Annotated in this window: 55 protein-coding genes and 3 pseudogenes (1 of these 58 only partly in view); 23 read left to right on the forward strand and 35 right to left on the reverse strand. The window is 61.0% G+C overall.

Annotation, left to right across the window (positions count from 1 at the left end; genetic code table 11):
• Both cyoB and cyoA read right to left on the reverse strand, forming a co-directional pair.
• Positions 1-1,467 carry the 5' portion of a cytochrome o ubiquinol oxidase subunit I gene (gene cyoB / locus QRN41_RS09075; protein WP_034100504.1) on the reverse strand. 552 nt of this gene lie to the left of the window's left edge, so only the first 1,467 of its 2,019 coding nucleotides appear in the window; the start codon lies at positions 1,465-1,467; its stop codon lies off the left edge, out of view.
• A gap of 3 nt (positions 1,468-1,470) precedes the next feature.
• A complete protein-coding gene (gene cyoA, locus QRN41_RS09080; protein WP_034100506.1) occupies positions 1,471-2,412 on the reverse strand; it encodes a ubiquinol oxidase subunit II in 942 nt (313 codons plus the stop codon).
• A 27-nt stretch (positions 2,413-2,439) separates the two neighbouring features.
• Between cyoA and QRN41_RS26165 the strand changes: the two are divergent.
• Positions 2,440-2,729: pseudogene (locus QRN41_RS26165) on the forward strand (hypothetical protein).
• A 473-nt stretch (positions 2,730-3,202) separates the two neighbouring features.
• Here QRN41_RS26165 and QRN41_RS09085 read toward each other — a convergent pair.
• Both QRN41_RS09085 and hmpA read right to left on the reverse strand, forming a co-directional pair.
• Positions 3,203-3,709 carry a disulfide bond formation protein B gene (locus QRN41_RS09085; protein WP_094065543.1) on the reverse strand — a complete coding sequence of 169 codons (507 nt, stop codon included), beginning with the start codon at positions 3,707-3,709 and terminating at the stop codon, positions 3,203-3,205.
• 191 nt (positions 3,710-3,900) lie between these two features.
• Positions 3,901-5,082, reverse strand: a complete 1,182-nt coding sequence (gene hmpA / locus QRN41_RS09090) for an NO-inducible flavohemoprotein (RefSeq protein ID WP_167416607.1) — start codon at positions 5,080-5,082, stop codon at positions 3,901-3,903.
• A 147-nt stretch (positions 5,083-5,229) separates the two neighbouring features.
• Between hmpA and norR the strand changes: the two genes are divergently transcribed.
• Positions 5,230-6,771, forward strand: a complete 1,542-nt coding sequence (gene norR / locus QRN41_RS09095; protein ID WP_167416606.1) for a nitric oxide reductase transcriptional regulator NorR — start codon at positions 5,230-5,232, stop codon at positions 6,769-6,771.
• A 235-nt stretch (positions 6,772-7,006) separates the two neighbouring features.
• Here norR and QRN41_RS09100 read toward each other — a convergent pair whose 3' ends face one another.
• Positions 7,007-7,909, reverse strand: a complete 903-nt coding sequence (locus QRN41_RS09100; RefSeq protein ID WP_167416605.1) for a DMT family transporter — start codon at positions 7,907-7,909, stop codon at positions 7,007-7,009.
• Positions 7,910-8,047: 138 nt separating this feature from the next.
• Here QRN41_RS09100 and QRN41_RS09105 point away from each other — a divergent pair, with 138 nt between their 5' ends.
• Positions 8,048-8,923: an AraC family transcriptional regulator gene (locus QRN41_RS09105; RefSeq protein WP_034100516.1), complete on the forward strand. Its 876-nt coding sequence runs from the start codon at positions 8,048-8,050 to the stop codon at positions 8,921-8,923.
• Here QRN41_RS09105 and QRN41_RS09110 read toward each other — a convergent pair.
• The 8 genes from QRN41_RS09110 to QRN41_RS09145 form a co-directional block, all read right to left on the reverse strand.
• Entirely contained in the window at positions 8,920-11,421 is a 2,502-nt protein-coding gene (locus tag QRN41_RS09110; protein ID WP_167416604.1) for a LuxR C-terminal-related transcriptional regulator, read from the reverse strand. The genes QRN41_RS09105 and QRN41_RS09110 overlap by 4 nt on opposite strands.
• A 154-nt stretch (positions 11,422-11,575) precedes the next feature.
• The gene (locus tag QRN41_RS09115) at positions 11,576-12,934 is read right to left on the reverse strand and encodes a DUF1329 domain-containing protein (RefSeq protein ID WP_034100521.1); all 1,359 of its coding nucleotides are present in this window, start codon (positions 12,932-12,934) and stop codon (positions 11,576-11,578) included.
• Positions 12,935-12,960: 26 nt separating this feature from the next.
• Positions 12,961-14,751 (reverse strand): DUF1302 domain-containing protein, encoded by a 1,791-nt coding sequence (locus QRN41_RS09120; protein ID WP_371264009.1) that lies wholly within the window; start codon positions 14,749-14,751, stop codon positions 12,961-12,963.
• A gap of 481 nt (positions 14,752-15,232) precedes the next feature.
• Complete coding sequence (locus tag QRN41_RS09125) at positions 15,233-16,144, reverse strand: SDR family oxidoreductase (RefSeq protein WP_167416603.1); 912 nt, start codon at positions 16,142-16,144, stop codon at positions 15,233-15,235.
• A 118-nt stretch (positions 16,145-16,262) separates the two neighbouring features.
• Positions 16,263-17,165: an alpha/beta fold hydrolase gene (locus tag QRN41_RS09130; protein WP_167416602.1), complete on the reverse strand. Its 903-nt coding sequence runs from the start codon at positions 17,163-17,165 to the stop codon at positions 16,263-16,265.
• Positions 17,165-17,947, reverse strand: coding sequence for a class II aldolase/adducin family protein (locus QRN41_RS09135; RefSeq protein WP_167416601.1), 783 nt, complete (start codon positions 17,945-17,947; stop codon positions 17,165-17,167). The genes QRN41_RS09130 and QRN41_RS09135 overlap by 1 nt, the downstream gene beginning before the upstream one ends.
• A gap of 150 nt (positions 17,948-18,097) precedes the next feature.
• On the reverse strand, positions 18,098-18,784 hold the full coding sequence (locus tag QRN41_RS09140) for an LrgB family protein (protein ID WP_034139253.1): 687 nt from the start codon (positions 18,782-18,784) through the stop codon (positions 18,098-18,100).
• The gene (locus QRN41_RS09145; protein ID WP_167416600.1) at positions 18,774-19,160 is read right to left on the reverse strand and encodes a CidA/LrgA family protein; all 387 of its coding nucleotides are present in this window, start codon (positions 19,158-19,160) and stop codon (positions 18,774-18,776) included. Before QRN41_RS09145 ends, QRN41_RS09140 begins: the two co-directional genes overlap by 11 nt.
• Before the next feature lie 97 nt (positions 19,161-19,257).
• Here QRN41_RS09145 and QRN41_RS09150 point away from each other — a divergent pair, with 97 nt between their 5' ends.
• Entirely contained in the window at positions 19,258-20,154 is an 897-nt protein-coding gene (locus QRN41_RS09150) for a LysR family transcriptional regulator (protein WP_034115059.1), read from the forward strand.
• Here the strand turns inward: QRN41_RS09150 and QRN41_RS09155 are convergent.
• Positions 20,135-20,590: a flavodoxin gene (locus QRN41_RS09155; RefSeq protein WP_167416599.1), complete on the reverse strand. Its 456-nt coding sequence runs from the start codon at positions 20,588-20,590 to the stop codon at positions 20,135-20,137. The two genes, QRN41_RS09150 and QRN41_RS09155, sit on opposite strands and share 20 nt — an antisense overlap.
• Positions 20,591-20,719: 129 nt before the next feature.
• Between QRN41_RS09155 and QRN41_RS09160 the strand changes: the two genes are divergently transcribed.
• Together QRN41_RS09160 and QRN41_RS09165 are read left to right on the forward strand one after the other, a co-directional pair.
• On the forward strand, positions 20,720-21,187 hold the full coding sequence (locus QRN41_RS09160) for a PAS domain S-box protein (RefSeq protein WP_167416598.1): 468 nt from the start codon (positions 20,720-20,722) through the stop codon (positions 21,185-21,187).
• A gap of 58 nt (positions 21,188-21,245) precedes the next feature.
• A complete protein-coding gene (locus QRN41_RS09165) occupies positions 21,246-21,851 on the forward strand; it encodes a hypothetical protein (RefSeq protein WP_034100543.1) in 606 nt (201 codons plus the stop codon).
• A 2-nt stretch (positions 21,852-21,853) separates the two neighbouring features.
• Here QRN41_RS09165 and QRN41_RS09170 read toward each other — a convergent pair whose 3' ends face one another.
• Positions 21,854-22,813: a MerR family transcriptional regulator gene (locus tag QRN41_RS09170; RefSeq protein WP_167416596.1), complete on the reverse strand. Its 960-nt coding sequence runs from the start codon at positions 22,811-22,813 to the stop codon at positions 21,854-21,856.
• Positions 22,814-23,027: 214 nt separating this feature from the next.
• Between QRN41_RS09170 and QRN41_RS09175 the strand changes: the two genes are divergently transcribed.
• From QRN41_RS09175 to QRN41_RS09200, 6 genes are all read left to right on the forward strand, one after another.
• Complete coding sequence (locus QRN41_RS09175; protein ID WP_123478651.1) at positions 23,028-23,588, forward strand: antibiotic biosynthesis monooxygenase; 561 nt, start codon at positions 23,028-23,030, stop codon at positions 23,586-23,588.
• Between the two features lie 57 nt (positions 23,589-23,645).
• Complete coding sequence (gene folM / locus QRN41_RS09180; protein WP_034115062.1) at positions 23,646-24,356, forward strand: dihydromonapterin reductase; 711 nt, start codon at positions 23,646-23,648, stop codon at positions 24,354-24,356.
• A gap of 19 nt (positions 24,357-24,375) precedes the next feature.
• Positions 24,376-24,936 carry a GTP cyclohydrolase I FolE gene (gene folE / locus QRN41_RS09185; RefSeq protein WP_034100547.1) on the forward strand — a complete coding sequence of 187 codons (561 nt, stop codon included), beginning with the start codon at positions 24,376-24,378 and terminating at the stop codon, positions 24,934-24,936.
• A 2-nt stretch (positions 24,937-24,938) separates the two neighbouring features.
• Positions 24,939-25,310: a dihydroneopterin triphosphate 2'-epimerase gene (gene folX, locus QRN41_RS09190; RefSeq protein WP_034100548.1), complete on the forward strand. Its 372-nt coding sequence runs from the start codon at positions 24,939-24,941 to the stop codon at positions 25,308-25,310.
• Positions 25,311-25,395: 85 nt separating this feature from the next.
• Positions 25,396-25,692: a DUF1244 domain-containing protein gene (locus tag QRN41_RS09195; protein ID WP_034139261.1), complete on the forward strand. Its 297-nt coding sequence runs from the start codon at positions 25,396-25,398 to the stop codon at positions 25,690-25,692.
• Entirely contained in the window at positions 25,685-26,026 is a 342-nt protein-coding gene (locus tag QRN41_RS09200; protein ID WP_167416595.1) for a HopJ type III effector protein, read from the forward strand. Before QRN41_RS09195 ends, QRN41_RS09200 begins: the two co-directional genes overlap by 8 nt.
• Before the next feature lie 229 nt (positions 26,027-26,255).
• On the opposite strand, the gene trxB is transcribed toward QRN41_RS09200, so the two are convergent.
• Positions 26,256-27,218 (reverse strand): thioredoxin-disulfide reductase, encoded by a 963-nt coding sequence (gene trxB, locus QRN41_RS09205; RefSeq protein ID WP_034100551.1) that lies wholly within the window; start codon positions 27,216-27,218, stop codon positions 26,256-26,258.
• A gap of 294 nt (positions 27,219-27,512) precedes the next feature.
• Here trxB and cysZ point away from each other — a divergent pair, with 294 nt between their 5' ends.
• Positions 27,513-28,298 (forward strand): sulfate transporter CysZ, encoded by a 786-nt coding sequence (gene cysZ, locus QRN41_RS09210; RefSeq protein WP_034115065.1) that lies wholly within the window; start codon positions 27,513-27,515, stop codon positions 28,296-28,298.
• A gap of 37 nt (positions 28,299-28,335) precedes the next feature.
• A complete protein-coding gene (locus tag QRN41_RS09215) occupies positions 28,336-29,538 on the forward strand; it encodes a glycosyltransferase family 4 protein (protein WP_034100553.1) in 1,203 nt (400 codons plus the stop codon).
• Here QRN41_RS09215 and QRN41_RS09220 read toward each other — a convergent pair.
• From QRN41_RS09220 to rplU, 7 genes are all read right to left on the reverse strand, one after another.
• A complete protein-coding gene (locus QRN41_RS09220) occupies positions 29,507-30,610 on the reverse strand; it encodes an NADH:flavin oxidoreductase (protein ID WP_094065555.1) in 1,104 nt (367 codons plus the stop codon). The genes QRN41_RS09215 and QRN41_RS09220 overlap by 32 nt on opposite strands.
• 148 nt (positions 30,611-30,758) lie before the next feature.
• On the reverse strand, positions 30,759-31,241 hold the full coding sequence (locus QRN41_RS09225; RefSeq protein ID WP_285421467.1) for a glutathione peroxidase: 483 nt from the start codon (positions 31,239-31,241) through the stop codon (positions 30,759-30,761).
• Between the two features lie 101 nt (positions 31,242-31,342).
• Entirely contained in the window at positions 31,343-31,807 is a 465-nt protein-coding gene (locus QRN41_RS09230; protein ID WP_034100556.1) for a CreA family protein, read from the reverse strand.
• Positions 31,808-31,822: 15 nt separating this feature from the next.
• Positions 31,823-32,941 (reverse strand): glutamate 5-kinase, encoded by a 1,119-nt coding sequence (proB, locus tag QRN41_RS09235; RefSeq protein ID WP_034139267.1) that lies wholly within the window; start codon positions 32,939-32,941, stop codon positions 31,823-31,825.
• A 127-nt stretch (positions 32,942-33,068) separates the two neighbouring features.
• Entirely contained in the window at positions 33,069-34,292 is a 1,224-nt protein-coding gene (gene cgtA / locus QRN41_RS09240; RefSeq protein ID WP_024077369.1) for an Obg family GTPase CgtA, read from the reverse strand.
• Positions 34,293-34,486: 194 nt separating this feature from the next.
• Complete coding sequence (gene rpmA / locus QRN41_RS09245) at positions 34,487-34,744, reverse strand: 50S ribosomal protein L27 (RefSeq protein ID WP_003176049.1); 258 nt, start codon at positions 34,742-34,744, stop codon at positions 34,487-34,489.
• 34 nt (positions 34,745-34,778) lie between these two features.
• Positions 34,779-35,093 (reverse strand): 50S ribosomal protein L21, encoded by a 315-nt coding sequence (gene rplU, locus QRN41_RS09250; RefSeq protein WP_003176051.1) that lies wholly within the window; start codon positions 35,091-35,093, stop codon positions 34,779-34,781.
• A 239-nt stretch (positions 35,094-35,332) separates the two neighbouring features.
• Here rplU and QRN41_RS09255 point away from each other — a divergent pair, with 239 nt between their 5' ends.
• From QRN41_RS09255 to QRN41_RS09265, 3 genes are all read left to right on the forward strand, one after another.
• Positions 35,333-36,301, forward strand: coding sequence for a polyprenyl synthetase family protein (locus QRN41_RS09255; protein WP_034139268.1), 969 nt, complete (start codon positions 35,333-35,335; stop codon positions 36,299-36,301).
• Between the two features lie 117 nt (positions 36,302-36,418).
• Entirely contained in the window at positions 36,419-36,760 is a 342-nt protein-coding gene (locus QRN41_RS09260) for a zinc ribbon domain-containing protein YjdM (protein WP_285421468.1), read from the forward strand.
• A gap of 160 nt (positions 36,761-36,920) precedes the next feature.
• A complete protein-coding gene (locus tag QRN41_RS09265; RefSeq protein ID WP_024077374.1) occupies positions 36,921-37,178 on the forward strand; it encodes a PA4570 family protein in 258 nt (85 codons plus the stop codon).
• 63 nt (positions 37,179-37,241) lie between these two features.
• Here the strand turns inward: QRN41_RS09265 and bamJ are convergent, their stop codons facing one another.
• Positions 37,242-37,859 (reverse strand): BamJ family beta-barrel-assembly machinery protein, encoded by a 618-nt coding sequence (gene bamJ, locus QRN41_RS09270; RefSeq protein WP_285421469.1) that lies wholly within the window; start codon positions 37,857-37,859, stop codon positions 37,242-37,244.
• 406 nt (positions 37,860-38,265) lie between these two features.
• Here bamJ and QRN41_RS26280 point away from each other — a divergent pair.
• Together QRN41_RS26280 and QRN41_RS26285 are read left to right on the forward strand one after the other, a co-directional pair.
• Positions 38,266-39,195: pseudogene (locus QRN41_RS26280) on the forward strand (methyl-accepting chemotaxis protein); the annotation flags it as partial.
• Positions 39,187-40,050, forward strand: coding sequence for a methyl-accepting chemotaxis protein (locus tag QRN41_RS26285; RefSeq protein WP_371918507.1), 864 nt, complete (start codon positions 39,187-39,189; stop codon positions 40,048-40,050). The pseudogene QRN41_RS26280 and the gene QRN41_RS26285, both read left to right, overlap by 9 nt.
• Before the next feature lie 614 nt (positions 40,051-40,664).
• Here QRN41_RS26285 and QRN41_RS09280 read toward each other — a convergent pair.
• The 4 genes and pseudogenes from QRN41_RS09280 to QRN41_RS09295 form a co-directional block, all read right to left on the reverse strand.
• On the reverse strand, positions 40,665-41,033 hold the full coding sequence (locus QRN41_RS09280; RefSeq protein ID WP_034139273.1) for a glyoxalase superfamily protein: 369 nt from the start codon (positions 41,031-41,033) through the stop codon (positions 40,665-40,667).
• 29 nt (positions 41,034-41,062) lie between these two features.
• Complete coding sequence (locus tag QRN41_RS09285) at positions 41,063-42,526, reverse strand: N-acyl-D-amino-acid deacylase family protein (protein WP_167416594.1); 1,464 nt, start codon at positions 42,524-42,526, stop codon at positions 41,063-41,065.
• A gap of 1 nt (position 42,527) precedes the next feature.
• Positions 42,528-43,388, reverse strand: a complete 861-nt coding sequence (locus QRN41_RS09290; RefSeq protein ID WP_167416593.1) for a MurR/RpiR family transcriptional regulator — start codon at positions 43,386-43,388, stop codon at positions 42,528-42,530.
• 12 nt (positions 43,389-43,400) lie between these two features.
• A pseudogene (locus QRN41_RS09295) lies at positions 43,401-44,745 on the reverse strand (GntT/GntP/DsdX family permease).
• Positions 44,746-44,993: 248 nt separating this feature from the next.
• Here QRN41_RS09295 and QRN41_RS09300 point away from each other — a divergent pair.
• Complete coding sequence (locus QRN41_RS09300; RefSeq protein ID WP_034100626.1) at positions 44,994-45,374, forward strand: lysozyme inhibitor LprI family protein; 381 nt, start codon at positions 44,994-44,996, stop codon at positions 45,372-45,374.
• 20 nt (positions 45,375-45,394) lie between these two features.
• Here the strand turns inward: QRN41_RS09300 and QRN41_RS09305 are convergent, their stop codons facing one another.
• The 4 genes from QRN41_RS09305 to QRN41_RS09320 all read right to left on the reverse strand — a co-directional run bounded on the left by QRN41_RS09305 (position 45,395) and on the right by QRN41_RS09320 (position 49,366).
• Positions 45,395-46,840: a SulP family inorganic anion transporter gene (locus tag QRN41_RS09305; protein ID WP_167416592.1), complete on the reverse strand. Its 1,446-nt coding sequence runs from the start codon at positions 46,838-46,840 to the stop codon at positions 45,395-45,397.
• A gap of 128 nt (positions 46,841-46,968) precedes the next feature.
• Complete coding sequence (locus tag QRN41_RS09310) at positions 46,969-47,865, reverse strand: LysR family transcriptional regulator (RefSeq protein ID WP_034100570.1); 897 nt, start codon at positions 47,863-47,865, stop codon at positions 46,969-46,971.
• Positions 47,866-47,895: 30 nt separating this feature from the next.
• Positions 47,896-48,486, reverse strand: coding sequence for an NADPH:quinone oxidoreductase MdaB (mdaB, locus tag QRN41_RS09315; RefSeq protein ID WP_167416591.1), 591 nt, complete (start codon positions 48,484-48,486; stop codon positions 47,896-47,898).
• A 115-nt stretch (positions 48,487-48,601) separates the two neighbouring features.
• Positions 48,602-49,366, reverse strand: a complete 765-nt coding sequence (locus tag QRN41_RS09320) for a sulfite exporter TauE/SafE family protein (RefSeq protein ID WP_167416590.1) — start codon at positions 49,364-49,366, stop codon at positions 48,602-48,604.
• Positions 49,367-49,518: 152 nt separating this feature from the next.
• Between QRN41_RS09320 and QRN41_RS09325 the strand changes: the two genes are divergently transcribed.
• Positions 49,519-50,439 carry a LysR family transcriptional regulator gene (locus QRN41_RS09325; protein WP_167416589.1) on the forward strand — a complete coding sequence of 307 codons (921 nt, stop codon included), beginning with the start codon at positions 49,519-49,521 and terminating at the stop codon, positions 50,437-50,439.
• Between the two features lie 45 nt (positions 50,440-50,484).
• Here the strand turns inward: QRN41_RS09325 and kynU are convergent, their stop codons facing one another.
• The gene (kynU, locus tag QRN41_RS09330; RefSeq protein WP_167416588.1) at positions 50,485-51,735 is read right to left on the reverse strand and encodes a kynureninase; all 1,251 of its coding nucleotides are present in this window, start codon (positions 51,733-51,735) and stop codon (positions 50,485-50,487) included.
• A 144-nt stretch (positions 51,736-51,879) separates the two neighbouring features.
• Between kynU and QRN41_RS09335 the strand changes: the two genes are divergently transcribed.
• The gene (locus tag QRN41_RS09335) at positions 51,880-52,353 is read left to right on the forward strand and encodes an Lrp/AsnC family transcriptional regulator (protein ID WP_034100577.1); all 474 of its coding nucleotides are present in this window, start codon (positions 51,880-51,882) and stop codon (positions 52,351-52,353) included.
• 222 nt (positions 52,354-52,575) lie between these two features.
• Positions 52,576-53,979: an amino acid permease gene (locus QRN41_RS09340; RefSeq protein WP_034100579.1), complete on the forward strand. Its 1,404-nt coding sequence runs from the start codon at positions 52,576-52,578 to the stop codon at positions 53,977-53,979.
• Positions 53,980-54,019: 40 nt separating this feature from the next.
• Here QRN41_RS09340 and kynA read toward each other — a convergent pair whose 3' ends face one another.
• Both kynA and kynB read right to left on the reverse strand, forming a co-directional pair.
• The gene (gene kynA, locus QRN41_RS09345) at positions 54,020-54,877 is read right to left on the reverse strand and encodes a tryptophan 2,3-dioxygenase (protein ID WP_034100581.1); all 858 of its coding nucleotides are present in this window, start codon (positions 54,875-54,877) and stop codon (positions 54,020-54,022) included.
• Positions 54,874-55,524: an arylformamidase gene (gene kynB / locus QRN41_RS09350; RefSeq protein WP_034139282.1), complete on the reverse strand. Its 651-nt coding sequence runs from the start codon at positions 55,522-55,524 to the stop codon at positions 54,874-54,876. Before kynB ends, kynA begins: the two co-directional genes overlap by 4 nt.
• Positions 55,525-55,591 lie beyond the last annotated feature (67 nt).

Here is a 55,591-nt window from a genome sequence, read left to right on the forward strand (position 1 = left end):
AGGGTTGGTGGTGGCGTTCAGACGACGGGTCATGCCCATGAAGCCCAGTGCATAGAGCGGCATGAACGCGACGAAGAAGCCCGAGATCCAGAACCAGAACGCAGCCTTGCCCCAACCTTCGTGCAGCTTGAAGCCGAACGCTTTCGGGAAGTAGAAGCTGAAACCGGCGATGTAACCGAATACCGCACCACCGATGATCACGTTGTGGAAGTGCGCGATCACGAACAGGCTGTTGTGCAGCACGAAGTCAGCACCCGGGATGGCCAGCAGTACGCCGGTCATGCCGCCGATGGCGAAGGTCACCATAAAGCCCAGGGTCCACAGCACCTGGCTGGTGATGCGCAGACGGCCGTGGTAGATGGTGAACAGCCAGTTGAATAGCTTCACCCCCGTCGGGATGGAAATCAGCATGGTTGCCAAGCCGAAGAAGGCGTTGACGCTGGCCCCCGAACCCATGGTGAAGAAGTGGTGCAGCCACACCATGAAGCCCAGTACGGAAATTGCGCCCGATGCGTAAACCATCGAGTGGTGACCGAACAGGCGCTTGCCGGTAAAGGTCGAGATCACTTCGGAGAAGATACCGAACGCTGGCAGGATCAGGATGTACACCTCAGGGTGACCCCATGCCCAGAACAGGTTCACGTACATCATTGGATTGCCACCAAGTTCGTTGGTGAAAATGTGGAAATCCAGGTAACGGTCAAGCGACAGCAGCGCCATGGTTGCGGCCAGGATCGGGAACGAAGCCACGATCAGGACGTTTGCCCAGGTGCAGGTCCAGGTGAAGATCGGCATGTCCATCAGTTTCATGCCAGGGGCGCGCATTTTCAGGACGGTGGCCAGGAAGTTGACCCCCGTCAGCGTCGTCCCTAGCCCTGATAGCTGTAGCGCCCAGATGTAGTAGTCCACCCCCACGCCAGGGCTGTACTGGATGCCCGACAGCGGCGGATACGCAACCCAACCGGTCTTGGCGAATTCGCCGACGCCCAGGGATACGTTGATCAGCACCACGCCGGAAACCAGCAGCCAGAAGCTCAGGGAGTTCAGGAACGGATAGGCCACGTCACGCGCGCCGATCTGCAGCGGCACTGCCAGGTTCATCAGGCCGGTGAAGAATGGCATCGCCATGAAGATGATCATGATCACACCGTGAGCGGTGAAGATCTGGTCATAGTGTTCAGGTGGCAGGTAGCCAGGCGACCCCTCGGTGGCCATGGCCAACTGGGTACGCATCATGATGGCGTCGGCAAAACCGCGCAGCAGCATGACCATGGCGACGATGATGTACATCACGCCGATTTTCTTGTGGTCGACCGAAGTCAGCCACTCGGTCCACAGGTAGGTCCACTTCTTGAAGTAAGTGATACCCGCGAACAGTGCCAGACCACCCAGCGCGATCATGGCGATGGTCACCATCACGATCGGCTCGTGGAACGGGACCGCATCCCAACTTAATTTACCAAACATCGTTTACTCCTCTGCCCCAGCAGTTGAATGCGCGCCCGTCTCAGAACCTTCAACCGCGGCCACTTCTTTCTTCTCGTGCTTGACCGGCTTGCCTGGCTTCATACCTTCGTACTTGTCGACGATTTTCTGAAACAGGTTCGGCTCGTACGAGGAGTACAGCGCGACAGGGTTGTTCTGGCTTGGTTTGGCCAGGGCGTCGTATTCAGCTTGATCAAGCTGTTTAGGTGCGGCCTTGACTTCGGCTACCCAGGCGTTGAAGTCTTCCTGGCTCGTCGAGATCGCTTTGAATTTCATGCCGGTGAAGCCAGCGCCGCTGTAGTTGGCGGAGATGCCTTCCATTTCAGCTTTCTGGTTGGCGATCAGGTGCAGCTTGGTCTGCATGCCTGCCATCGCGTAGATCTGGCCGCCCAGGGCTGGGATGAAGAACGAGTTCATCACGGCGTCGGAGGTGATCTTGAAGTTCAGCGGAGTGTGCTCCGGGAAGCGGATCTGGTTAACCGTGGCGATACCCAGGTCCGGGTAGATGAACAGCCACTTCCAGTCCAGCGCGACCACTTCGATATTGATCGGCTTGGCGTCCGATTCCAGCGGACGGTACGGGTCCAGCGCGTGGGTGGACTTGTAGGTCACATAACCCAGGGCAATGATGATGAGGATCGGAACCAGCCACACCGCGATTTCGATCTTGGTGGAGTGCGACCACTTCGGCGCGTAGGTGGCGCTGGTGTTCGACGCGCGGTATTTCCAGGCGAAGGCGAAGGTCATGATGATCACAGGGACCACGACCAGCAGCATCAGCAGGGTGGCGGTGATGATCAGGTTTCGTTCATCCAGACCGACCTGTCCTTTTGGGTCGAGCAAGGTCCACTTGCAGCCTCCCAGCATTAACATCATGCCAAGCAGCGGCAAAAAGCCTAGTAATCGGGGGTACCTGTTTTTACTCATCTCACGACCTCTAAAGCAGCTTGCGCAATGCAGTTGGGTTTTGATCGCCAACACTTCACCCTGCCAAGGGTTGGCATTTCTCTTCGATTGAATAAGAGCCTGCTCGCACGCCATGAATGGACGATTTACGAGCCTGCGGTGAGTTCTTATTCGATTTCGTGGTTAAAGGCCTTGTTACAGACCAATTCCATTTGGTGCGGATAGTTGAAAGGCTGCCGGAACCTGGGGTCGCACAGAGCCATCCATCTGCCCCTCGACCGCTCCAATGCTCAAATATTGAACAGCACCGGACATTCAGTGCGGGCGATTGTAGTTAGCTAGCGATGTATAAACCATGTCTTATAAAGAAATAATTTTTATCGAAAGCAGCAATAATCCTTCACCAAAATTGCAAAGGTCGGGGATCTTATCGTGTTCGATTCTCAACAAAAACCACAAAAATTGCCGTGTTATAGGGCAATCCGCCACATCCCTTACCCTCTGTAAGGGCTTGCCAAAGCCATCCAAGTCCCCATAAAACAAGGCATTCGTACATCATCGAATGGCGCGGACGGCGCATGGTTCCTGACTTAGGCCAGACGATGAAGTGACAGCACAATTTGACCGTTCGGTGCAAATTTAAGCGGGGTTGCGGGGGGTAAGAAACGTCCTGCGACAGCTTCCGTGTGACAACATGTCGCACACTGCGCACAGCGGAAATTGTCCGGCGTCATGCTCTGTTCATAAAAGCCTACCTGCGAAAACGCCCCGGCCCTCCAGAGGAGGAGCCGGGGCGTTTTTGTGCAGAGGCTCAGGCCATGTGACGGCGATTGCGGTAAATGCCCAGCGGCACCAGGATCACGGTCAGCACAAAAGCCACCAGCGCCCATTGCGCCAGGGACAGCCCAAGGATCGGTGGGTAAGGCGTGCTGCAGAAACCATCGACCTGAAAGCCCAGTGGGAAGACCTTGGCCAGCGGCAGGTCATCGACGATGGGCTGCAGCACATCGACGCCGCAACTGACCTGGGGAAAGAACTGGGTATACACATGATGGCCAGCAGCTGCGACCCCGCCGAGGGCGCTGAGGATCACCAAGCCTTCGAAAAACGTGAGGGCGCCTTTGCGGGGCATGGCGGCGCCGATAAAGGCGAAGATGGCAATCAATAACAAGGCATAACGCTGCAAGATGCACAGTGGGCAAGGCGCTTCGCCCAACACCACCTGCATGTACAAGGCCCCGCCGATCAACGCCAGGCAGATGATGCCCAGCAACACCAGAAAGCGCCGCTCCCTGCCTAAACGCAATTCGTCACTCATCTCCGTTTCCCTTTGTTTGGTTGTGCCTGTAGGCGCGAGTTTACACACAGGGAGTGGTTTAAACAGAGAGGGGTTAACAGGGGATTAATTGGGGGGTAGCGATAAGTTGCAAGCTGCAAGCTGCAAGTAAAAAAGCGGGCTTCGATCCGGCCTTTACTTGAAGCTGCAGCTTCCTACTACTCCAAAGGCGGTTACTCCAACGCGGCAGCCGGACCGAAGAATTCGTAGCGGCTTTGCTTTTCGGGCACGCCCAGGGCTTTGAGGTGGCGTTTGATTGCGGCCATGAAGCCTTTAGGTCCCAGGAAGTAAGCATCCAGGTCGCGCTGTTCAGGCAACCATGCGGCCAGTTGTTCCTGGCTGAGCAGGCCCACCTTGTCCGCCGCAGGGCTCACGCCGTCGTCTTCGGCATAGCAATAGAAACGCTTGAGCTGCGGGTGCTTAGCCGCCAGGGCGTCGACCCAGTCGCGAAACGCATGCACGCCGCCGTTACGCGCGCAGTGGATAAAATGCACCGGGCGCTCGGTGGCCAGCGCCGCTTCGAGCATCGGCAGGGTCGGGGTGATGCCTACGCCGCCGCTGATCAGCACCAACGGCTTATCGCTGGCGGCCAGGGTGAACTCCCCCGCCGGCGGGAACAGGTCGAGGGTCGCGCCTACCTGCAACTCATCATGCAGGTAATTGGACACTCGCCCGCCGGCTTCGCGCTTGACGCTGATACGGTACTGGCCAGCATCGCTCAACGCCGAGAGCGAATAGTTGCGACGCACCTCTTCGCCGTCCAACACCAGCGTCATACCGATGTACTGGCCTGGCGCTGCCGCCAGGATCGGGCCGTTATCCACCGGGGCGAAATAGAAGGAGGTGATCTCGGCGCTCTCCTCCCCCCGCTTGACCAGCGTGAACGACCGCGCACCGCGCCAGCCGCCAGGGGCTTGGGCTTTCTCGTCGTAAATGGCCGCTTCGGCGCCGATCAGGATATCCGCCAATTGCCCGTAGGCCGCGCCCCAGGCATTCATCACCTCCGGCGTGGCGATCTCGCTGCCCAGCACTTCAGAAATCGCCCGCAGCAGGCAGGCGCCCACAATCGGGTAATGCTCCGGCAGGATCTGCAAGGCCACATGTTTATTGATGATCTTGGCCACCAGATCGCCCAGTTGATCCAACTGGTCGATATGTCGCGCGTACATCAGCACCCCATTGGCCAGGGCGCGGGGCTGATCGCCGCTGGCCTGGTGGGCCTGGTTGAACAGCGGGCGAACTTCGGGGTACTCGGACAGCATCATGCGGTAGAAATGGGTGATCAGCGCTTCACCGCCACTTTCCAGTAGAGGCACGGTGGATTTGACGATGGCACGGTCTTGGGCACTAAGCATGAGAGCCTCCAGGGCTTCTTTAAGGATTACCCTTGAGTACTCAGCATTCGTGCCAACTAAAAATTCGTTATTTATCAGGTAGTTGAAATAAGAGTAGTCAGTATGACTTCCTACACGCTAGAGTCATAAGGACTACAAGGAGTCATTATGACTGCGCACTCACTGCTCACCACCCTCCTGCCTCTCGTGGCCGACCTGTCCCGCGACCTGCCGGAGGGCGAGCGCTACCGCCGCCTGCTGCAAGCCATGCGTACTCTGCTGCCCTGCGACGCCGCCGCGCTGTTGCGCCTGGACGGTGAAGCGCTGGTGCCGCTGGCGGTGGACGGCCTGAGCGCCGATACCCTGGGCCGACGCTTCAAGGTCAGCGAACACCCACGGTTTGCGGTGTTGCTCGCCAGCCCCGGCCCCACGCGCTTCGACAGCGACAGCGAGTTGCCCGACCCGTATGACGGCCTGGTGGACGGCCTGCACGGGCACCTGCCAGTGCACGACTGCATAGGCTGCCCGTTGTTTGTCGACGACCGGCCCTGGGGCCTGCTGACCCTCGATGCGCTCGACACCGAGCGCTTCGAACGGGTCGAGCTGAACGCCCTGCAAGCCTTCGCCAGCCTGGCCGCCGCCACCGTCAATGTGGCCGAACGCATCGAACGCCTGGCCCTGCGCGCCGAAGACGAACACCAACGCGCCGAAATCTACCGTCAGGCCAGCGGCCAACAACACAAGGAAATGATCGGCCAGAGCAAAAGCCACAAGCGCCTGGTGGAAGAAATCAAACTGGTGGGCGGCAGCGACCTCACCGTGCTGATCACCGGGGAAACCGGGGTGGGCAAGGAGTTGGTGGCCCAGGCGATTCACGCCGCTTCGGCGCGTGCCGACAAACCGCTGATCAGCCTAAACTGCGCGGCCCTGCCGGAAACCCTGGTGGAGAGCGAGCTGTTCGGCCATGTGCGTGGCGCCTTCACCGGCGCGCTGAACGAGCGTCGGGGCAAGTTCGAGCTGGCCAACGGCGGCACCTTGTTTCTCGACGAAGTGGGCGAGCTGTCCCTGACGGTGCAGGCCAAACTGCTGCGCGTGCTGCAAAGCGGTCAGTTGCAGCGCCTGGGCTCGGACAAGGAACACCACGTGGATGTGCGCCTGATCGCCGCCACCAACCGCGACCTGGCCGATGAGGTGCGCAATGGCCGCTATCGCGCCGACTTCTACCACCGCCTGAGTGTTTACCCGCTGCAAGTACCGGCCCTGCGCGAACGCGGTCGCGATGTGCTGCTGCTGGCGGGTTTCTTTCTCGAACAGAACCGTTCACGCATGGGCCTGGGCAGTCTGCGCCTGACCGGCGATGCCCAGGCAGCCCTGCTGGCCTATAACTGGCCAGGCAACGTGCGGGAGCTGGAACATTTGATCGGGCGCAGCGCGCTCAAGGCCCTGGGAAACTGTCGCGAACGTCCGAGGATTCTCAGCCTGAGCGCCGCCGACCTCGACCTGCCCGACGTCAGCGCGCCGCTAATCGAAGCCCAGCTACCATCGACGCCCATCACCGGCGACTTGCGCCAGGCCACCGAAGATTACCAACGGCAAATCATCAATACCTGCCTGGAACGCCACCAGCACAACTGGGCCAGCACCGCCCGCGAACTCGGCCTCAACCGCGCCAACCTCGCCCGCCTGGCCAAGCGCCTGGGAATAAAATAACTCGCTGAACTCGGTCAAAATGAGGGGGAAAGTCCTGATGCCAGTCAGATCCAACCCAGGCAATGACTATCAAAAGTGGGAGGGGGCTTGCCCCCGATAGCGGTGCGTCAGTGACAGCTGGGCTGACTGTCACACTGTAATCGGGGGCAAGCCCCCTCCCACATTTGGTCCCGTCCAGGGCAGAAATTCATTCACTGAGTCCTTTACTGATGGGCATCAGTGACTTGTCCCCTGTTCAGACTGTTCTCGCCTTCAAGACCGGACTCACAATCTTGGGCTTGCGAAATACCAACACATTCCCCGCCATCACCAACCCTAACCCCACCAGCGCCGGGGCGGTCCACTGATAGCCCTCGGCGAACGCCGACACATTCAACGCCACCACCGGAAACAACACCGTGCAATACGCCGCACGCTCCGGCCCCATACGCCCGACCAGCGTCAAATACGCGGTAAACCCAATCACCGACCCCGGAATCACCAGGTACCACAACGCGCCGATATACCGCGCGCCCCAGTCCATCTCGAACGGAATGCCACGCAGCACACACCAGGTCGCCAGCATGGCTGCGCCATACGCCATGCCCCAGGCATTGGTGGTCAGTGGCCTGAGCCCGGCCTTCTGCTGCAAGCTCGACAACATATTGCCGGCCGAGAAACACATCGTCCCCAACAGCGCCAACCCCAGGCCCAGCAAGGTCTGCGGGCTGGCGGTATGCCCTACCAGTTCTGGCCAGAACAACAACCCCAAACCTGCCAACCCAAGGCCACCGCCCATCAACACGTTGCGGGCCACGCGCTGGCCGAAAAAGACCCGCGCGTTCAACGCGTTCCACAGCGTCGCGGTGGAAAACACCACCGCCACCAAGCCGCTGGGGATCCATTGGCTGGCCGTGAGAAAGCACATGAAGTTGACGCAAAACAGGCACAACCCCTGGGCCAGGCAGATCAGGTGCCCGCGCCGGTTCATCACCTGCAACTTGCGGCTGAGCAATAGCAACGCAAACAACACCAACGCCGCCAGGGCGAAGCGATAGACGATGGACACGGGAATCGCTACCACGCCCAGTTGCCACTTGAGGGCGATCCAGGTGGTGCCCCAGATCAGCACGGTGAGTAAGTACAGGAAAAGGTTCATGACAGGCTCCATCGATTGAGCCTCAGTGTCGCCCCCAAGGCGCGCCCGGCTCTTGCACATTCTTGCGCTTTTGTCGGGTGCGCAGCGCACAGCGCCGGCAGTGCGGAGTAGGATGCAAGGCGTCGGAGAGTACACGCCATGTCAGATCTGGAATCCCTGCAAGTCTTCCAAGCCCTCAACCGCTCGCCCCACGCCCGCCTGGAAGCCTGCGCCGAGCTGGGTGACGGCCTCGCCGCGGCGCTGTGGAGCAATCATCATGACTCCCAGGACTACCAAGCGCCGGGGCATCACACCCTGTCGTGCTATGTGGGCGGCGGCACCGGTACGTTTCGGCGCGACCGGCCCGACACCAAGGGCGGCCCCGACAAGCTGTGCATCCTGCCCGCCGAGCATCAGTCCGGGTGGGTGATCAACGGCGAGATCCGCCTGGCCCATGTGTACTTCAGCCAGGAACAATTTGCCCTCGGTTGCGTGACCCTGCTCGACCGCGAACCACGCACTGTGCAGTTGCACGAGAGCACGTTTCTGGAAGACCCCAGGCAAGCTCAACGCTTTCACCAGTTGATCGCCCTGAACTGGCAGGAACCCGCCGAGCGTTTGCTGACCAGCAGCCTGGCCCACGAACTGCTCAACCACACTTTGCTCAGCCAGGTCGGCTTGCGCGACGGGTTGCGTTTGAAGGGCGGGCTGGCGCCGCACCAACGGCGGTTGTTGGTGGACTACATCGATTACCACTTGGAGGCTCCGCTCAGCCTCGGCCAATTGGCCGGGTTGTGCGCGCTGTCGGAGTACCACTTTGCGCGGATGTTCCGTCAAAGCTTCGGCCTGCCGCCCCATCAATACCTGCTGGCGCGCCGCCTGGCTCGTGCGCAGAGCCTGTTGCGGGGCGGCACCCTGCCCCTTGGCGAGATTGCGCTGATATGCGGCTTCTCCAGCGCCAGCCATTTCACTCACCGCTTCCGCCAGGCCATGGGCGCCACGCCTGGGGAATATCGCCAGGCGTTCTGCGCCTAGGTCATCAAGCCCAACGTCTTGGCCTTGGCCACCGCCTGGGTACGCCGCTCCACGCCGAGCTTGCTGTGGATGCGCCGTGCATGGGTCTTGACGGTGTGCAGGGAGATAAACAAACGGTCGGCGATTTCCAGGTTGGAGTTGCCCAGGGCAATCAATTGCAGCACTTCCAACTCGCGCTGACTGAGTGGGTTTTCCACCGTGCCCGGGCTTGAGGCCTGGGGCTCCATCCCCAGTTCGCTCAACAGCCCCGGCGAGCGCAGACGCAATTCGCGAATCGCTTGCTGCACCTGGCAGCGCGCCGCCAATTCAAGCCCGGCGTGCAATGAACGACGCGCCAGGCCGGCGTCGCCCAGTTGCCAAGCCACTTCGCCCAGCACCAGATGCAATTCGGTTTCCAGACAGAGCATGCCGCGCTGGTGGGTGGCGTCCAGCAGCGCTTGCAGGCGTGCCAGCGGCTGTTCGGCGCAACCCAGTTTTACCTCGGCCAGCACCAATAAGTATTCGAGGCGCGGGATCAACTCCAGAGTGGCCGGCGGCGCTTGCTTGGCCAGCGGCCCACGGAAGTGGCGCAGCACGCGGCGCAGCGCTTCCACGGTCAACTCGGCGCGGCCCTGCTGCAACCAGAAATGCCCGCTGACCAGCAGCAACACCGCGCGGTACACGGTGTCCGGCACCTGGCGTTGCTGCATCAGTCGTTCGGCCTCGCGCAGTTGAATGAACGCCTGGGCGTAATCGCCTCGGTTGGCCGCCAGCAGCGCCAGGCCAAGAAACCCGTAGAGCACGCGTTTGTCCTGGCTGTGCAGGCACAGGGGCAAGCCACTCTCAAAACACTCCGCGGCCAAGGCATCCTGCCCCTGGCGCAACGCCAGGTGCCCGCGGCGCAAGGCGATACGCCCGAGCAACGGTCCGGCCTTGAGCCGCTGCTTGAGCAACATCGCCTGCATATGTTCCAGCAGGCTCTGCGCCCGATGCGGCGCGCCGCGCTGTTCCAGTAACTGTGCGTGATCCAGCTCCAACAACGCTTCCAACAGCAATGAGCCATGGGCACGCGCCAGGCACAGCGCTTCGCGATTGAGGGTTTGTGCCACATCCAATTCACCGCGCAGCAAGGCTTGCTGGGTGAGCCCCGACAGGCACATCAACCGCGAGGTCCAGGCGCTGTCGGGCAAGGCTTGCAAGGCCTCGATAAAGTGCGCGCGCGAACCCTCGGCGTCGCCGTCCAAATGCAGCAACCACCCCCACTGTGCCTGCCAGCGCGCCAGCAAGTGGCGCTGTTGCGCCGCCGTCGGTTGCGGGGCGAAACGCGCAAGTTGGTCGATGCACACCGCCGCCTGCTCGAAGCGCCCGGCAAACAGCAGCGCCGCCGTGACCAGCCCCACCAACTGCGCCGAACCGAGCATCAGTTCGTCGCCATGCTCCTCGTGCAGGCGCAGCAGCAACACCGCGTTCTGCTGACGGAACAGGTCTTCGAAACTGAAATGCTGCAACAGGCTTACCGCCACTTCATATTCTTCGGCCAGCAGCGCCTGTTCGAAGGCGGCCTGCCAGTCCTGCTCGGCGGTGAACCATTGGCAGGCGCGGCGGTGCCAGGAGCGCTTGGTCGGCCAGGGCTCGTCGCGTATCAAGCGTGCCAGGGGTGGGAACACCTGCAACCAATCGCTGCTTTCCCACGCTTGGATAAACGCGCCGAGGGCCTGTAGGTCACGCAGGTACTGATCACCGTCGCCCGCGCCGAACAGGTGCTCGCACAGTCCGGTGTTGAAACGCGGCAGGTGGGCCAGCACGCGCCACGCGTCGGCCAGCTCAGGGGGCAGCGTGCTGAACAGTTCGTGTTGCAGGTAGTCGAGTAGGGTCTTGTCGGGATGACCGTCGCCCAGCAACGCGATGCGCACACCGGCGCACCAGCCGGCGCTGAATTGCAGCACGCCCTCGACGGACTGCCCCGGCGCATGGTTGAGCAGCGCCTGGATCTCTGGGGCGCTGAAGGCCAGCTCCGCGCCGCATTCCAGCAGTTCGTCGTCCAGCAGCAGCCGCGGCCAATTGCACGCCGGCCGCCGCCGCGCGCCTAGCCACCAGGTCAGCGCCGGGCTGCTGGCGGTAAACAGGCGGTCGAGCAAGGCATCGGTTGCGGGAGCGGGCAAGCGGCAAAAGTCATCGAGGAACAACCACGCCGGCGCCTGCCAGCGACCCAGGTCCTGTAGCAACGTGGCTTCATCGGTAAAGGGCAACCCCAGGTTATGCGCCAAGCGCTGGCAGAGATCGAGGGGGTCGAGCGCCACGCCGTTGAGCGGCAGCCAGTACACCTGACAGCCTTCGGGCGCCTGCAATGCGCACTCGGCAAGCAGCGCGCTCTTGCCACTGCCGCCGGGGGCGCACACCAACTTTACCCGCGCGGCAGACGCCAGCAACGGCTCAGCCAGTCGCGGGCGCAGCAGATGATGGGCGGACAGCCGAGGCATGAATCCAGGACGGTCCAGGCAGCGAGTCATGGCGGTCATTGCTGCATCCTGCGTTTTTATTGTTATGCAACCTGACGCGTACCCTAGACCCGTGGCGGGCGATTGTTGAAGAAGTATTCAGCGGGGTGATTGAAGGCCATGCATAAAACCCAAGGTGGGAGGGGGCCAGCCTCCTCCCACCTTTGATTCGGGATCAGCGCACGCCTTCGGCTCGCAACGCCGCCGGAGTGTAGTCCGCCGCCTTGGCTGCGAACCCGAACACGAAGCTGCTCTTCTCCTCGTTCTTCATCCCCAGCGCGATATAACGCCCGGCGATCAAGTCATACAGGGTCTCGACGGTATACGCCGGCACCTGATGGTCGTAGTAGAACTGCGAATGGCCTTCGGCAACCCGCCACAGTTGGCCACGGCCGTCATAGTGATCCACCAGCGCGACTTGCCAGCTGTCTTCATCGATGTACATGTGACGCTTGGCATAGATGTGGCGCTCGCTCGGCTTGACCGTGCCGACCACTTCCCACACGCGGTGCAGCTCGTAGCGGGTCAGGTCCTGGTTGATGTGGCCGGCCTTGATGATGTCGTCATACTTGAGCGACGGCGAGTCGAGCTTGTAGCTGTTGTAGGGGATGTACATCTCTTTTTTGCCCACCAGCTTCCAGTCATAGCGGTCGGGCGCGCCGGAGAACATATCGAAGTTGTCGGTGGTGCGCAGACCGTCGGACGCGGTGCCCGGCCCGTCATAGGACACTTGCGGCGCCCGCCGCACGCGGCGTTGACCGGCGTTGTAGATCCACGCCAGGCGCGGCTCTTTCACCTGGTCGAGGGTTTCGTGCACCAGCAGCACGTTACCCGCCAGGCGCGCCGGCGCGGTCACCGATTGCTTGAAGTAACTCAACACGTTAGCCGCCTTGGCCGGGTCGATATCCGGGATGGCCTGGGGCACCGCCACTTCTTCCTCGAAGCGGATCGGCGTGTAGCTGCCATTGGTCTGTGGGGTGGCCTGGGTGATGATGCGACGCAGGTTGCCGCCGTGATAACGGGTGATGTGGTTCCACAGCACCTCCACGCCATTCTTGGGAATCGGGAACGCGTAGTAACGATTGCCGGTGAAGTTCTCCAGGCCGTTACCGTCGTTGATCGCCTTGACGTTCAGCGCGCTGCGCTTGATCGATTCATAGATGTCAGGCGGCAGGTTCACCGTGCGGTGGCTGGGGTAGACCGGGATCTTGTAGGTCTCGGGGTAGCGCTTGAACATCGCCACTTGGCCGTCGGATAGTTTGTCCTTGTACTTGTCCACCGTAGCGGCGGTGATCACAAACAGCGGTTTTTCATTGGCGAACGGGTCAGCCAGAAAGCCTTTGCTGTCCACCGCGCCGGCGTTTTTAGGGATGCCACCGGTCCAGGCCGGGATCGAACCGTCGGCATTACCGGCCTTCTCCGCGCCCACCGGAGTGAGGGTGGTGCCAAGCTTGGCGGCTTCTTCCGGGGAAACCGCGGCCCATACGTTGGCGGCCAACAAGCTGAGGGCCAACACTGCAATTGTCTTACGCATACGTTCTTGTCCTTCTTTAAGCCAAATCAGAAGTTCACGCCGAAGCTGAGGGCGAGGAAGTCACGGTCGGTCAGGGTGTTGTAATCGCCGCCGAAGAAGTCGGTGTAACTGAGGCTGGCGGTGTAGGTGCTGCGGTAGTCAGCATCGACGCCCACGCTGATGGCCTTGGCGCCTTTGTTGAACAGGCCGTTGGGGCCGTAGCCGGCAACGTCATGGGACCAGGACAGGTTGGGTTTGAGGTTCACCCCGGCAATCGCGTTGTTGTAGTCCAGGATCGCCCGCGCGCGGTAACCCCAGGACGTCGAGGTGACGAAACCGTCGGTGTCGCCCTGGAATCCGTAAGCGCCATACACCGAGTCGCGGCCGTAACGCAGTTTGGATTTGTCTTCCAGGCCCGCCACATGTACCACGGCCGCTTCGCCCACCACCGTCAGACGCTCAGCGCCCAACACCTGGTCGAAGAACTGGGTCATGGAGCTCTGGATCTGGGTGATTTCCTTGCGGCGGTAGCCGGTGTTGTCATCCCCGAAGTTGCTGCGAATCGGCGAGGCCGCCTGGCCGGCGACCGGGTTGATCAAGGCCAGGGTCAGGTCGGTGGTGTTCAGTTGCACCGGCGCATTCGGCCGGTAGCTGATCTCCCCGGTCCAGGCCGTACCGGTGGGCAACGTGGTGGAGAAACTGGCGCCGAACAGTCGGATATCTTCCGGGTAATCGAGGTAGTACTGGCCACGCCCGAGCATCAGGCTTTGCACCAGGCCCGCACCGGAACCGGGGGCCAGGCCATTGGCCGCGCCGGCGATGGCGCCGAGGGTGGCCAGGCTGGTGTTGTTGGTGATGGTGCCCACGGTCGGGGTCCGGCTGTGGTAGTTCATGAAGTACAGGCCGTACTCGGTGTCGTCGCCCAACCAGCGCAATGCGGCGCCGAACTGGCCGGAATCCCGCGCATCGCGGTCGCCGGCACGCCGTACGATCACCCCTTCATTGGCCACACTAAAACCCTGGCCGAACGCCGCCGCTACCGGTTGCAACGGGCGGATGGCCGGGTTGCCGACTGTGTAATTATTGGTGCAACCGTCCGCCGCCACATCGCCACCGAAGAACGTGCCGCAGTTGTCCAACACGGTCTGGTCCCATTCCAGCTGATAGAAACCTTCCACGGTCAGCTGGTTGGTCAGGCTCTGGGACGCGAACAGCATGTTGACCGGGATCAGGCCTTCCTTGATCTCGGCGCCCGGCCGACGAAACGCTGACACGTCGATCGGGTTGATGCTGTTGATGGAGTTACCGATGAAGGTGCTTTCGCCCCAACTGACCACCTGCTTACCGGCGCGCACGGTGCCCGGCAGGTCGCCCAAGGAATAGTTGTGGTAGACGAACGCATCGAGGATCTCTGCGCCGCTGGATTTGGCGCCTTCCTTGCGGTTGTGGTCGCTGATGGGCTTGAACTCGCGGTCTTCGTCCTTGAGTTCGAAGTCGTACCAGTATTTGCCGCGCACGAATACGCCGGTATCGCCGTACTTCAGCTCCAGATCGTGCAAGCCTTTAAAGATTTTGGAGAAGGTCTCGCCCTTCTTGAAGTTGAGACGTCCGTCATCCCCCGTGGAAGCCTGGCCCGTGCCGCCGTTGACGGTGCCCACGAGCTTCTTGTCGGCATCGCGCATGCCCCAACTCGAACCGACCGACAGCGACGAATCGAATTGCCCTTCGATCTCGCCAATGTTGAACGAAACAGCCTGCGCCTGAGCGCAGCAACCCAACGCAACCGCAGCGGCCAGCGCCTGTGGCGTGAAGATGGCGCGCATTGTTGTTTTTGTCATGCGTCTTCCCCGGTGAGTGACAGAAGGCCCCACCCTACTGCCGCGCATCAGGAGCGATAAGCGCACCAAGGAGGGATTCGTGTTGTCGCTCGAAAGGATTACAGGCCGCTCTGGCTGGGTGCGGGCGCGGGTATGCGCCGGGTGGATGGGGCACTATCAGGAACATGGATGGCGAACTTATGACTGTTTCCGGATACGTAACAGTCCTTGTCCTGAACCGCTATTACTCATCTTGTTACAAACCGCTATTCTGACCGGGCTTTCAGGGCAAACCGCCCGCTTCCAGGTTTGGAAGACAAGCTGAAGTTCAATAGATTGATGCCTTTTTTCAATCTGTTACCGGTGTTCACTGACGTTGATTTGTTGCTCCTTGATCAAACGTCTTACTTCGGCCGCTGCCTGTGCAGCGGCCTTTTTTATGCGCGAAACAAAACGGGGCGCCATCAGCGCCCCGTGGGATTCAAGCATGTTCAGGCAATGATCACAGGCTGTATTTCTGCAAGTTGGCCATCATCTCCTTCAACGCTTCGATATTGTCCTTGGGGTGCGCGGCGCCTTCGAAGTCGCAGATCTGCGCCCAATGGGTGGCCACATCGTCCGGGGAGAACCCGGCTTCGGGGTCGAAGCCCACGCCCAGGCTGCGCTCCCAGCGGGTCTTGCCGATCCAGCCACCGCCCACTTCGAACAGCCCCGAGGTTTCCTGGCAGGCCTCACTGCCCAAGTACACCACCAGCGGGCTGACCAGCTCCGGCTTGAGGCGTTCGAACACCTGCGGCGGAATCAAGCCTTCAGTCATGCGCGTGGCGCCGGTCGGGGCTATGGCATTGACCAGGATGTTGTTCTTGCGGCCTTCCAGCGCCAGGGTGCGGGTCAGGCCGTACAGGCCGAGCTTGGCCATGCCGTAGTTGGACTGGCCGAAGTTGCCGTAGATGCCCGAGGTGGACGCGGTGAAGATCACCCGGCCATAACCTTGCTCGCGCAGATGGGGCCAGGCGGCGCGGGTGACTTTGTAGGCGCCTTCGACATGCACCCGGTAAACCAGGTCCCAGTCGCTGTCGTCCATTTTATGAAAGGTCTTGTCCCGCAGAATGCCGGCGTTGTTGACCACCACGTCGATACGGCCAAACGCATCGAGAGCGTTCTGCACGATCTTGTCACCGTCGGTGACAGAGTCATGGTTGGCCTCGGCGATACCGCCCGCCGCACGAATCTCCGCCACTACACGGTCAGCCGCCGACGCACTGGCGCCCTCGCCCTGGGTCGAACCGCCGAGATCGTTGACCAGCACCTTGGCGCCATGCCGGGCGAACAACAGCGCATGGGCCCGGCCCAAGCCGCCGCCGGCACCGGTGACGATCACGACCTTATCCTGAAACTGCACTGACTCACTCATACCGAACTCCAATGGCGACAATGGGAATGGCTGGAGTGTCAGGCACAGGGCCTTTGGTCACAATAAATACGGTCGCGGCTGAATGGTGCGCGATAAGGCTGAGGGATAATTGCGCGCCTCAGGAATAGGCCACCTGCGACGCGGGCCGCCCGATCCGGTCACGAAATGCCAGGTAGTGCTTGAGCACCTGCACCGGCGCCTCGACCTGTGGGTAATGGCCGATATTGGCCAGCAGCACCGTATCAGCATTCGGTATCAACTGCTGGTAACGCTCCACCATGTGGGCACCGGAAATCGGATCGATCTCGCCGTCGATCACCCGCAACGGCACGCCCCCCTTTTGCATGGCCTGCACCCAACGCTCGCGCAGGCGCCGACGCTGGGGGATGTAAGCGATCAATTTGTGCAGGATGCGCGGGCCATCGTTGCAACTGATCAGGCTCCAGTAATCATCCAGGGCACTTTCGCTGGGGCGGGTGGAGGGGCCGAAAATCTGGCTGAAGCTTTTCGACAGGGCATTGCGCCCGAAGGCCCGCCCGATCATCCAACCCAATGGGCTGAGCAAGAGTTTCTGCACCAGCGCCGGGCGATGGGTTTCCGGAAACAGCCCACCGTTGAGAAACACCCCACTGGCCATGCGGAAGCGGCCTTCATAGTGCCGCGCCAACAGTTCTTGGGCGACGCTGTCGCCATAGTCGTGGGCCAACACATGTACCGGTTGATCCACACACAGATGGTCGAGCAGGGCCTGCTGCAAATCCGCCTGTTCCAACAGGCAGTAGCCATGGTCCAGGGGCTTGTCCGAATCGCCGAAACCGAGCATGTCGCAGGCGATCACTAGGTAGCGCTGGGCCAGGGCTTGCCACAGGTAATGCCAGTCCCAACTGGCCGTGGGAAAACCGTGGATCAGCAACAGCGGCTCGCCCTGCCCCGCTACCCAGTAGCGGATGGTACGGCCATGAAAGTCGAAATCCTGGCCACGCTTGCGCCAGGCTCGAAGCGGGATCTCGGCGATTGGCATCAGGTTTTATACCCAGGGTTTTGATGGTCCAGCTTACGCAGCAACGCCGGCCAGGCCAGCGCGCCGCCCATGCCTTGAGCGCTCTTGGTGACGGCCGCGCTCATGGCCTTCGCTCCCGCGAGAATCTGCGGCTCGATGCCAATCAGCTCGGCACCGCCGGTTTGCGCCAGTACTTGGATTTCGCAGGCGCGCTGGAAGATAAACATCATCAGGAATGTGTCGGCGATGCTAGCGCCGCAGGTCAGCAGGCCATGGTTGTGCAACATCAGAAAGTGACTGTCGCCCAGATCGGCTTGCAGGCGGGCCTTTTCCTCGTGGTTCAGCGCCACCCCTTCGTAAGCGTGATAGGCCAGGCTGGAGAGCACGAAGATCGATTGCTGACTGATGGGCAATACGCCCTGTTTCTGCGCAGCCACGGCGACACCGGCGGCGGTGTGGGTGTGCAGCACGCAGGTCACATCGTGGCGCACTTCATGGATGGCGCTGTGGATGGTGTAGCCGGCCGGGTTGATGTCATAGGGGCTGTCCATGCGCTTGTTGCCGGCCTGGTCGACCTTGACCAGGCTCGACGCGGTAATCTCGTGGAACATCAGGCCGTAGGGGTTGATCAGGAAATCGTCGGTGCCCGGCACTTTGGCCGATATATGGGTGAAGATCAGATCGTCCCAACCATGCATCGCTACCAGGCGATAGCACGCGGCAAGGTCGACACGCGTTTGCCACTCGGCAGCGCTGACCTGGGCCTGGACATTGTGTGGCGATACAACCGGGGCTAGGCTCACGGTGATGACCTCCTTGGCGCACGTTCTTATTGTTTTTTTTTGGGATGGGCCAGTCTAGTCAGGCGCCTTGGCTGGCGGAGTCGCCTTGGCAGCCAGCTTGATGACTGTGCGAGTCAGCTTTGAGAATAGTTGAAATTCGTCCAAGCGCCGTCAGAGAAGCGCCGCCAATAAAGGCGCGGCAAACAGGTTGAGCAGGCCGGTCAGCACCATCACCAGGCCGGCCACCGAGCCTTCTTCGCCACCCACCTCATGGGCGCGGCTCACACCCGCACCGTGGGCGCCTACCCCGAACAGCGCGCCACGCGCCAACGGCGTGCGCAACGGCAGCCATTTGAGCAACACGCCGCCGAGCATGGCGCCGATCACCCCGGTGAACATCACGAATACAGCCGTGAGTTCCGGCACCCCGCCAAGGTCGGATGACACCGGCATGGCGAACGGCGTAGTGATCGAGCGCGGCACCAGCGACAACGCCACCGAGCTGTCCAACGCCAGCGCTTTGGCCAGGCCAAACGAGGTGGCGATGGAGGCTGCGCTGCCCGCCACCATCCCCAGCAACAACGCCGACCAGTGTCGCGCCAACAAACGGCGCTGCTGCCAGATAGGCACCGCGAACGCCACGGTGACCGGGCCTAGCACCCCAATCAACCAGTGGGTGTCGGTGGCGTATTCGGCATAGGCGGTATGCATCGGCACCGCCACCGCCAGCAGCAACACCGGCACCAGGACCAACGGCGACAACAGATAACGCCCGGTGCGTCGATACAACCAACGGCTGAAGACATAGGCGCCGAGGGTCAGCGCAAGCCAGAACAACGGCATCAGTTCAAACTTCATGGCGCAACCTCCAGCGGCACACCAGCTCCACGGTAAACGCCGTGACCAGCATTACAGCCAATGTGCTGCAACCGATCACCAGCAGGATGCGCCAGCCTTCGTTGCGTACCAGGCCGCCGTAGTCCAACAGGCTCATCAATGCAGGAATAAAGAACAGCAGCATTTCCGCCATTAACACACCGGCGCCAAATTGCAGCGTGGCCGGTTGCACCAAGCCACTGGCGAAGGCCACCAGCAACAGGCCCAGGCCCACCACGCCGCCGGGAATCGGCCAGGCCAGCCAGGCGGCTAATTGGCATCCCAGCAGGTAGATAGCCAGCAACACCACCAGTTCGGTCAACAGGCGGCCAAGGGGTTTAAAGGTAAGACGATTCATGGTTGGGGTCCTCGCAGGGCTTCTATTTTAAAGAGCCCATGCCTATCCCCGAAGCGAATTGTTAGACTGCCAGCCATTCCAGACTGGAATCGGACCCATGGAATTCAAACAGCTGCGCAGTTTTGTCGAAGTGGTTCATCGCGGCGGGTTTACCCAGGCCGGTAAAACCCTGCATATCAGCCAATCGGCGGTCAGTAAGCAGGTCGCACAATTGGAATACAGCCTCGGCACGCCGCTGCTGGAGCGCACTGGTTCGCACATTCGCCTGACCGCCGCTGGCCGCGTCGTGTTGCAACGCGCCGAAGCCATGCTGCGCTTGCAAAGCGAACTGCAGAGCGAACTGGACGACATGCAACAGCTCACCCGTGGCGAGTTACGCCTGGGCCTGCCGCAGCTAGGCGGCGATACCTTGTTCGCCGAGCTATTTGCCGAATACCGCCGACGCTACCCCAACGTGACTATCCAATTGCTGGAAGGCGGCACGCGTAGCATCGAACAGGCGATTCTCAACGGCGAATTGGAAGTGGGCGGCAGCCTGATGCCCAGCGACCCGGCGTTTGCCTGGCAGGCGTTCTGCGATGAACCGCTGGACGCGTTGCTGCCCGTGGATCACCCCTTGGCGCAACAACCACAGGTACGCCTGGAGGCGCTGGCCGACACACCGTTCCTGATGTACCAGCGCAGCTTCGTGTTGAATGATCGGCTGCTGCAAGCCTGCCAAAGCCTGGGCTTTACCCCCAAGGAAGCCGGGCGCAGCGGCCAGGCGGATTTCCTTGCGGCCCTGGTCGCGGCCGGCCAGGGCGTGGTGCTGCTACCCAGCGTGGTCGCCCGTGGGCTGGTGCGTCCAGGGGTGGTGCGCGTGCCCCTGCAAGCGCCGGATTATCTGCGTTGGGACATTGCTTTTATCTGGCGCGAAGGCGCTTATCTGTCGAAAGCCGCCCAAGCCTGGCTGGCACTGTTGCGTGAGTACCCACTCAACCGCGCAGTGCCGTGATCAACTCGCCCAGCCACGGTTCGGCGTCGGTTTCCGGGGTCACGCTTTCGCTGGCATCCAGGCGCAGCATCGGCAGCACTTCGCTCACGCCCAGCTCGCCGAACAGCTCGCGCATCTGCTCGCCACCGGCGCAGAAGGTATCGCCGTAGCTGGCGTCGCCCAGGGCGATTACCGCGCCAGGCAAACCGCGCAAAGCGGCAGGTAGTTGATCGCGAAGTGTCGAGTACAGAGGCTGGAGGTTGTCGGGCAATTCACCCATGCCGGTGGTGGACGTCACGGCCACGAGCGCCTGGGGGGCATACGCCTGCACGTCCGCCAGGGTGGCGCGAGGATCGTGCCAGGCCTCGAAGCCTGCGGCTTTGAGGAGGCCGACGGCGTGGCGGGCCACTTCTTCTGCGGTGCCGTACACCGAGCCGGAAAGGATGGCGACTTTCATCAATCTGATCCTGTAGTTGAGCGAAAACCTGGGATATTAACAGCTGGCGCAAAAATTTCGCGGCGCCCCGTGCAAGATTCAGCACTTGCCATAAACTGCACATTCCACCGACATGCCATGGACCGCTCAATGATTAATGCCAAGCTGATGCAACTGGTCATCAATGCGTCGAACGACGGTATCGTCGTCGCCGAACGCGAAGGCAAAGACAAACCACTGATTTACGTCAACCCGGCATTCGAACGGCTGACCGGTTACACCTTGGATGAAATCCTCTATCAGGACTGCCGCTTCCTGCAATCGGGCGATCGCGACCAACCCGCGCTGATGGCCATTCGCGACACGCTGGAGAGCGGCGGCGCCTGCCGAGAAATCCTGCGTAATTACCGCAAGGACGGCAGTCATTTCTGGAATGAGCTTTCTCTTTCGACGGTTTATAACCAGGCCGACAAGCAGACGTATTTTGTCGGTGTGCAGAAGGACGTCACCCAGCAGGTCAAGGCCCAACAACGCGTGGCCCAGTTGGAAGCCGAACTGGCCCAGGTCAAGGCCGAGCTGGCCGCCCTTCGCGCGACCAGCGGCTCAAACAAAATTTAGAAAACAGAATCACTAAAGGGGATAATGGCGCTTTAGCACCTCCTACCGAGCAACGGCGATGCCACGCAACGCACTTCTGACCCAGGATGAACTGGACTTCATTCAGAACATGCAGCACAACCCGCAACTCAACCTGCGGGATTCTTCGTCGAGCCTGACCGTCAACGGCGGCGCGCAGATTCGCGATCTACTCACCCGCCTCGCGGCTCATGACCATGTGACCATCCAGGCGCAGTTCGACAACCAGCAACTGACCTTCCCTTTGCAGTTGGTAGAGGACGAGTTCAATGCTGTGCATCTGCGGCTAGGCGTGCCGAGTATTTTCGAAGACGGGCCCATGATTCGCCCGTGGCGGCTGGCACTGGAAACGCCGGTGGCATTGGAGAATATCCGGGGCATCCCTGGCGCCCTGTGGGTGCATGAGGTGTCATTCAAAGGCGTGCTGGTGGAAATCCGCGGGCGCTTCAAGCCGCCGAAAACCTTCGCGTTGTGGTTCAGCCCTTCCGGCTACGAGCGCATCGCCCTGCGCGGCACGCTGCAACGGGAAACCGCGCGGGGCCTGTTCGCCTATCGCATTAGCCAGAGCAACGTGGACGAAACCGAACGCCTGCGCCACTTCATCCTGCACCAGCACCGCCTGGCGCACCCGCACGTGCACGCCTGAAATCAGGTATCGAGGCTGCCGCTGAGGAACTGCTGCAAGCGGCGCTGCATCACCGGCCCGTCATTGCCCAAGCAGCCGATGGAAGAGCCCGCCAGGTCGTTTTCGGCCAGGTCCGAAGCATCCCCGGCGATAAATAGCGGGCAATCCAGGGTTTGCGCCAGGCGGTTCAACCGCGCAGCCAGGTCGTGGTTATGGGCATGATTGGAGAAGATCACCAGCGCCTGGGGCTGGATCTTCTGGCAGACCAGCGTCAACTCGTCGAAAGGCTGGCCCATCCCGAGCACCCTCACGGCTAGGCCGTCGCGCGCCATCAGCAAGCCCGCCACCAGCAATTCCAACTTACGGCATTCGCCCGGCAGAGCCGCCAGTAAAACCCGACGCGGTGCTGCGGCGCTTGCCAGTTGCAGACGCTGCGATACTTGCATGCGCAGGAAGGCGTCGAAGAACAACCATTCACTGGCCTGGCCGAAGCGTCCTTGATGGCGCAGCAGCTCACTCCATAACGGCATCAGGATGTCTTGGAATGCGACGCTGACGGGGTAGGTGGCAAGCACCTGGCCGTACAGGCTCTCCAGTTGGCGGTCATCGAAACCACTGATGGCCTGTCTCAGCCGTGCCTGTAACTGCAGCCATTCATTCTCCTGCGGCGCAACCCCTTCGGCGCGGACCGCTTCAGCCTGGCGAGCATCCCGGGCGAGAATCTTGCCCACTTTACTGACCGCCACGCCACGCTCGACCCAACTGAGAATGCGATTGACCGTCTCAATATCGTGCCGAGAGTACAACCGATGCCCACTTTCGGTGCGCATTGGCTGGATCAGACCGTAGCGTCGCTCCCAGGCACGCAGGGTGACGGGGTTGATGCCTGTCATTCTGGACACTTCGCGGATCGGAAACAGCTCTTGGGAATCCGTCGAATCTGAATGCGAAATACTATCAACAGGGGCAATGATCACAGGCATTTAAGACCAAAGAACCAACGGTAAGCGGGGCCTCATTTAACGCCTTTAAAGCTGTCTATTTCAAGGCCTGTGCTTTTCAGACCAATGTCGCTGGTGTATTGGCTGAATTCAGGAATAATCCTTGCCTGTTTTTTCCACGTCGCTGCATTACCCCGCAGCCTCGTCTGTGTGCCACCTACCCGGTCAAGCGCACCTGTCTATTTGGAGATACACAATGTCTACCTCTCCCGTCACCCTGATGGTCGCCCGCCGTGTGGCCAAGGGACGCTACGAAGAACTGATGGCCTGGCTGCGCGAAGGCGAGCAATTGGCCACCGACTTCCCTGGTTACCTGGGCTCGGGCGTACTCGCGCCACCGCCCAACGACGATGAGTTCCAGATCATTTTCCGGTTCGCCGATGAACAGACCCTGCACGCCTGGGAGTTTTCGGCGTCGCGCAGTGCCTGGCTGAGCCGGGGCAGCGACTTGTTTGCCGACCCGTCCGAGCACCGTGTGCGTGGCATCGACGGTTGGTTCGGCGCAGTAGGTGCACGTCCACCGCGCTGGAAGCAGGCCGTGGCGATCTGGCTGGCCTTTTTCCCGGTGTCGCTGCTGTTCAACTTTGTGTTGGGGCCGCTGCTCAACGGGCTGGAGCTGGTGCCTCGGGTGCTGGTCAGTACCCTGGCGCTGACGCCACTGATGGTTTACCTGTTCATCCCGCTGTCGACCCACCTGCTGGCGAACTGGCTGCACCCCACCCCGCCACCGCCCAAGACCACCGAAGCGGCGGCGTAAATACAGAGGCCGCGTGTCGCTGGTATGATTCGAGCCTGCCAGCGACGCGAGCCTCCCATGACTGCAACGAACGCCCCGATCCTGATCACCGGCGCCGGCCAGCGTGTCGGCCTGCATTGCGCCCATCGCCTGCTGGACGAGGGTCAACCGGTTATTTTCAGTTACCGCAGCGAACGCCCCGGCGTGCAGGCCTTGCGCGAACGCGGCGCGATCGGCATCTTCGCTGACTTCTCCAGCGAGGCCGGGGTGCTGGCGTTTATCGCGCAAGTGCACACCCGCACTCAAAGCCTGCGCGCGATCATTCATAACGCCTCGGCCTGGATCGCGGAAACCCCGGGTGATGAAAGCCGCGCGTTTATCGACATGTTCAATGTGCACATGCTTGCGCCGTACCTGATCAACCTGCATTGTTCACCTTTGCTGCAACGCTCTTCACCCGCCGATATCGTGCATATCAGCGATGACGTGGTGCGCAAGGGCAGCCGCCAGCACATCGCCTATTGCGCCACCAAGGCCGGGCTCGACAGCCTGACCCTGTCGTTCGCCGCGCAGTTCGCGCCGCGGATCAAGGTCAACGGCATTGCGCCGGCCATGGTGATGTTCAACGAGGGTGATGACGCGGCCTATCGCGCCAAAGTCCTGGCCAAATCGGCACTGGGCATCGAGCCCGGCCCCGACGTGATCTACCAGAGCGTGCGTTACCTGTTGGATAACCCTTATGTCACCGGTACCACCCTGACCGTCAATGGCGGGCGGCATATCAAGTAAGCCGTTTTGAGGATGTTGTATGACCTTTTCCCTGCCCCACCATTACCGCGAGATCCTCATGGGCCTGGGCGAAGACCCGGAACGCGAAGGCTTGCTCGATACCCCCAAGCGCGCCGCCAAAGCCATGCAATACCTGTGTCATGGCTACGAGCAGAACCTGGAAGAGATCGTCAATGGCGCGCTGTTCGCCTCCGACAATGACGAGATGGTGATCCTCAAGGACATCGAGCTGTATTCGCTGTGCGAGCACCACCTGCTGCCCTTTATCGGCAAAGCCCATGTGGCGTATATCCCGACCGGCCGCGTGCTGGGCCTGTCGAAGCTGGCGCGCATCGTCGACATGTTCGCCCGACGCCTGCAGATCCAGGAAAACCTCACGCGGCAAATCGCCGATGCGATCCAGGAGGTCACCCAGGCCGCTGGCGTGGCCGTGGTGATCGAGGCCCAGCACATGTGCATGATGATGCGCGGCGTGGAGAAACAGAATTCAACCATGAACACCTCGGTGATGCTCGGCGCGTTTCGCGAGTCGAACACCACGCGCATGGAGTTCCTGCAACTGATTGGACGGAGCAAGTAGCAATGCCACAACTTCAACCAGGCATGGCGCGCATCCGGGTCAAGGACCTGTGCCTGCGTACCTATATCGGCATCAATGAGGACGAAATCCTCAATAAGCAGGACGTGCTGATCAACCTGACCATCCTGTATGCCGCCCAGGAAGCCGTGCGCGACAACGACATCGACCACGCGCTGAACTACCGCACCATCACCAAGGCCATCATTGCCCATGTGGAGGGCAACCGCTTTGCCCTGCTGGAGCGCCTGACCCAGGAACTGTTGGACCTGGTGATGAGCAACGCATCGGTGCTGTATGCCGAAGTCGAAGTGGACAAGCCCCACGCGCTGCGGTTTGCCGAGTCGGTGTCGATAACGTTAGCTGCAAGCCGCTAGCTATAAGCTGCAAGCTAATGGCCAACCCCATTCCAACTTGCAGCTTGAAGCTCACCCGCTTGAAGCTGCCTCGAAGAGCTCCACTATGAACGATCAACAACGCCTCGAACTCGAAGCCGCTGCCTTCCGCCGACTGGTAGCGCATCTGGACAGCCGCAAGGACGTGCAGAATATCGACCTGATGAACCTCGCCGGCTTCTGCCGCAATTGCCTGTCCAAGTGGTACAAGGCCGAGGCCGATGAGCGCCAGATCGAGCTGAGCCTCGATGACGCCCGTGAAGTGGTGTACGGCATGCCGTACGCCGAGTGGAAAGCCCAATACCAGAAAGAAGCCAGCGCCGAGCAACAGGCCGCGTTCGCCCAAGGAAAACCCCATGACTGATCTGAACACTCTGCGCGCCAGCCTTAACAGTGGCGAGCACGTTTTTGCCGATACCCTGGCGTTTGTCGCGGCCGGTTACGATTACCAGCCCCAAGCGTTCACCAATGGCAACGTGGAAAACGCCGCTTTGCAGAACGAAGGTTCGTGCAAGACCCTGGGATTGGCCCTGCTGGAAGGCTTGAGCGATCAGGAAGCGCTGCTGGCGTTTGGGGAGCACTACCGTGCGGTGGTGGCCACGCCGGAGGGCAGTGACCATGGCAATATTCGCGCGTTGATGGCCCATGGGTTGGCCGGGGTGAAATTTGCGGCACCGCCCCTGACGCGCAAGTCCTGAGTCAGATGCAGGTAATAGACTTGCCCAGATAGGGTCAGGTCAGCCAACTATTCTGCAGCGGGTACATCTGCATCGGGGGCAAGCCCCCTCCCACAAATCTGATCGGGTCCATGCCTCCACAATGCGCCAAGCTGAAGGCAAACGCAGATTCAGTGTGGGAGGGGGCTTGCCCCCGATAGCGGTGTCCAAAAAAAACCGGCCTCGCAGCCGGTTTTTTTATATGGGCACTTTAGAACGCAGCGTCCTTCAAACCGTCGAGGTAACGCTCGGCATCCAGGGCCGCCATGCAACCGGCGCCGGCCGAGGTGATGGCCTGACGGTATACATGGTCAGCCACGTCACCGGCGGCGAAGATACCTTCGATGTTGGTGGCGGTGGCGTTGCCTTCACGGCCGCCCTGTACCACCAGGTAACCGTCCTTGGCTTCCAATACGCCTTCGAACAGCGAAGTGTTCGGGGTGTGGCCGATGGCGATGAACACACCGTCGACTTTCAGCTCGTCGAAGCTGCCGTCGTTGTTTTTCAGGCGAGCACCGGTCACGCCCATATTGTCGCCCAGGACTTCGTCCAGGGTGGCGTTGAGCTTGAGGATGATTTTGCCTTCGGCGACGCGGGCGTGCAGCTTGTCGATCAGGATCTTTTCGGCACGGAAGGTCTCACGACGGTGGATCAGGGTCACGGTGCTGGCGATGTTGGCCAGGTACAGCGCCTCTTCCACGGCAGTGTTGCCGCCACCAACCACGGCGACCGGCTTGTTACGGTAGAAGAAACCGTCGCAGGTGGCGCAGGCGGACACGCCCTTGCCCATAAACGCTTCTTCCGACGGCAGGCCCAGGTAACGGGCGCTGGCACCGGTGGCGATGATCAGGGCATCACAGGTGTACACGCCGCTGTCGCCGGTCAGGCTGTAAGGCTTCTTCGAGAAATCGACCTGGTTGATGTGGTCGAAAACAATTTCGGTCTCAAAGCGCTCGGCGTGTTCTTTCATACGCTCCATCAGCGCCGGGCCGGTCAGGCCGTGGACGTCGCCCGGCCAGTTGTCGACTTCGGTGGTGGTGGTCAGCTGACCGCCCGCCTGCATGCCGGTGATCAGCAGCGGCTTGAGGTTGGCGCGGGCCGCATAGACGGCAGCGCTGTAACCGGCAGGGCCGGAACCGAGAATAATCACTCGCGAATGACGGGTATCAGACATGACTCGCTCCTATCGACCGCCCGAACCACAAGACGGCTGGAATAAAAAAAGGACTGCGAAGCACTTGGGGAAGGCTTGAACTCGCAGATCCTGAAAAATAATGGGTGCAGCGTATAGAGGGGGGCAAGATTAAGGAAATACGGATTAACAATCCAGCTCATAGGCGGTCTCTATGCAGTCGACGCCCTTGATCGACGCGTTTGTTACCTTTGATGTCGTCGCGCTGACCACGCTTTCGCCCTGAAGACAAAGCCGGTAAGGTCGGCGCGTTCGTCATTCTGCTCGGAGTTCGTCATGCCCGCCCCTGTACTTTCCGGCCCGCAATACCTGCGCGAGGGCCTCAAACTGGTGTTGAGCCCCGGCCTGCGTTTGTTTGTGCTGCTGCCGCTGGCGATCAACCTGATCTTGTTCGTCGGCCTGATCTATTTTGCCGGCCATCAGTTCAGCCTCTGGGTCGACCACTTGATGCCGACCCTGCCCAGTTGGCTGAGTTTTCTCAATTATCTGCTGTGGCCACTGTTTGTGGTGCTGGTGGTGCTGATGGTGTTTTTCACCTTCACTATGCTCGCCAACATCATCGCGGCGCCGTTCAATGGCTTCCTGGCGGAGAAGGTCGAAGTGGTGGTGCGGGGCACCGATGACTTCCCGCCCTTCAGTTGGGGCGAACTGATCGCCATGGTTCCCCGCACCCTGGCCCGGGAAATGCGCAAGCTGGGTTACTTCCTGCCACGGGCCATCGGCCTGTTTATCCTGTCGTTCATTCCGGTGGTCAACCTGGTCGCCGCACCGCTGTGGCTGCTGTTCGGCGTATGGATGATGGCGATCCAGTACATCGACTACCCGGCGGACAACCACAAACTGGGCTGGAACGAAATGCTCGCCTGGCTGCGGCAGAAACGCTGGCAGAGCATGAGCTTCGGCGGCGTCGTCTATCTGGTGCTATTGGTGCCGGTGGTCAACCTGTTGATGATGCCGGCGGCGGTGGCCGGCGCAACGCTCTTCTGGGTACGTGAACAAGGGGCCGAGGCCATGGCGCAGCAACACAAAGCGACACCCGTCATAAATCCATCATCCCGATGACACATTGACGACATGGCCCACAGTGAGACTGTGGGTCATGACGACAGCTTCGCTTCACATCACCCTGATTACCGAAACCTTCCCGCCAGAGATCAACGGGGTGGCCAATACCCTCGGCCGCTTGTGCGATGGTTTGCGCGCCCGTGGCCATCAAGTCGAACTGGTGCGCCCACGCCAGAGCGTTGACCAGAGCCGCCCGAGCGACGCCCAATTGCTACTGTGTCGTGGCTGGCCGCTGCCAGGTTATCCGGGGCTGCAATGGGGCCAATCGTCGATGCACAAGTTGCTACGACGCTGGACACGTCAGCGCCCGGATGTGCTGTACATCGCCACCGAAGGCCCCTTGGGGTTGTCGGCGTTGCGGGCGGCGCGGCGTTTGGGGATCAGCGTGGTCAGTGGTTTCCACACCAATTTCCAGCAGTACTCGAACCAATATGGCCTGAGCCTGTTAAGCCGGATGGTCACCCACTATCTGCGCTGGTTCCATAACCGTTCCAGCTTGACGCTGGTGCCCAGCGCCAGCCAACGCCTGGAACTGGAACGCCGACATTTCGAGCGCCTGGGCATGCTGTCGCGCGGCGTCGACAGCCAACTCTTCCACCCGGCCAAACGCGACAATGCACTGCGCGACAGTTGGGGGTTGGGCAACGAGGATGTGGCGGTGCTGCATGTCGGGCGACTGGCCCAGGAAAAAAACCTCGGGTTGCTCAAACGTTGCTTCGAGTCCTTGCAGACCACTTATCCACAGCGCCGACTGAAATTAATCATCGTCGGCGACGGCCCTCAGCGGCCTCAACTGGAGCGCGACCTTCCGGACGCAATCTTCTGCGGCACCCAGCGCGGCGAGACCCTGGCCAGGCACTATGCCTCGGGGGACCTGTTCCTGTTTCCGAGCCTCACAGAAACCTTCGGCAATGTTGTGTTGGAAGCCATGGCCTCAGGATTGGGCGTGGTGGCGTACGATCAGGCGGCCGCGACCCAGCACATCCGCCATGGCTATAACGGTGTGCTGGCGATGCCTGGAGATGAGGACGCGTTTTGCGATGCGGCCAACTGGCTGCTGGAAGAACGCGAAAGTTTGCGCAGGGCACGCCTGAATGCACGCCAGCATGCGAGCCGCCAAGGCTGGCCGGCGATCATTGAGCAGTTCGAGCGCCAATTGCGCGGTGTCTGCGAGGGCGGGCACCTGGCACCCGCCCTGTCGCCGCTTACACCAGGGTCGTCAACGCCTCACGACTGAACGGAAGGATGTCGGCTTCGCGGCCTTCGCGCACCTTGACGGCCCAATCCGGGTCCACCAGCAGCGCACGACCTACGGCAACCAAGTCGAACTCATCGTTGTTCAGACGCTCCAGCAGTTTTTCCAGGCTGGCCGGTTGGGCGACCTTGTCGGTGTTGACCATGAATTGCAGGAACTCGCCATCCAAGCCGACGCTGCCGACGGTGATGGTGGGTTTACCGGTGAGCTGGCGAGTCCAGCCGGCCAGATTAAGGTCGGAACCTTCGAACTCCGGCTCCCAAAAACGCCGCGTGGAGCAGTGGAAAATATCCACACCCGCGTCAGACAACGGCTTTAGGAACTCACCCAGCGCTTCGGGGGTTTGTACCAGGCGTGCGGTGTAGTCCTGTTGTTTCCACTGGGAGAAACGGAAGATGATCGGAAAGTCCGGGCCCACAGCGGCGCGGGTCGCTTGGATCAGCTCGATGGCGAACCGCGAGCGGTTGGCCAGGCTGCCGCCGTACTCGTCGGTGCGCTGGTTGCTGCCTTCCCAGAAGAACTGGTCTACCAGATAGCCGTGGGCGCCGTGGATTTCCACGCCGTCCATGCCGATACGTTGCGCGTCTTTGGCCGCTTGGGCGAAGGCGGCGATGACGTCCTGGATGTCCTGGGCGGTCATGCCGTGGACGACCACGTTGCCATCCTTGAGTTTTTCCATCGGGCCGTAGGCCGGTACGCTAGCGTCTGGCTCGGTGCCTATGCGGCGTACGCTGCCTACATGCCACAACTGCGGGACAATCTTGCCACCCTCGGCGTGCACGGCGTCCACCACTTTCTTCCAACCGGCCAGAGCAGCTTCGCCATAGAAATGCGGGACGTTCGGGTAGCCGTTGGAGGCTTTATGACCCACCACGGTGCCTTCGGTAATGATCAGACCCACGCCTGCGGCGGCACGGCGGCGGTAGTACTCGACAACTTTGGCATTGGGCACGCCGCCGGGCGAGAACGAACGGGTCATCGGCGCCATGACCACACGGGTCGGCAAGTGCAGCGCACCGAGCTGGAACGGTTTGAACAAGGCTTGGGCAGGCATGGGAGCACTCCACGAAGGGCTGGATTTATGATGCGGATAATATGGCCAGCACCGTGTGTGGAGTAGCACTATTGATCTGAGTGATTAAGGCTTAGAAACGCCGAACACCTGCAGGCGCGAACATGCTCGCGCCCACAGGTGAGGGGGATCAGGACAAGGCTTTTTCGATGGCCTGAATGACCGTCGGATCATCGGGCGCCGTGCGCGGCGAGAAGCGCGCAAGCACGCGGCCATCTTTACCCAGCAGGAATTTTTCGAAGTTCCAGGTGATATCCCCAGGAAACTCAGCACCCTCGCCCGCCAGCAGGCGGTACAACTGGTGACGCTCAGGGCCATTCACGTCGAGTTTGCTACCCAGGGGGAAGGTCACGTCGTAGTTCAGGCTGCAGAACGCGCGGATTTCTTCCTCGCTGCCGGGTTCCTGGCCGGCAAACTGGTTGCACGGCAGGCCCAGCACGGTAAATCCGCGGCCTTTGTACTGTTGGTAGAGGTTTTCCAACGCCGCATATTGCGGGGTCAAACCGCACTTGGACGCAACGTTGACCACCAGCACAACTTGCCCCTTGAAAGGCGCCAGCGGCAGCTCCTGTCCGTCTAAAGCTTTGAGTTTCAGGTCGTGGAAAGCACTCATGACGAACTCCAGATATCCCATGTTCTATGCATTGCGGCTGTTCGAGAGTACAGACCGCAAGCCTGCAATCATAGACGGCGATTACAAAACCCGCCTGCGGGTTACTGAGCGGTCGGCCACGGCAAAATCGGAATCGCCGTGACGGCATTCTGCGGGCTGCCCTCGATCAGGCGGTCGCTGTAGACCAGGTACACCAGGGTATTGCGCTTCTTGTCGAGGAAACGCACTACCTGCATGGTCTTGAACACCAGCGAGGTGCGCTCCTTGAACACTTCATCGCCATCCTTGAGTTCGCCCTTGAAGCGGATCGGCCCGACCTGACGGCAGGCGATCGAGGCTTCGGCGCGGTCTTCGGCCAGACCAAGGCCGCCTTTCACGCCGCCAGTCTTGGCGCGCGAGAGGTAGCAGGTCACGCCGTCGACCTTGGGGTCATCGAACGCTTCGACCACGATTCGGTCATTGGGGCCGACGAACTTGAACACCGTCGACACCTGGCCAACTTCCTCGGCAGACGCCAGCAGCGGCATGGCCAACAGCAGGCCGAGCAATCCTTTCATTACGCGCATCGTGTATTCCTTTGGTTAAACCAGGATCAGGTTATCGCGGTGCACCAGTTCCGGCTCCGCCATGTAACCCAATAGACCGACAATCGCGTCGGACGGCTGCCCGATGATTTTTTGCGCTTCCAGAGCGCTGTAGTTGGCCAGGCCGCGGGCGATCTCACGACCGTCCGGCGCCACGCAGACCACCATCTCGCCACGGCGGAAGCTGCCCTGCACTTGCTTGACGCCAACCGGCAACAAGCTTTTGTTGCCTTGGGACAACGCCGCCACAGCGCCGTCGTCCAGCACCAGGGTGCCACGGGTTTGCAAATGCCCCGCCAGCCACTGCTTGCGCGCCGCCAACATGCCGCGCTCCGGCGACAGCAACGTGCCGATGCGCTCGCCGGCCTTGAGACGGTCCAGCACGCGCTCCAAGCGCCCGCCGACGATAATGGTGTGCGCGCCGGAACGCGCCGCCAGGCGCGCAGCGCGCAGCTTGGTCTGCATGCCGCCACGGCCCAAAGCACCGCCGACACTGCCGGCCACGGCATCGAGCGCCGGGTCATCGGCGCGCGCTTCGTAAATAAGCTGGGCATCGGGGTTGTTGCGCGGGTCGGCGTCGAACATGCCGTCGCGGTCGGTGAGGATCACCAGCAGATCGGCTTCCACCAGGTTGGCCACCAGGGCGGCCAGGGTGTCGTTGTCGCCGAAGCGGATTTCGTCGGTGACCACGGTATCGTTCTCGTTGATCACCGGGATCACCTTGAGCTCCACCAGGGCGCGCAAGGTGCTGCGGGCGTTCAGGTAGCGTTTGCGGTCGGACAGGTCGTCGTGGGTCAGCAGGATCTGCGCGGTGTGACGGCCGTGCTCGGCAAAGCTGGATTCCCAGGCTTGCACCAGGCCCATCTGGCCGATGGCGGCCGCCGCCTGCAGCTCGTGCATCGCGCTGGGTCGCGCGGTCCAGCCGAGGCGGCTCATGCCGGCGGCAACCGCCCCGGACGACACCAGTACCAATTCAACACCGGCCTCATGCAAGGCCACCATCTGCTCGACCCAGACGCTCATGGCTGCGCGATCGAGCCCCTTGCCATCCGCCGTCAGCAGCGCACTGCCGATCTTTACGACCCAGCGCTGCGCGCCTGTCACTTTGCTCCGCATCATCTTCAACCTTAGAGTGAGGGCTGCGCGACCCAGCGCGGCCCATAACGTTATTCGTGGCTACTTTAAAGACTACAGATACCAAAACGCCGCTCAAGTGAGCGGCGCTTAAGTTTACTGCAACGAATCAGTCGCGCACGTAAATGATTTCCGGACCGTCTTCGTCATCCACGTCTTCTTCGTCCCAATCATCGTCGCCGATGTCGTGGACCGACTTCACGCCGCTACGGCGCAGGGCACGCTGGTCATCCAGGGCCTGCAGTTGGGCGCGCGCTTCGTCTTCGATACGCTGGTCGAGCTCGGCCAGTTCGGCCTTGAACACTGGATCGGCCGCCAGGCGGTCGGCGCGGTCTTCCAGGTAGCGCATGATGTCGCGGGTCAGGCGCTCGGTGCCTTCTTTGGCGATGGCCGAGATCACATAGACCGGACCGGTCCATTCCAGGCGATCAACGATTTCCTTGACGCGTTCCTCGTGTTCTTCTTCGAGGATCTGGTCGCACTTGTTCAGCACCAGCCAACGATCACGCTCGGCCAGGGAGGGGCTGAACTTGGTCAGCTCGCTGACGATCACTTCGGCGGCGTCTGGTGCACTGGTGTCATCCAGCGGTGCCATGTCGACGAGGTGCAGCAGCAACCGGGTGCGGGACAAGTGCTTGAGGAAGCGAATACCCAAGCCAGCACCGTCGGAAGCGCCTTCGATCAGGCCGGGAATGTCGGCGATCACGAAGCTTTTCCAGCGGTCAACGCTGACCACGCCCAGGTTAGGTACCAGGGTGGTGAACGGGTAGTCGGCGACTTTCGGCTTGGCGGCCGATACCGAGCGGATAAAGGTACTCTTGCCAGCGTTCGGCAGGCCCAGCAGACCCACGTCCGCTAGTACTTTCATTTCCAGCTTGAGGTCACGCTGCTCGCCCGGCTTGCCCGGCGTAGTCTGGCGCGGCGCACGGTTGGTACTGGATTTGAATCGGGTGTTACCCAAACCGTGCCAGCCGCCCTGTACCACCATCAGTTTCTGACCGGCCTTGGTCAGGTCGCCGATCACTTCCTGGGTCGCCGAGTCGATGATCGTGGTGCCTACGGGTACGCGCAGGACCAGGTCTTCACCCTTCTTACCGGTGCAGTCGGTGCTGCCGCCGTTGGAGCCACGCTCGGCATCGAAGTGCCGGGTGTAACGGTAGTCGACCAGGGTGTTGAGGTTTTCGTCGGCCATCATGTAGATGGAACCGCCGTCACCGCCGTCGCCGCCGTTGGGGCCACCGTTTTCGATGAATTTTTCGCGACGGAAACTCATGCAACCGTTACCGCCGTCGCCTGCTTTTACTCGGATGGAAACTTCATCAACGAACTTCATAACAAAACGCCTCTCGTCGCATGGACGAGCTTAAGAAACCAAGACATAAGACTCTTGCAAAAATGAGCGCAGCGACCTCAAGCAACATCCGCAAAATCCGCTGCTCTTGCCCATCACAAACAGCTTTGCAAGAGACTCACTCCACAAACGAAAAAGCCCCGTCGCAAGACAGGGCTTTTCCAGCGATCTCGCAATTAAGCTGCGACAACGCTCACGTAACGGCGGTTGAACGCGCCTTTTACTTCAAACTTGATCACGCCTTCGATTTTAGCGAAGAGGGTGTGATCTTTACCCATGCCAACGCCGTAGCCAGCGTGGAATTGGGTGCCGCGCTGACGCACGATGATGTTGCCCGGAATGATTTTCTGGCCGCCATACATCTTCACGCCAAGGCGTTTGGCTTCTGAGTCGCGACCGTTACGGGTACTACCACCAGCTTTTTTGTGTGCCATGAGTCAATTCTCCTAGTGAGGAATTAGGCTGAAATTAAGCCTGAATACCGGTGATTTTGATCTCGGTGTACCACTGGCGGTGGCCCATACGCTTCATGTGGTGCTTACGACGACGGAACTTGATGATGCGGACTTTATCGTGACGACCTTGGGAGATCACTTCAGCCACAACGGTAGCGCCAGCAACGACTGGAGCGCCGATGTTCACGTCATCGCCATTGGCGACCAACAGAACGCGATCAAAAGTCACGGATTCGCCGGTAGCGATTTCCAGTTTTTCGATCTTCAGGTATTCACCTGGGGCGACCTTGTATTGCTTGCCACCAGTAACAATTACTGCGTACGACATGGTATTTCTCCGATAATCCTGCTCACCCAGCGCTTTATAAGAAGAGGTATTGGCTGGCATGGCTGCATGGGATGGACGTCCCGAATGCAATTGCGTAAGGCAGGTGCTGCCCAGGAAGTTCAGGGTGCGCGATTGTACGCAAGGTAAATGGGTGTTGCAAGAGGCCGTCCATCGCGCCTTGACACTGCGGGGCCTGGGTCCTAGCATGCCGCGCAACCCTTCTGGAGCGACTGTCGCTGATGCAACCCCAAGCTTTCTACCGCGCGGTCGCGGACGATTTTAGCGCCGTCGACGGCATCATCAAGCAGCAGCTGACATCTAAAGTGCCGCTGGTCTCCAAAATTGGCGACTACATTACGTCGGCCGGCGGCAAACGCCTGCGTCCTTTATTAGTGTTGCTGTGCGGCAAGGCCCTGGGCCGCGAAGGCGATGACCTGCGCCTGCTGGCCGCCACCATTGAATTCCTGCACACCGCCACCCTGCTGCATGACGACGTGGTCGACATGTCCGGCATGCGCCGTGGCCGCGAGACCGCCAATGCCATGTGGGGCAACGCGCCCAGTGTGCTGGTGGGTGACTTCCTGTATTCGCGCTCGTTCGAAATGATGGTCGAGCTGGGCTCGATGCCGGTGATGAAAATCCTGTCCCAGGCCACGCGCATCATCGCCGAGGGCGAAGTGCTGCAACTGTCCAAGGTGCGCGACGCCAGCACCACCGAAGAAACCTATATGGAAGTGATTCGCGGCAAAACCGCGATGCTCTTCGAGGCCTCCACCCACAGCGCCGCCGCGTTGTGCGGCGCGACCGCCGAGCAGGCCGAAGCCTTGCGTACGTTCGGCGATCATCTGGGCGTGGCATTCCAGTTGGTGGACGATTTGCTCGACTACCGTGGCGACGCCGAAACCCTGGGCAAGAACGTCGGCGACGACCTGGCCGAAGGCAAGCCCACCCTGCCACTGATCTACACCATGCGCGAAGGTACGCCGGAGCAGGCAGCCCTGGTGCGCAAAGCCATCCAGAAAGGCGGGATCGAAGACCTCGAAAGCATCCGTGAGGCCGTCGAGGCGTCTGGTTCGCTGGAATACACCGCGCAACTGGCCCGTGACTACGTAGCCCGTGCCATTCAGTGCCTGGATGCCCTGCCCGCCAGCGAATACCGGGACGCCCTGGTTGAGCTGAGTGAGTTCGCGGTAGCCCGTACGCACTAAGTCATTCAATGTGGGAGGAGCTTGTCTCCTTCCACATTTAGATTTCATTCAACCTGTAAGACCATAAATCCCTATACAATGTGCGACTTTAGCCATCCTGACCTTTAAGGAGCGCAAGTGAGCACTTTGCCACCCTGCCCGAAATGCAATTCCGAATTCACCTACGAAGACGGCACTCAACTGATCTGCCCGGAATGCGCCCATGAGTGGTCCGCCAATGGCGAGACCGAAGCAGCCGGCGATGAAACCGTTAAGAAGGACTCCGTGGGCAACGTGCTGCGGGACGGCGACACCATCACCGTGATCAAAGACCTCAAGGTCAAGGGCACCTCGCTGGTGGTAAAAGTCGGCACCAAGGTGAAGAACATTCGCCTGTGCGACGGCGACCACGATATCGATTGCAAGATCGACGGCATCGGCCCGATGAAACTCAAGTCCGAGTTCGTGCGCAAAGTCTGAATCTGCTGCTTCCATCCCGCGCCCGCCGCGGGATGGCGTTTCGCCCTCTGCGTTGACCGAACGCAATGCCCTTCCAGAAAAAACAGAAAATCGCCAATAGGCACTTGCTATTCAGCGAATAAGAATTATTCTCATTGAAACTCATCAAGGAGAATTGACCATGACTTATTTGATCGACGCCTGGCTGGATCGCCCACACCCTTACCTGCGGATCCTGCATCGGGAAACCGGCGAAGTCTGCGCGGTGCTTGAAGAAGAAGCGTTGAATGAACTGCAAGACCAGGGCGACCTGGACGTCAACGGCCTGAGTTCGAGCGAACCCGGTGTGCTCAAAGAGGTGGTGCGTAACCTGTTTCTGTTCTGCTATGCCCGAGCCTTGCGCCCGACCACTGAGCTCAATGGCAAGTTTCATCCATGAGCTACGCCACCCAACACTGTAGGAGCGAGCAAACTCGCTCCTACAGGTGATCAGCCAACAGTCTTACAGAACGTCGAGCAGCTCGACGTCAAACACCAGAACGCTGTGCGGCGGGATGCTGCCAACGCCTTGAGCGCCGTAAGCCAGCTCGCTCGGCACGTACAGGCGCCATTTGCTGCCGGCATTCATCAGTTGCAGAGCTTCGGTCCAACCGGCGATCACGCCGCCGACCGGGAATTCGGCTGGCTGGCCACGCTCGTAGGAGCTGTCGAACACCGTGCCGTCGATCAGGGTGCCGTGGTAGTGGGTACGCACTTGGTCTTCACGGGTCGGCTTGGCGCCGTCGCCCTGGGTCAGCACTTCAAATTGCAGGCCGGAAGCCAGGGTGGTGATGCCTTCGCGCTTGGCGTTTTCAGCCAGGAAGGCCAGGCCGGCACCGGCGGCCGCTTCAGCCTTGGCAGTTGCTTCAGCTTGCATGACTTCGCGGATCACCTTGAAGCTGGCAGCCATTTGTTCCTGATCAACACGGCTTGGCTTGCCCGCGAAAGCGTCGGTCAGGCCGGCCAGGATCGCGTCCAGGCTCACGCCCGGTGGCGGGTTGTCGCGCAGTTGGTCGCCCAACTGACGGCCGATACCGTAGCTGACGCGGGTTTCGTCGGTGGACAGATTAACTTCGGACATGAAGAGGCTCCGCTGTAGGACGGTACTGAAAACACTGTCTCCCGCACCGCCCAAAACTAAAAGGGCCCGCAGACTAGCACAGAATATATGCCCTCGATGAGCCTTCGCGGCATGCCGACATCGTACCGCTGGTCGCTGTACAAGACTGTGTGTCGGGTTTTATGAATAAACGTTTCAGGTTCTCGTCCGCCTGCCGATACAACCCTTCTCAACTTGGCTGGCTCAAACAACAACACCGTCCAGCAGACAAATCACTTTTGCGGAGCATTCGATGAACAGCTGGTTCGGTAACATCAGCGTCAACCTCAAACTCGGCCTGGGCTTCGGTCTGGTGCTGGTCCTTACGTCCATCCTGGCCTTCACTGGCTGGACCAGCCTCGGCAGCCTGATCAACCGCAGTAACTGGATGAGCGATATCACCCAGCTCAATGCATCACTGACCAAACTGCGCATCGTGCGTTTGCAGTACATGCTGGCCAACGGCGACGAAGCCGTGGCGCAGAATGTGCAGACCAGCCTGGATGCGTTCGCCGCGCAACAGCAGAAGCTGCTGGACAGTTTCAAGAGTCCGGAAAACGTTAAGCTGCTGACCGACCAGAAGGCCGTGATCACCGCCTATCAGCAGTCCCTGAACAAAATGCGCGAGGCTTACCGCAACGGCAACGCTTCACGCCAGGTCATGGGCGACAAGGCCGACATTGCCAACGCTCAGATCGAAGCACTGGACACCAATGTGCAGCAGATGCCGGACAGCCCGGAACGCTTCACGCAGTTCCAGGCATTGACCAATGCCAAACAGCAATTCCTGTTAGCGCGCTACGAAGTGCGCGGCTATACCAACAACGTCAACCCTGACACTGAAGCCCGTGCCGCGGCACAAATCGAGAAAGCCATCACCGGCTTGAAAGGCTTGAGCGCGGTGTTCGGCAGCAGCCAGCAAAGCGCATTGACCGCCCTTGAAACCGCGCTGAGCGCCTATCGCAGTGCCGTGCAGAACTACAAGGCCGCCAACGCCAACATCGTCGCCGCCCGGGCCGAGATGACCACCCAGGGTGCCGATATCGTCACCATCAGCGACAAGCTCTACGACATTCAGCTTGAGCGCCGCGACGCCGAAAGCGCCCAGGCCCGCAGCCTGCAATTGATCAGCACCTTGCTGGCACTGCTGGTTGGCATCATCGCCGCGCTGGTGATTACCCGCCAGATCACCCGCCCGATCCAGGACACCCTGGCCGTAGTGGAACGTATTGCCTCCGGTGATTTGAGCCATAACATCCAGGTCACCCGTCGCGACGAACTGGGCGTACTGCAACAAGGCATCCAGCGCATGGGTACGACCTTGCGTGAACTGATCAGCGGGATTCGTGACGGCGTCACGCAAATCGCCAGCGCCGCCGAAGAGTTGTCGGCCGTGACCGAGCAAACCAGCGCCGGCGTGAATAGCCAGAAAATCGAGACCGACCAGGTTGCCACCGCGATGCACGAGATGACCGCCACCGTGCAGGAAGTGGCGCGCAACGCCGAGCAGGCCTCCCAAGCCGCGTCCGATGCCGATGGCCAGGCCCGTGAAGGCGACAAGGTGGTGGCCGAGGCGATCGCCCAGATCGAGCGACTGGCCGCCGAAGTGGCACGCTCCACCGACGCCATGACGCACCTGCAGCAGGAGAGCAACAAGATCGGCAGCGTCATGGACGTGATCAAGGCTGTGGCCGAACAGACCAACCTGCTGGCCCTCAACGCCGCCATCGAAGCAGCGCGTGCCGGTGAAGCCGGTCGTGGGTTTGCGGTGGTCGCGGACGAAGTACGTGGCCTGGCCCAGCGCACACAGAAATCCACCGAAGAAATCGAAGGTCTGGTGGCCGGTTTACAGAACGGCACCCAACAAGTGGCCACGGTGATGAACAACAGCCGCAGCCTCACCGACAGCAGCGTGGAACTGACCCGCAAAGCCGGAGTGTCGCTGGAGAACATCACGCGGACGGTGTCCAACATTCAATCGATGAACCAGCAGATCGCGGCTGCCGCCGAAGAACAGAGCGCCGTGGCCGAAGAGATCAGCCGCAGCATCGTCAACGTACGGGATGTATCGGAACAGACCGCCACCGCCAGTGAGGAGACCGCCAAATCCAGCGTGGAACTGGCCCGACTGGGCAGCCAGTTGCAGCAGATGGTGAGTCACTTCCGGGTATAAGAAACCAAAAAGCCGCCTCGGCATACACCGAGGCGGCTCCGCTTTTCAGACCTTAGCGGTCATCGAAGCTGTCTCGCAGGAACTTCCATACGTGATAAGCACGCAGGCAGTTCACTACGAGGTTCCACATACGTCGTGCAAACTTAGACATACTCGGCCCTCCGTGAGTTGGGCCTTACCTCCAGCGCACTTACCGGAACATGTGGGCCTTCGGATGCACGTCAGTGCTCCTGTGAGGCGGCCAGGTTTAAGGTCCTCGTGCGTGAATCCGGCACGGGTTGCAAGCCCGTGGCAGTCGGTCCAAATATCTGCGCGCGAACCCAGCCAACCTCTTCACGATGATGCAGAACGGGGGCGATACTAGCTCACCCCTCCGCGCCAAGGTGTGACGAGAAACCGCCATTTACCCTTAAAAGTTGTTGCCGTTTTTTGCAGATATGAACGCGGAAAACTGGCGTCTACGGCATCCTCAAAAGGTGTTGCATAAAGCCTTGAAGCCGCAGTAGTATCGCCAGCACGTCAGTGCTCCTGTGAGCCGCAGCCCTGGCCGCAAACCGGGACTGCAAAAAAACCGTCTTAACCAAGACGGTTTTTTATTGCCTGCGATTTACCGCTCAGCCCTCGCCCTCCTCCACAAACACCAGCCGATTGCCGAACGGGTCCTTGATGCTCATCTCCCGCGAGCCCCATGGCGTTTCCTCGACCCCTGGCTTAGCGTAGCGATAATTTTTGGCCAACAATTGCTGCTGATAACCGTCCACGCCTTGTGCCTGGATACGCACAGCGGCGCCAGGCGAGGCATCGCCATGGTGCTCGGACAGATGCAGCACACACTCGCCCAGTGACACTTGCAGGTACAACGGATAATTGGCCTCGAAACGGTGCTGCCAATCCACCTTGAAACCCAGGAAGTCGACGTAGAATTCCAAGGCCTTGGCCTCGTCGAAAATCCGCAGGATGGGGGTGACTTTTCCTAAGTGCATGGCGCTCGCTCCGTGTATGAAGGCGCCCACTATAAAGACGAAAAGCCACCGCGCAAATCCCCGCTGCGCGCCAGGAAGCGACCCGGTCGTTGACCGTTGGCCTGCCCATCGTGGTAGCTCAAAACGCCGTTGACCCACACCCCCTCAATGCCTTCTGCCGCCCGCTGCGGCGCTTTGAAATCGGCCACGTCGCGCACCCGCAGAGGATCGAACAACACCAGATCTGCCCAGTGCCCTTCACGAATTTGACCGCGCTCCGACAAACCAAACCGCGCCGCCGACAAGCCCGTCATTTTGTGTACCGCCGTATGCAGTGGGAACAGCCCCACATCCCGGCTGAAGTGCCCGAGCACCCGTGGGAACGCACCCCACAGGCGCGGATGGGGGAATGGGTCTTCCGGCAAGCCGTCGGAGCCCACCATCGACAACGGATGCGCGAGGATGCGCCGCACATCTGTCTCATCCATGCCGTAGTACACCGCCCCCGCCGGTTGCAGGCGACGTGCTGCGTCGAGCAGCGAAACGTCCCACTCGGCGGCAATGTCCTGCAAGTCGCGCCCACCCATGGACGGGTGCGGCGTCGACCAGGTGATGGTGATGGGGAAAGCATCGGTGACTTGCTTGAGGTCCAGGGTCGAGGAACTGGCGGCGTAGGGGTAGCAATCGCAGCCCACCGGATGGGTGTTCGCGGCGTGTTCCAAGGACGCCAGCAACTGCGGACTACGCCCCCAGTTACCCGCGCCGGCACATTTGAGGTGGGAAATGATCACCGGCGCCTGGGCATGCCGACCGATCAGGAACGCCTCGTCCATGGCCTCCAGCACCGGTTCGAATTCGCTGCGCAAATGGGTGGTGTACACCGCGCCGAAGGCGGTGAGTTCTTCGCTCAGTTGCAGCACCTCATCGGTCTCGGCGTTGAACGCGCTGGCGTAGGCCAGACCGGTGGACAAACCCAGAGCGCCCGCCTCGAGGCTTTCCTTCAACTGCGCGCGCATGGCCGCAATTTCCGCCGGGCTGGCCGTGCGGTACAGGTCATCCAGATGGTTGCTGCGCAGCGCCGTGTGGCCGATCAGCGCCGCGACATTGACTGCCGGCTGGGCGTTTTCCACCGCCTGGCGGTAGTCGGCAAAGCGCGGGTAGGCAAAGGCGTCGCGCCGACCCAGCAGGTTCATCGGGTCCGGAGGATCGCCGCGCAGGCTGACCGGCGCGGCGCTGATGCCACAGTTGCCGACGATCACCGTAGTCACGCCCTGGCTCAGTTTGGGCAGCATCTGCGGTTGGCGGATCACCACGGTGTCGTCATGGGTGTGCACGTCGATAAACCCTGGTGCCAGCACGCGGCCGGTAGCCTCGATGTGATGCTCGGCCACGGCAGCCGACAGGTCACCGATCGATTCGATGCGCCCGGCCAACAGTCCTACATCGGCGACATATCCCGGGGTGTTGCTGCCATCGATAATCAGCGCCTGGCGGATCAACGTGTCGTACTTCATTTCAATCTCCAAGCGGTAAGGCATCGGGGCCGCCGCGGTAGTCGTCCAGGGCCAGCTTGATGCGGCGCAAGCGCTCCTGGTTATCGTCCGGCATGGCCAGCGCCAGCTCGGTGGCGAGCAGGTCAATGGCCAACAGCATGCCGTAGCGCGCCGCCGTGGGTTTGTAGATAAAACTGGTTTCGGCCGGTTGCAGCGGCAGCACGACGTCGGCCATGCGCGCCAAAGGAGAGTCGGCGAGGGTGATGGCGATAACGCGTGCGTCGTAGTTGCGCGCCAGTTCCACCACATCGAGCAACTCGGGCGTCAGGCCGGTCAGCGAGCAGACGATCAATACATGCTGCGGGCCCAGCGTGGCGGCGGTGACGCGCATCATCACCGGGTCATGACAGGCCGCAATCGGAAAACCCAGGCGCACCAGGCGTACTTGCAACTCGTCGCTGCACAGGCTCGACGGCCCGCCCATGCCAAACGCGTGCACCATACGCGCCCGGCTCAACAGGCTGACGGCATCAGCGAAACCTGCCTGCTCGAAGCCCGACAGGTGCTGACGCAGAGTAGCTTCGATATCCCCCAGGATCTGCCGGTGAAACGCCGACTGCTCCGGTGTGCCCGCCGGGTCCAGGAAGCGACTGCCGACGCCGCTGGCCTGGGCCAATTGCAGGCGCAAATCGCGCAGGTCGCGACACCCCACACTGCGGGCAAAGCGCGACAAGGTGGCGGTGCTGACCTCCGCCCGTTGGGACAACGCTTCCAGGCTGGCCGACGCAGCAAACCCCACGTCTTCCAGCATCAGCCGGGCGATGCGCCCTTCGCCGGCGCTGAAGGACGCCTGGCGGGCGCGGATCTGGTAGAGGATGTCCATGGCGTCTCCGAATTACAGCAGGCAGGCCAGACCATAGGTCAGACCGAAGGCAACCACCGAAATCAGGGTCTCCAGCACGGTCCAGGTCTTGAAGGTCTGGATCACCGTCATATTGAAGTATTCCTTGATCAGCCAGAAGCCGCCGTCATTGACGTGGGAAAAGATCACCGAACCGGCGCCGGTGGCCAGCACCAATAATTCCGGGTGTGGATAACCCAGGCCCAGGGCCACCGGCGCCACCACACCGGAGGCGGTGGTCATGGCCACTGTCGCCGAGCCAGTGGCGATGCGCATCAATGCGGCGAACAACCAGCCCATCACCAACGGCGACAGGTGGAAGGCATGGGCCAGGCCAAGAATCTCGTTGGTCACGCCGGCATCCACCAGGATGCGATTCAAACCGCCACCCGCACCCACCAGCAGCGTAATGCTGGCGGTCGGTGCCAGGCATTCGTTGGTAAATTTGAGGATCGACTCGCGATTGAAGCCTTGAGCCAGGCCCAGGGTCCAGAAGCTCACCAGGGTCGCCACCAGCAGCGCGATCACCGAGTTACCGATAAACAACAGGAACTGGTTGAACCCCGTGCCCGGCGTGGAAATCACATTGGCCCAACCGCCGATCATCATCAGTACCACCGGCAACAGAATGGTGGCCATGGTCAGGCTAAAACTCGGGAGGCGGCTACGCGGTTCGCGCTCGATAAACTGGCGCTCCAACGGGTTTTCCGCTGGCAGGTGGATACGCGGGACGATGTACTTGGCGTAGACGGGACCGGCAATGATCGCCGTCGGAATGCCGATCAGAATCGCATACAGCACGGTCTGCCCCACCGACGCGTTGTACGCCAGCACCGCCATCATCGCCGCCGGGTGCGGCGGCACCAGCGCATGCACCACCGACAACCCGGCCACCATCGGCAAACCGACCATCAGGATCGACACCCCCACGCGCCACTGTAAAGGCGATGGGCACCAACAACACAAAGCCCACCTCGAAAAACAGCGGCAGCCCCACCAGGAACGCGATACACACCATGGCCCAATGCGCGTTGCGCTCGCCGAAACGATGGATCAACGTGCGCGCCACCTGCTCGGCGCCGCCGGACTCGGCCATCATCTTGCCAAGCATCGTGCCCAGTGCCACCACCAGGGCGATGTGCCCCAGGGTTTTGCCTACGCCCGCTTCATAGGACCCCATGATGGTGTCCGCCGGCATGCCGGCCATCAGCGCTAGGCCGATGGACACCAGAGTGATAACGATGAACGGGTTGAGTCGGTAACGTGCAATCAGCACGATCAAAGCAATGATGGCGATGGCAGCGTATGCCAACAGCCCGAAGCCCGGTGATGCGGCCATGCGGTACTCCTCGGAAAGGGTCACGTCGAATTGGTTGTGAAAGTCATAAATCATTTCCGCACGGCATTTTCAAACTGCATGAAAGTAACTTTCGTCCACGGATAAGCGCTGTCGCCATCGGGCATGCCCGGCGCCATCGGATGAAAATCAGGGGGGTGTTCTTACATGAGGATCGGACGCTGCCGGAAACTCAAACCGCGCCGTTGGGTCTTAGAATGCGCATCCACTCATGCCCAGGAAAATCGATGATGATTCGTAGCTCTCTCGCCACCGGCGCCGTGCTTCTGGCTTTGTGCGGCCACGCATCGGCTGCCGATAACGCGGCGCTGGAAAAATGCATGGACAGCGCCACCACCACGTTCGACATGGTCACCTGCAACACCAAAGCGGCCAAGGTTCAGGACGAGCGCCTGAACCGCGCCTACAAAACCGCCCTCGCCGCCCAGGAAGGCCCGCGTAAACAGCAACTGCAGGACGTGCAGCGCCTGTGGATAAAGTATCGCGACGCTAATTGCGCCTTCGCCGGTTCGGCAACCGGTGGTTCCATCGATCGGGTCAACGGCTCCGGCTGCGTGCTGGACATGACCCAGACCCGCGCCCAGGAACTCGAAGACCTGGTCGGGCCATAACCCTCACTCAGAGTTGAAGATCAGTCATGATGCACCCGCGCGCGCTTGAGCAGTTTCTTGCAGCGCTCGGACAAATGCAGCACCCGCAGGTGCTTGCCGGCCTTGCTGTAGCGCTCGCGCAAGGTCATCAACGCGGCAATCGCGGAATAATCGACGAAGCTCAGGTGACGACAATCCAGCGTCACCTGGGCCGGGTCGTTGGCCGGGTCGAACTGGTTCAGAAACGGCGTGGTCGAGGCGAAGAACAAGGTGCCGTGCAGGCGATAGAGCTTGCTGCCGTCGGCTTCCAGGTGTTCATCGGCATACAACTCGCGGGCCTGTTGCCAGGCGAAATTCAGCGCTGCAATCACGATCCCGCACAGCACGGCGGTGGCCAGGTCGGTGAACACGGTGATCACCGTCACCGCGATAATCACCAGTACGTCGTTGAGCGGCACTTTATTGATCACCCTCAGCGACGCCCAGGCGAAAGTCTGCTGCGACACCACGAACATCACCCCCACCAGCGCCGCCAACGGGATCCGCTCGATCAGCGGTGACAGAAACAGAATGAACAACAGAATCATCACCCCGGCAAACACCCCGGAAAAACGCCCGCGCCCGCCGGAGCTGAGGTTGATCACAGTTTGCCCGATCATCGCGCAACCACCCATGCCGCCGAACAGACCCGAGACCATATTCGCCGCGCCCAGGGCCACGCTTTCGCGGTCGGGGTAGCCACGGGTTTCGGTGATTTCGTCGGTGAGGTTGAGGGTCAGCAGGGTTTCCAGCAGACCGACCATGGCCATCAGGAACGCGTAGGGCGCGATGATGCCCAGGGTTTCCAGGGTCCAGGGAATCTGCGGCAGCGCAAAGCTCGGCAAGCCGCCGGCGATGTGGGCCATGTCGCCCAGGGTGCGCGTCGGCAAACCCAGCAGGTACACCGCCAGGCCCACGCCGAGGATCGCCACCAGCGCTGGCGGCACTGCGCGGGTGATGCGCGGCAACACATAGACAATCGCCATGGTCACCAGCACCAGGCCGGCCATCACATACAACGGCGTACCGCTGAGCCAGGCTTCACCGTTCTTGAAGTGTTCCAACTGCGCCAAGGCAATGATGATCGCCAGGCCGTTGACGAACCCCAGCATCACCGGGTGCGGCACCATGCGCACCAGTTTGCCCAGGCGCAACAGGCCGAAGGCAACCATGATCAGCCCGCCCAGCAGCACGGTGGCGAGCAAATAGTCCACGCCGTGCTGCACCACCAGCGCGACGATCACCACGGCCATCGAACCGGCCGCCCCCGACACCATCCCCGGCCGCCCGCCGAACAGCGCCGTGAGGGTGCAGATGATAAAAGCGCCGTACAGGCCCATCAGTGGGTTGAGGTGAGCGACCAGAGCAAAGGCGATGCACTCGGGCAGCAACGCAAAGGACGTGGTGAGGCCGGCCAGGGTATCGGCGCGCAGACGGGTGAGGTTCATGAAGTACCAAGGTATTGCGGGGAATAAGGCCGGGAATGGTACGGAATTGAGCGGGGTGGGGCTAGTCTTGAAGGCCGAGTGGGGCCGATCGGGGGCAAGCCCCCTCCCCCATGACTGTGGGAGTCGAATCAGCAGGCATACCGCGCCAGCTTGGCCTGGATAAAGTCCAGGAAGCACTGGATGCGCAGCGCCAACTGGGAGTTGCGATAAAACACCGCGTGGATCGGTTGGCGGTAGCCGCTGTAGAACGTTTCCAGCAGCGGCACCAGGCGCCCGGCGTCGATATCGTCGAAGGTCATGAAGTTCGACAGGCACGCTATGCCTTGCCCCTCCAATGCCAGGTGACGCAGGGTCTCGCCACTGGAAGCGGCGATGCTCGGCTGAATCAACCAGCGGTCGCCTGCCGCGTGGCGCAACGGCCAGTGGTTGAGGGTTTCGGTCTGGGTGAAGCCCAGCAAGGTGTGGCTCGCCAGTTCAGCGACCGTGCGCGGGGTGCCGTGGCGTTCCAAATAGTCGGGGCTGGCGAGGATATGCAACGGCGTGCAGCCCAAGGAACGCGCATGCAGGCTCGAATCGGCCAATGCACCGATGCGAATCGCAATGTCGGTGCTCTGTTCCAGCAGGTCGATGATCAGGTCATCGCTGTTGAGCTCCAGCTGGATCTGCGGGTACAGGCGGCGGAATTCGGCGATGTACGGAATGATCCCGTGCAGCATGAACGGCACCGCCGCGTTGATGCGCAAGCGCCCGGCCGGTGTTTGCTGGCGCGAGGACAAGCGTTCTTCCAGCTCATCCATCTGCGCCAGGATCACCTTGGCCTGCTCGAAGAAGTATTTGCCCTCTTCGGTCAGGTCCATGCGTCGCGTGGTGCGGTTGATCAGCGTGGTGTCGAGCTTGGCTTCCAGGCGCGACAAGGTCCGGCTGACCGCCGACGGCGTCTGCCCGGCCTGCTCCGCCGCCGCGGAAATCGAACCGCACTCGATCACGCTGACAAAGATCTGTAGTTCATCGGACCGGGCTTTCACGGGCGCTCCTCTCTCATCTAGAGGGGCAGCTTACACCGAGAGGTTGAACACCTGCGCCAGATGCTGCTCATAGCGCGCCACATCCGCCTCGATGGCCGGACGCTTCATCACGTCCACGCAGAGGAACGTCGGCAGGCCGGTCATGCCGAGGAACTGATTGGCCTTGTGGAATGGGAAGTACACCGCGTCCACGCCCTTGGCTTCAAAGAAGTCACTGGGGTCGTCGAACGCTTGCTGCGGTGCGTTCCAGGTCAGCGACAACATGTACTGCTTGCCCTGGATCAGGCCGCCGCTGCCGTATTTCTGCGACGCATCGGAACGGGTGCGACCATCGCTGGCATACAGGCTGCCGTGGCCTTCGGTGAAGACTTCGTCGATGTACTTCTTGACGATCCACGGCGCGCCCATCCACCAACCAGGCATCTGATAGATGATCACGTCGGCCCACAGGAACTTGGCGACCTCTTCGGCCACGTCATAGCCGGCGTCGATATGGGTGACCTTGACGTCGATACCGGCACGGTCCAGCACCGCCGCCGCCGCGTCATGCAGGGTGGCGTTGTAGCGGCCATCGGAGTGGGCGAATTGTTTACCGCCGTTGAGCAATAGGACTTTTTTCATGGGAGATTCCAGAAGGTTGAAAGGTCTGGACGCAGACTATCCATCCGGCTCCCTTTGAATAAGCCATGAACCGGCAAAATACATTTGACCTACAGGCACGAATACGCAGCCATTGTTAACCACTGATCAGCAGATGCCCGCCCAAAAACGCCATACCAACAAAAAATACCCGTTTGAACACCACGGCACTGATGCGCTGGCGTACCCACTGACCCAGCCACATGCCCAACAACGCCGGCACCAGCGCCAGCAGCGAGGCATTCAGTTCGGCGCCGCCCAGCCCGCCGCGCCAGGCCAGCCCGGCAGCCAAAGCCAGGGTAGACACGCTGAACGACAGCCCCAACGCCTGCACCAGTTGATCGCGCTGCAAGCCCAGCGCCTGCAGATACGGCACGGCGGGGATCACAAACACTCCGGTGGCGGCGGTCACGATGCCGGTGAGCAATCCGCATAACGGGCCCAGCCAGCGTTCCGTCGCCGAGCCGACGTTGAATGTGGGCAAGAACAACCCGCTCAATGCATACATCAGCAAGGCTGCGCCCAATGCGCGCGTCACCCAGTCACCACTGTCCATGCCCAGCCACAGCGTACCGAGCCCGGTGCCGAGAAAAATCAGCAGCAGCATCGGCCACAGGCGCTTGAACAGCGCACTCAGATGGCCGCCGAACGCCAATTGCCAGAGGTTGGTAACGGTCGAAGGAATGATCAGCAACGCCGCAGCCTGCGCCGGTAACATAGCCAGACCGAGCAAGCCCATGGCCACGGTGGGCAAGCCCAGGCCGACCACCCCTTTGACGGTGCCTGCCAGCATAAAGGTGCCGATCACCAGCAAAGACAAGGCCAGGCCGATATTTTGGTAAAACGTAAGGAAAGTCGTCATTGATCGATAATGACGTTTTCCGATGGGCTCGAAAATTCGCCATATACTGAGCCAGCCTCTTGTTTAGCTTGAGGCTTAGCGCCCCTCGAAACGCCAATGTGGGAGGGGGCTTGCCGCCGATTAGGCCCGCTGAGCCACCCGAGAAACCAGTCATGCACTTTGACCTGATCGACCTGCGTCTCTACCTGCACACCCTGGACGCCGGCAATATCACCGCTGGCGCATCCCGCAGCCATTTGTCCCTGGCCGCCGCCAGCGCGCGCATCCGGGCCATGGAAGCGTCGCTGGGCATCGAGCTGCTGCAACGCGGTCGCCGCGGCGTCAGCCCAACGCCCGCCGGCAAAGCCCTGGCTCGCCACGCGCGGCTGTTATTGCAACAGGCCGATCACTTGCGACAGGACCTGGCCGCCTACGCCAACGGCGTCAAAGGCCAGGTGCGCTTGCTCTGCAATACCACCGCACTGAGTGAATACTTGCCTGAACTGCTGGCGGATGTACTGCGCGAACATCCCAACCTGGATATCGACATGCAGGAACTGCCCAGCCTGCGCATCACCCAGGCGTTACGCCAGGGCACGGCCGATTTGGGGATTATCTCCGACGCCGTCGACACCCACGGCTTGCAGACCCTGCCCTTTCGCGACGACCCACTGCTGCTGATCATGCCGACGGAGCATACGTTGGCGGCAGGCCCGGTCAGTTTTGTCGACAGCCTGCAACACGATTTCGTCGGCCTGGCCGCCCACAGTGCGCTGGCGGTGTACCTGGACGAACAAGCGTTGCACGCCGGCTTTCGCCTGCACGCGCGCATCCGCGCCGAGAGCTTTGATGGGGTGATGCGCATGGTCGCCCGCGGCGCCGGCCTGGGGATCGTGCCCCAGGCCGCGTTGGACCGTTGGCCGGGGGAGCATCACTTTAAAGCCCAGCCCCTGCGCGAGGACTGGGCCTGTCGGCGACTGCTGTTATGCGCGCGCTCGTTCGAACAACTGCCGGGTTACGCCAAGGCCTTGTTCGATGCGCTGGCCAGATCCCCTGGGGGAGAGGGCTTGCCCCCGAAGACGGTACGTCAGTGACAGATGGGCTAACCGACCTATCGGGAACCAGCGCCCTCACACATTTCAGGTGACACTGTGGCGGACCTTGAATTGCGGCTGGTCCCAGGTGCGGTTATCGAGAATCTCACCGAGGATTTCCACGGCATCGAAGACTTCGGTGAAGCTTGTGTACAACGGGGTAAACCCAAAACGCATGATGCGCGGTTCGCGGTAATCGCCGATCACGCCTCGGGCGATCAGGGCCTGGATCACCGCGTAGCCTTCAGGATGCTCGAAGCTCACATGGCTGCCACGCCGGGCGTGTTCACGCGGGGTAATCAGCACAAGGTGATGGGCCGCGCAGCGAGCCTCCACCAAGTCGATAAACAGATCGGTCAACGCCAGGGATTTGCGGCGCAGGCTGGCCATGTCGGTCCGTTCGAACAGTTCCAGCCCGCATTCCACCATCGCCAGCGACGTGATCGGCTGGGTGCCGCACAGGTAACGAGCGATGCCGGCGCTCGGCGCATAGCTGGTCTCCATGGCGAACTGCCGTGTATGCCCGAACCAGCCCGACAACGGCTGGCGCACCAGGTTTACCAGCGCCGGGTTGACCCACACGAACGCCTGGGAACCGGGGCCGCCGTTGAGGTATTTGTAGGTGCAGCCAATTGCGTAATCGGCGCCGGCCCGATGCAGGTCCACCGGCACCGCGCCCGCCGAATGCGCCAGGTCCCAGATCGTCAGCGCACCGCACTCGTGGCTCAGGGTGGTCACGCCCTGCATGTCGTACAGGTAGCCGGTCTTGTAGTTGACGTGGGTGAGCATTACCACGGCCACGTCGGCGTCGATGGCCTGGGTCAGCTCGTCGGGGCTGCTCACCAAGCGCAGCGAATAGCCCTGTTGCAGCAACTCGGCCAGGCCTTCGGCGATGTACAGGTCGGTGGGAAAGTTGCCGGCCTCGCTGACGATCACCTTGCGCGTCGGCGCCCGCTGGCGCTGCACACTCAACGCGGCACTGAGCACTTTGAACAGGTTGATCGAGGTGGTATCGGTGATCGCCACTTCGCCATCGCGTGCGCCGATCAGCGGGGCCAACCGGTCGCCCAGGCGCAGGGCCAGATCCGCCCAGCCCGCGCTGTTCCAACTGCGAATCAAGCCGTCGCCCCACTCCTGGGCAATCACCTGTTGCGCCCGTGCCAGCGATGCCACGGGGCGGGCGCCCAGGGAGTTGCCATCCAGATAGATCATGCCGTGGGGCAGAGCGAACTGCTCACGCAAAGGCGCCAATGGGTCCTGGGCATCAAGGGTTTGGCAATGGCTTCGAAGGGGCATGGGCGATCCTGGTTTTTATAAGAGAAGATGAGCCAAATTATTAACGAAGCTTTAGAGAATTTTCGTGCAAAGTGGTGGGCAACAAGCTAATTAAGCTGTAGGAAATTCGAATTAAACCTCTAAATACGCGGAATTATTCTAAGCATGATTCTTGACCCCACCGACCTGCGCCTCCTGCATTTCCTGCAACAGGATGGCCGTATCAGCAACCAGGAACTGGCGGAAAAAGTCGCCCTGTCGCCCTCTGCCTGCCTGCGCCGCCTACGCCTGCTGGAGAGCGAAGGCGTGATCAGCGGCTACCGGGCGGTGCTGAATGCCGAGCAACTGGGGATCGAATTGGAGGCCATCGTTCACCTGTCTTTGCGCCAGGACGTGGAGGATTGGCACGAGACGTTCATCAAGAAAGTGCAAGGCTGGCCGGAAGTGGCCAGCGCCTATGTGATCACCGGCGCCAGCAACTATGTGCTACGGGTACAGGCGCGTAACCTCAAGCATTTTTCGGACTTTATCGTGAACCACCTAAACCGCACGGCGGGGGTGACGGATATTCGCTCGGAGATCGTGCTGCAGAAAATCAAGGATCGGGATGAGGTGTTGGATCTGGTCGTGCGCAAATAATCAGCCACGCCCCCATTCAAATGTGAGAGGGAGTTGACCCGGCAAGCACGGCCACCTCAACAATGGTGGAATCCGCCCAACAATGGCTGTTGGATCAGGCACTTGATGGCGTTCAGCTGTATTACGAACAGTTCACGCAGAGTAATATCTGACCCCAGCACTTCTGAGGGGCTGATGCGGCCTGCACTCACCCTTAAGAAAAACAAGTAGAAGGGAACGTTAATGGCGGATGACATGGTTAACCCGGTGGGCCTCAAGCGTGGCTTGAAGAACCGGCATATTCAGCTGATCGCTTTGGGCGGCGCCATCGGTACGGGGTTGTTCCTCGGCTCGGCCGGGGTACTCAAGTCTGCCGGGCCGTCGATGATCCTCGGCTACGCGATCGCCGGTTTCATCGCCTTCCTGATCATGCGCCAGCTCGGCGAAATGATCGTCGAAGAGCCGGTGGCCGGTTCTTTCAGCCACTTCGCGCACAAATACTGGGGCGGTTACGCGGGCTTCCTGGCAGGCTGGAACTACTGGGTGCTGTATGTGCTGGTGGGCATGGCCGAACTGACGGCGGTGGGCAAATACATCCAGTTCTGGTGGCCGGAGATTCCGACCTGGGTCAGTGCGTTGGTGTTCTTCGTCGCAGTGAACTTGATCAATACGCTGAACGTGAAGTTCTTCGGTGAGGCCGAGTTCTGGTTCGCGATCATCAAGGTGGTGGCGATTGTCGGCATGATCGTGCTCGGCTGCTATTTGCTGTTCAGCGGCAGCGGCGGCCCCCAGGCCTCCATCGACAATCTGTGGAGCCACGGCGGGTTCTTCCCCAATGGCGGCATGGGGCTGTTGATGTCCATGGCGTTCATCATGTTCTCCTTCGGTGGCCTGGAGCTGGTGGGCATTACCGCCGCCGAGGCCAGCGAACCGCGCAAGGTGATCCCCAAGGCGATCAATCAGGTGGTGTACCGCATCCTGATTTTCTACGTGGGTGCGCTGACCGTGCTGCTGTCGCTGTATCCATGGGACCAATTGCTGCAAACCCTCGGCGCGTCGGGCGACGCTTACAGCGGCAGCCCGTTCGTGCAGATCTTCTCGCTGATCGGTAACGACACCGCTGCGCACATCCTCAACTTCGTGGTGCTGACCGCGGCGCTGTCGGTGTACAACAGCGGCGTGTACTGCAACAGCCGCATGTTGTTCGGCCTGGCCGAGCAAGGCGATGCGCCCAAAGCGCTGATGAAGCTCAACAAGCAAGGCGTGCCGCTGCGAGCCCTGGCGATCTCGGCGCTGGTGACGATGCTGTGCGTGGTGGTCAACTACGTCGCGCCGCAGAGCGCGCTGGAGTTGCTGTTCGCCCTGGTGGTTGCCTCGTTGATGATCAACTGGGCGCTGATCAGCATCACCCATATCAAGTTCCGCAAGGCCATGGGCCAGCAAGGCGTGGAGCCGTCGTTCAAGACCTTCTGGTTCCCGTTCAGCAACTACCTGTGCCTGGCGTTCATGTTGATGATCGTCAGCGTGATGCTGGCCATTCCGGGGATTCGCGAGTCGGTGTTTGCGATGCCGGTGTGGGTGGGGGTGATCTATGTGGCCTATCGGTTGCGAATGAGTAAGGCGAAAGCGGTCGCCGCTGCGCAGTGATAGCCATATGGGAGAGGGCTTGCCCCCCTCCCATATTTGTTTACAGCGTGGAACGCACTCGCCACAGCTCGGGGAACAACACCGTGTCGAGCATCTTGCGCAGGTAACCCACGCCTTCGGTTCCCCCGGTGCCCGGTTGGAAGCCGATGATGCGCTCTACCGTGGTCACATGGCGGAAGCGCCACTGGCGGAACGAGTCCTCCAGGTCGATAAACTTTTCGGCCAACTGGTACAGGTCCCAGTAACGGCTCGGATCGCGATACACCTCGCGCCATGCCGCCTCCACCGAGTCATCGTGTACGGTCGCGGCCGTTGGGTCGCGTTCGGCGCGTTGCGGGTCAATCGCCAAACCGGCCTTGACCATCAAATTGATCGCCTCGTCATACAGCGACGGCGTGGCAATCGCCACTTGCAGTTGCTGCAACAATTCCGGTCGATGGGCATGGGGCCGCAACAATGCCGGGCTCTTGTTGCCGAGAATAAATTCGATCTCACGGTACTGAAACGACTGGAACCCCGACGACTGCCCCAGGAACGGGCGAATGGCCTTGTATTCCGACGGTGTCATGGTCGCCAGCACGGCCCAGGCATGCACCAGTTGGTCGAAGATTCGCGACACCCGCGCCAGCATCTTGAACGCCGGCGGCAACTCGCCCAGGCGCACATGCTCGCGGGCGGCCTTGAGTTCATGGAGCATCAGCTTCATCCACAGCTCGGAGGTCTGGTGCTGGATGATAAACAGCATTTCGTTGTGGTCCGGCGACAGAGGGTGCTGGGCGCTGAGCACTTTGCCCAGGTCCAGGTAGTCGCCGTAGCTCATGGACTCGGAAAAATTCAGCTCGGCGTTATGCCATTCTTCCGGGGCTTGGTAGTCGGCAGAAAAGGGACATTGGCTCATCGCGTGGGCTCCTTGAGCGGGCGCAGGATTGCGCGGACCGGGCTGGCGTCGAGGTGGGCAAAGCGCAGCGGCAAGGCGATCAGCTCGTAGTCGCCCTCCGGCACGTCGTCGAGCACGATGCCTTCGAGAATCGCCATGCCATGCCGGGCCACGGCGTTGTGAGCGTCCATGGTCTTGGACTGTTGCGGGTCCAGGGACGGGGTGTCGATACCGATCAGTCGCACCCCCAGGCTGGCAAGCCGCTCGATGGTTTGCGCGGCGATGGCGGTGAAATTCTCATCCCACTCGGTCAGCGGCGCTTGTGGATAAGTACGCAGCAATACGCGCTCGGGCAAGTTATCCACACGACCGTCGAGCTGATGGGGCTGCACCAGCGCGCCACTGTCCAGGCAATGCAGCACTCGGCACGGGCCCATGTACACATCCAGCGACACCTCGCCAATCGGCGCGCCGTCGGCGCTGTAATGCAGCGGTGCATCCACATGGGCGCCGGTATGCGGCGAAAAGGTCACACGCCCGACATTCACCGGACACTCCGGGCCCAACTGCCATACGCGTTCTTCCTGAAACGGCGTATCGCCCGGCCAGGTGGGCGTGGCCGCGCTCAAGGGCGGGCTGATGTCCCACCACGTTTTTATTGGGTTCATGCTCAAGGCTCTCGGTCGTTACTGGAGTGAATGATACGAGGGCCTGCTGTGAATTTTCTTGCAAATT

It is taken from the genome of Pseudomonas sp. efr-133-TYG-23 (assembly GCF_030209215.1).
GTDB classification, from domain to species: Bacteria; Pseudomonadota; Gammaproteobacteria; order Pseudomonadales; family Pseudomonadaceae; genus Aquipseudomonas; species Aquipseudomonas rhodesiae.

Excerpts from the sequence above, each read along its gene's own strand:
- cyoA (WP_034100506.1), bottom strand. The coding sequence starts at position 2,412 with ATGAGTAAAAACAGGTACCCCCGATTACTAGGCTTTTTGCCGCTGCTT.
- QRN41_RS09085 (WP_094065543.1), bottom strand. The coding sequence starts at position 3,709 with ATGAGTGACGAATTGCGTTTAGGCAGGGAGCGGCGCTTTCTGGTGTTG.
- hmpA (WP_167416607.1), bottom strand. The coding sequence starts at position 5,082 with ATGCTTAGTGCCCAAGACCGTGCCATCGTCAAATCCACCGTGCCTCTA.
- norR (WP_167416606.1), top strand. The coding sequence starts at position 5,230 with ATGACTGCGCACTCACTGCTCACCACCCTCCTGCCTCTCGTGGCCGAC.
- QRN41_RS09100 (WP_167416605.1), bottom strand. The coding sequence starts at position 7,909 with ATGAACCTTTTCCTGTACTTACTCACCGTGCTGATCTGGGGCACCACC.
- QRN41_RS09105 (WP_034100516.1), top strand. The coding sequence starts at position 8,048 with ATGTCAGATCTGGAATCCCTGCAAGTCTTCCAAGCCCTCAACCGCTCG.
- QRN41_RS09110 (WP_167416604.1), bottom strand. The coding sequence starts at position 11,421 with ATGACCGCCATGACTCGCTGCCTGGACCGTCCTGGATTCATGCCTCGG.
- QRN41_RS09115 (WP_034100521.1), bottom strand. The coding sequence starts at position 12,934 with ATGCGTAAGACAATTGCAGTGTTGGCCCTCAGCTTGTTGGCCGCCAAC.
- QRN41_RS09120 (WP_371264009.1), bottom strand. The coding sequence starts at position 14,751 with ATGACAAAAACAACAATGCGCGCCATCTTCACGCCACAGGCGCTGGCC.
- QRN41_RS09125 (WP_167416603.1), bottom strand. The coding sequence starts at position 16,144 with ATGAGTGAGTCAGTGCAGTTTCAGGATAAGGTCGTGATCGTCACCGGT.
- QRN41_RS09130 (WP_167416602.1), bottom strand. The coding sequence starts at position 17,165 with ATGCCAATCGCCGAGATCCCGCTTCGAGCCTGGCGCAAGCGTGGCCAG.
- QRN41_RS09140 (WP_034139253.1), bottom strand. The coding sequence starts at position 18,784 with ATGAAGTTTGAACTGATGCCGTTGTTCTGGCTTGCGCTGACCCTCGGC.
- QRN41_RS09145 (WP_167416600.1), bottom strand. The coding sequence starts at position 19,160 with ATGAATCGTCTTACCTTTAAACCCCTTGGCCGCCTGTTGACCGAACTG.
- QRN41_RS09150 (WP_034115059.1), top strand. The coding sequence starts at position 19,258 with ATGGAATTCAAACAGCTGCGCAGTTTTGTCGAAGTGGTTCATCGCGGC.
- QRN41_RS09155 (WP_167416599.1), bottom strand. The coding sequence starts at position 20,590 with ATGAAAGTCGCCATCCTTTCCGGCTCGGTGTACGGCACCGCAGAAGAA.
- QRN41_RS09160 (WP_167416598.1), top strand. The coding sequence starts at position 20,720 with ATGATTAATGCCAAGCTGATGCAACTGGTCATCAATGCGTCGAACGAC.
- QRN41_RS09165 (WP_034100543.1), top strand. The coding sequence starts at position 21,246 with ATGCCACGCAACGCACTTCTGACCCAGGATGAACTGGACTTCATTCAG.
- QRN41_RS09170 (WP_167416596.1), bottom strand. The coding sequence starts at position 22,813 with ATGCCTGTGATCATTGCCCCTGTTGATAGTATTTCGCATTCAGATTCG.
- QRN41_RS09175 (WP_123478651.1), top strand. The coding sequence starts at position 23,028 with ATGTCTACCTCTCCCGTCACCCTGATGGTCGCCCGCCGTGTGGCCAAG.
- folM (WP_034115062.1), top strand. The coding sequence starts at position 23,646 with ATGACTGCAACGAACGCCCCGATCCTGATCACCGGCGCCGGCCAGCGT.
- folE (WP_034100547.1), top strand. The coding sequence starts at position 24,376 with ATGACCTTTTCCCTGCCCCACCATTACCGCGAGATCCTCATGGGCCTG.
- folX (WP_034100548.1), top strand. The coding sequence starts at position 24,939 with ATGCCACAACTTCAACCAGGCATGGCGCGCATCCGGGTCAAGGACCTG.
- QRN41_RS09195 (WP_034139261.1), top strand. The coding sequence starts at position 25,396 with ATGAACGATCAACAACGCCTCGAACTCGAAGCCGCTGCCTTCCGCCGA.
- QRN41_RS09200 (WP_167416595.1), top strand. The coding sequence starts at position 25,685 with ATGACTGATCTGAACACTCTGCGCGCCAGCCTTAACAGTGGCGAGCAC.
- trxB (WP_034100551.1), bottom strand. The coding sequence starts at position 27,218 with ATGTCTGATACCCGTCATTCGCGAGTGATTATTCTCGGTTCCGGCCCT.
- cysZ (WP_034115065.1), top strand. The coding sequence starts at position 27,513 with ATGCCCGCCCCTGTACTTTCCGGCCCGCAATACCTGCGCGAGGGCCTC.
- QRN41_RS09215 (WP_034100553.1), top strand. The coding sequence starts at position 28,336 with ATGACGACAGCTTCGCTTCACATCACCCTGATTACCGAAACCTTCCCG.
- QRN41_RS09220 (WP_094065555.1), bottom strand. The coding sequence starts at position 30,610 with ATGCCTGCCCAAGCCTTGTTCAAACCGTTCCAGCTCGGTGCGCTGCAC.
- QRN41_RS09225 (WP_285421467.1), bottom strand. The coding sequence starts at position 31,241 with ATGAGTGCTTTCCACGACCTGAAACTCAAAGCTTTAGACGGACAGGAG.
- QRN41_RS09230 (WP_034100556.1), bottom strand. The coding sequence starts at position 31,807 with ATGCGCGTAATGAAAGGATTGCTCGGCCTGCTGTTGGCCATGCCGCTG.
- proB (WP_034139267.1), bottom strand. The coding sequence starts at position 32,941 with ATGCGGAGCAAAGTGACAGGCGCGCAGCGCTGGGTCGTAAAGATCGGC.
- cgtA (WP_024077369.1), bottom strand. The coding sequence starts at position 34,292 with ATGAAGTTCGTTGATGAAGTTTCCATCCGAGTAAAAGCAGGCGACGGC.
- rpmA (WP_003176049.1), bottom strand. The coding sequence starts at position 34,744 with ATGGCACACAAAAAAGCTGGTGGTAGTACCCGTAACGGTCGCGACTCA.
- rplU (WP_003176051.1), bottom strand. The coding sequence starts at position 35,093 with ATGTCGTACGCAGTAATTGTTACTGGTGGCAAGCAATACAAGGTCGCC.
- QRN41_RS09255 (WP_034139268.1), top strand. The coding sequence starts at position 35,333 with ATGCAACCCCAAGCTTTCTACCGCGCGGTCGCGGACGATTTTAGCGCC.
- QRN41_RS09265 (WP_024077374.1), top strand. The coding sequence starts at position 36,921 with ATGACTTATTTGATCGACGCCTGGCTGGATCGCCCACACCCTTACCTG.
- bamJ (WP_285421469.1), bottom strand. The coding sequence starts at position 37,859 with ATGTCCGAAGTTAATCTGTCCACCGACGAAACCCGCGTCAGCTACGGT.
- QRN41_RS26285 (WP_371918507.1), top strand. The coding sequence starts at position 39,187 with ATGGGTACGACCTTGCGTGAACTGATCAGCGGGATTCGTGACGGCGTC.
- QRN41_RS09280 (WP_034139273.1), bottom strand. The coding sequence starts at position 41,033 with ATGCACTTAGGAAAAGTCACCCCCATCCTGCGGATTTTCGACGAGGCC.
- QRN41_RS09285 (WP_167416594.1), bottom strand. The coding sequence starts at position 42,526 with ATGAAGTACGACACGTTGATCCGCCAGGCGCTGATTATCGATGGCAGC.
- QRN41_RS09290 (WP_167416593.1), bottom strand. The coding sequence starts at position 43,388 with ATGGACATCCTCTACCAGATCCGCGCCCGCCAGGCGTCCTTCAGCGCC.
- QRN41_RS09300 (WP_034100626.1), top strand. The coding sequence starts at position 44,994 with ATGATTCGTAGCTCTCTCGCCACCGGCGCCGTGCTTCTGGCTTTGTGC.
- QRN41_RS09305 (WP_167416592.1), bottom strand. The coding sequence starts at position 46,840 with ATGAACCTCACCCGTCTGCGCGCCGATACCCTGGCCGGCCTCACCACG.
- mdaB (WP_167416591.1), bottom strand. The coding sequence starts at position 48,486 with ATGAAAAAAGTCCTATTGCTCAACGGCGGTAAACAATTCGCCCACTCC.
- QRN41_RS09320 (WP_167416590.1), bottom strand. The coding sequence starts at position 49,366 with ATGACGACTTTCCTTACGTTTTACCAAAATATCGGCCTGGCCTTGTCT.
- QRN41_RS09325 (WP_167416589.1), top strand. The coding sequence starts at position 49,519 with ATGCACTTTGACCTGATCGACCTGCGTCTCTACCTGCACACCCTGGAC.
- kynU (WP_167416588.1), bottom strand. The coding sequence starts at position 51,735 with ATGCCCCTTCGAAGCCATTGCCAAACCCTTGATGCCCAGGACCCATTG.
- QRN41_RS09335 (WP_034100577.1), top strand. The coding sequence starts at position 51,880 with ATGATTCTTGACCCCACCGACCTGCGCCTCCTGCATTTCCTGCAACAG.
- QRN41_RS09340 (WP_034100579.1), top strand. The coding sequence starts at position 52,576 with ATGGCGGATGACATGGTTAACCCGGTGGGCCTCAAGCGTGGCTTGAAG.
- kynA (WP_034100581.1), bottom strand. The coding sequence starts at position 54,877 with ATGAGCCAATGTCCCTTTTCTGCCGACTACCAAGCCCCGGAAGAATGG.
- kynB (WP_034139282.1), bottom strand. The coding sequence starts at position 55,524 with ATGAACCCAATAAAAACGTGGTGGGACATCAGCCCGCCCTTGAGCGCG.